This window comes from Mycobacterium neumannii (genome assembly GCF_002245615.1).
GTDB lineage: Bacteria > Actinomycetota > Actinomycetes > Mycobacteriales > Mycobacteriaceae > Mycobacterium > Mycobacterium neumannii_A.
This window is the reverse complement of sequence record NZ_NKCO01000008.1, coordinates 112614-167632: the sequence shown is the minus strand read 5'-3', so window position 1 is coordinate 167632 and position 55019 is coordinate 112614. Positions and strand designations below refer to the sequence as shown.

The window sequence follows — 55019 nt, the reverse complement described above, 5'->3', positions numbered from 1 at the left end:
GGTAGCGCTCGATGAACGCTTCCGCCTCGGCATGACCTCGGGTTATACCGAGCCCCCGTTCGAGAAGGACGATGCGGGCCAAGCTGGTGACGATCATAGACATGACCACGGGCGGGAACGCCTCTACGTCGGCGCCGTGGGCCTTCATCGCCGCGGCCACCACGCGCTCTTCGACGCCCCCGAACCGCTCGGCGTAGGCCGCGATCTCACTGCGGATGTCCTTGCGGTGATTGGCCAGGGCCATGAACTCCATGAAGAGCCGCGCCCCGTGGGTGCTGTTCAGGCGCCACAGCGCGTGCAGGGGTTCGTCGGCATCGGCGGCTTCACGCTGACGGGACAGGTTGGCCTCGGCGCCTTCGCGCAGCACGGCAAGGAACAAATCGTCCATGCTCGGGAAGTAGTAGTGCACCAACGCGGGCTTCACCCCGGCCCGGGCCGCCACCCTCCGGGACGTGGCTGCGGCGTAGCCCTCTTCGAGCATGACCTGGGCGGTCGCCTCGATCAGGGCCGAGCGAGCGGAAGACTCGCGTCCACCCCTTGACCGCTCGCCGACGGGGCTGCTAGACATGGCGCCAGCCTAGATGTTGGGCGATCGCCCAACAAGTGAGGGGAGCTGCGGCGATGGCGGGTCGGGTAGCAGGCAAGGTCGCGTTCGTCACCGGTGCGGCACGCGGTCAGGGACGCAGCCACGCGGTGCGGTTGGCACAGGAGGGCGCCGACGTCATCGCGGTCGACATCTGCCGCGGTTTCGAGGACTCGACTGCACCGGCGGCCACTCCCGAGGACCTCGCCGAGACCGCCGACATGGTCAAAAACCTCGACCGCCGCATCGTCACGGCCGAGGTCGACGTCCGCGACTTCGACGCGCTGAAGTCCGCCGTCGACAACGGCGTGGAACAGCTTGGTGGCCTCGACATCGTCGTGGCCAACGCCGGCATCGGCACCACCGGCGTGAAGCTGCACAAGATGTCCGAGGACCGCTTCGACGAGACGATCGACGTCAACCTCGGCGGCGTGTGGAAGACCGTCAAAGCGGCGGTTCCACATCTTCTGGCCGGCGGCCGCGGCGGATCGATCATCCTCACCAGCTCGGTCGGCGGCACCAAGGCCTACCCGCAGGTGGGCCACTACATCGCCGCCAAGCATGGTGTCGTCGGGCTGATGCGCACCTTCGCCGTCGAACTCGGAGCGCACTCGATCCGGGTCAACAGCGTGCACCCAACCCATGTCTGCACCCCGCTCTTGATGAACGAACCGACCTACCGACTGTTTCGTCCGGACCTGGAGAACCCGGGACCCGACGATCTCGCGCCGATCTGCCAGTCGTTCCATTTCCTTCCGATCCCGTGGGTGGAGCCGGTCGACATCAGCAACGCCGTGCTGTTCCTCGCCTCCGACGAAGCCCGCTACATCACCGGTGTGACTCTGCCCGTCGACGCCGGCAGCCTCCTGAAGTAGGGGAGAACCGATGACCGCTGTTGACGAGAAGGCCCACGGCAGCGCCGTTTACTACGACCCGTACCGGGTGGACATCGTCGCCGACCCGTATCCGACATATGCCCGCCTGCGGGAGGAGGCGCCGCTCTATTACAACGAGTCCTACGACTTCTGGGCGTTGTCGCGCCACGACGACGTCGAGCGGGCGCTGCTCGACTGGCAGACGTTCTCCAACAGCCGCGGCGACATCCTCGAACTCATCCAGTCGGAGTTCGAGATGCCCAAAGGCGTGATGATGATGGAGGATCCGCCGGTTCACACGAGGCTGCGCGGCCTGATGTCGCGGGTGTTCACCCCGCGCCGGATGGCCGAGCTCGAGGACCAGATCCGCCAGTACTGCGTCAACTGCCTCAATCCGTTGGTCGGCGCGGAGCGGTTCGACATCATCGCCGAGCTCGCGTCGATGATGCCGATGCGCGTCATCGGGATGCTGCTCGGCATCCCCGAATCGGAGCAGGTGACGGTGCGCGACGCCAACGACGCGAGCCTGCGCACCAAACCCGGCTCACCCATGAAAGTGGTACGCGCGGACAAGATCGCCGACGGCAGCATCTACGCCGAATACGTTGACTGGCGCGCGAAGAACCCCTCCGACGACCTGATGACCGCTCTCCTCAACGTCGAGTTCGAGGACGAGGACGGCGTGACGCGCAAGTTGACCCGCAAAGAGGTCCTGCACTACACGCAGGTGGTCGCGGGCGCAGGCAACGAGACCACCGGCCGGCTCATCGGCTGGCTGGCGAAAGTGCTCGCCGAGCACCCCGATCAGCGCCGCGAGGTGGTAGAGGACCGGTCGTTGTTACAGCGTGTGGTCGACGAGACGCTGCGGTACGAGCCGACCGGCCACAACGTGGCCCGTTTGGTCACAAGGGATCTCGAGGCCCACGGGCGGACCGTGCCGGCCGGCAGCGCGATGCTGCTGATGTTCGGCGCGGCCAACCGGGACCCGCGCCGCTACGACAATCCGGACACCTTCGACATCCATCGGGACAACATCAGCCACATCACGTTCGGCAAAGGGGTGCACTACTGCCTGGGCGCCAACCTCGCCCGATTGGAGGGCCGCGTCGCGCTCGACGAGCTGCTCAACCGCTGGCCGGAGTGGGACATCGACACCGAGACCGCGCGGCTCGCGCCGACGTCGACGGTCCGCGGCTGGGAGCGGCTCGACGTCGTATTGCCCTGAGACGGGCAGTTTTGGGACTTAACAGGTTGATCGCACGCACCTGATGCGTGCGATCAACCGGTTAAAACGGTTTTCTGCGGAGCCGGCGGTTTGCGACGGCGCCGTTTGGGGCAAGCTCGTCGCATGAGCAAGATCATTTCTCGTGCGATGGTCCTCGCCGCAGCTGCCGGCCCGATCGCGGCATTCTCGATCGCAACCGCGGCAACCGGTGCGGCGCAACCCCTCGACTGCCCGAACGGGTGGTGGGATCCGGTGGCGAACGTGTGTCGCGGTCCGGTCGCGACCGCCCCGTTGGCATGCGCACCGGGCGAGTACTGGAATCCGATCTCCAACGTGTGTCGCCCACTGGGCCAGTACTAGTCGCGATCCGGCCAGGCTGCCTGCGGTCTAGTCGAGCGCGAAATCGATGACGCCTCGGATGATCTCGCCCTCCAGCAGGTCGTCGTACGCGGTGTTGATGTCGTCGAGCCGATACCGGCGGGTGATCATCTCGTCGAGCTGAAGTAGGCCCGACTGGTAGAGGGTGGCCAGCCGGCTGATGTCGGCTCGCGGGTTGCAGGAACCGAAGACAGTGCCGACGAGGTTCTTGTTCCACAGGATGAAGTCCTGCAGCGCGATCTTCGCCGATCGTGTTGTCTGCGCCGTCATCCCGGTCAGCACGCAGGTGCCGCCCTTGCGCGTCAGCTTCAGGTAGGCGTCGACGTCCCCGCCCGCGATCAGCGACGGCGCGGCCACCACGCTGTCCGCCATGACCCCGTTGGTGAGGTCGCGGACCAGATCGAGCGCTTCTGCGACGGTCGAAACACTGTGTGTGGCACCGAACTGCAGCGCTGCCTTCTGCTTGAACTCGACGGGATCGACGGCCACGATCTGTGCGGCGCCGTTGATCCGCGCGCCTTGGATGGCCGCGGTTCCGATGCCACCGGCCCCGATCACCACGACGGTGTCACCGCCGCGCACGTTGGCGCGGTTGGCCGCCGAACCGTAGCCCGTCGGAACCGCGCAGGACAGCAGCGCGCTCGTGACGAGCGGCAGGCGCGGGTCGATCTTAACCAGCGAGTGCGCCGACACCACGGTGTGCTCGGCGAAGGCGCCGACCTTGGACAGATGGCCGAGTGGACGGCCGTCGGTGGTGTGGTGGCGAAAGGTCTGGTCGGTCGGCATGCCTGGCACCATCGTCCCGGCGCCCTCGTCGCACAGGTACTCCAGCCCGGAGGCGCACCAGCGGCACTGGCCGCACACCGCGACGAACGACATCACGACGTGGTCGCCGACCGCGAATTCGGTCACACCCTCGCCGATCTCGAGCACCCTGCCAGACCCCTCGTGGCCCCCGATCATCGGGAACATCGGCGTCAGACCGTACTGGCGGGCGATCTCGTTGGAGACCGACATGTCGCCCTTGAGGATGTGATCGTCGGAGTGACACAACCCGGCTGCGGCCATCTCGACGAGCACCTCACCCGCGCGCGGCGGGTCGAGTTCGAACTCTTCGACCGACCATAGACCGCCGACGTCGTGCAGGATCGCCGCGCGGCTCCTCATCGTGTCGGGCGGAAGGTGACCGGCAGATGGATGGGGGAGCGGAACGGCAGACCGGCGAGCCGGGTGTCGTCATCGACCTGCAACTCGAAATCCGTTGCACGGTCGAACAAACTGGTCAGCATCACCCGGGTCTCCACGCGGGCCAGGTGCATTCCCAGACAGCTGTGAAGTCCACCGGCGAACGAAGTGTGAGCACGCCGCGGGCGGTGGATGTCGAATACATTCGCGTTGTCCCAACGCTTTTCGTCGCGGTTTGCCGATCCGATACAGAGGTTGACCTGTGCGCCCTTCGGTATGGGGACACCGTGGATCTCCACGTCGCGCGTCGTGGACCTCGGAACGCTCACCAAGGGCGTCTCGAACCGCAACCCCTCCTCGAACGCGGCTCCAATCAGCTCGCGGTTGCGTTGGACCGCCTCGAGTTGGTCAGGGTGCGTCAACAGCAGATACAGCAGGTTGCCCGACGACCGGTAGGTGGTCTCCAGCCCGGCGGGAAGCAATAGTCGCAGAAACGAGATGATCGCCTCGTCGGTCAGCCGTTCGCCGTCGATCTCGGCGCCGACCAAGTCGCCGATGACGTCGTCGGTCATCCGGCGGCGCCGCTGGTCCACCTGCTCCTGGAAGTACGCGCCGAGTTCGACCGAAGCGGTCAATCCCGCCTCGATGTCTTCGGTGATCGAGATCAGTTCGAGTGAGAGGCGGCGGAACATCTCCAGATCGTCTTGCGGCAGCCCCAACAGCTCTGCGGTGACGCGGGTCGGGAACTCGAAGGTCACCGCCTTGACCAGGTCGACCTCGCCGTCGCCGATGAACTCGTCGACCAGCTTCTCGCAGATCGGGACAATCACCTCGGGTTCCCACTGGGCCAGCGCGGTCTGCCGGAATGCCTTGGCCACCAGGCTGCGGTGGTCGTGATGTTGTTTGCCGTGCATCCCGAGGATGGTCGGACCGAACACCAACTCGATGGTGCGGTGGTACACCTCCGAGCCGTAGACGTCGCTGTCGCGGAAGGCGTTGTACACGCTGTCGTAGTCGAACAGCGTCCATTCCTCCGGTGGCAGGAGCTCCGGCGGGATGTCGGTGGTGTCCATGATGGTGCCGCGCCACACCGGCTCCGTCGTGCGCATGCGCTCGAAGAAACCGTAGGGATCGCTGGCCACATCGGGAGCGGTCTGGTCATCCGAACGGGTGCTGATCGTCACCTTGCCTCCCGGCAGCGGGGTTGGCGCTCTACCCGCCCATCTTTACTATTTTAGGGAATCTAGGTCAAGGTAAGCGCAGGGCGGCGGAGCCACCGAAATCACGTATTGGCGCGGCGTTGTGCCTCGAGGGGGACGACGGGCGGACGGGCCGACGGTCCGCGCGTGATCGCATGCAACCTGATCTCCGGCACGTCCACCGCCGGGTCGACGGTGTCGAGCCAGGCGACGGCGTCGGCCACATCCGCTGTCCGGATCGCGTACATCTCGAACGGCACGTCCTGAAGCATCTCGGTCTCGACGGGCCCGGGAGTGACGACGTGCACATTGATTCCGTCGCGGTCGACCTCCTGCGCCAGCGCGCCGGCGAAAGCGTTCATACCCGCCTTCGCCGCCGAGTAGGCGGTGCGGGCGCGCATCGGCTCATGCGCCGCCGACGAGGAGATGAACACGAACCGGGCGCCGGCCCGCATCCGTGGCAGCGCCGCCGACGTCACCACGAAGCAGGAGTCCAGGTTCGCCGATATCGTCGCGCGCCACTGCTCGAAAGTCTGTTTGCGGGCGTAGGTTCCACCGAGGATCCCCGAGGCGTGCACGAGCAGGTCGATGGTGCCTGCCGCCTCGACGGCGGGGGCGAACCCCGACGGCAGGCTCGCGTCGGCGACGACGTAGCGCGCGCCCATCTCCTCGGCGGCGGCCCGTAGCGGCGCCTCCCGCCGTGCCGTCAACACCACGTCGTAACCGAGTTCGGCGAGCTTGCGCCCGCACGCCTTGCCAATTCCACCGCTACCGCCGGTGATCAAAGCCGTTCGCACGCATTGCCTTTCAAGCTGTCTAACGCTTCCGCTGCGCGAGCGCCTGCGGTGACAGTGCGACGATCCGTTGTTCGGGATTTCCTGCCAACAGGTAGGTCTGAGTGTCGGCGACGTGCTTCGCGGCCAGCTTTCGTGCGCGTTCGCCGTCGCCCGCCTCGATCGCGTCGGCGATCTTGGTGTGGACGGTCAACGCGATGCGGCGCTTGTTCATCGCCGGGTACTCGCCTTTGGCGGCGCTGTCTTCGGCCCACCAGTTCAGGTGCCCGGTCCATAGTGTCTCCAGGCTGCCGACGACCGCGATCATCGTGTGGTTACCGCAACCGCGGGCGATCTCGTCGTGGAACTGCCCGCCGATCTCGGTGAATCGCGCTCCGTCGTCGATGTGTTCGGCCATCGCCGCATTGAGGTTCCTGAGTTTGGGGATGAGCGTCTTACCGCGGTCGGGTCTGCGCGCGGCGAGCGCCGCACACATCGGATCGAGTTCCTGTAGCGCCGTGCCGAGGTCGGCGAGCGGCACGTAGTCACTCTGCAGCAGCAGGCCCAGCATGTAGGCGGCGCTGGCTTTGGCGGGCGCGTGCACGACCGCTCCGCCACGGTTGCCTCGACGCACCGAGACGAGGCCTTCAGTCTCGAGAATTCGCAAGGCTTCTCGTAACGACACCAGGCTCACGCTGAACTGCTCGACGAGCACTTCCTGACGAGGCAGCAGGTCACCGTCGTTGAGCTCACCCTCGATGATCTGGCGGCGCAGCTCGTCGGCGACGATCTCCGCTGTGCGGCGCGCCCCGAGGCGGCGACGTGCCTCGGGCCCGATTCCCAGTGTTGTCATATCTTAGCAATATTAACAGTGATAGCCCGGCCACCTGCAGCGTTGCCTTGCCATGCGGCGATGGTCACTAAGATGACGGCGGACCGGGAGGTATGCGTGGGCGACGGTGTGAGTGGCACGGTAGCCACCCCGCTGCACGATGTGCGGGTCCTCGAGGTCAGCGACCGCATCGCCGGGGCGTACTGCGGCAAGCTTCTTGCCGACGCGGGCGCCGACGTGGTCAAGGTCGAACCACCCGAGGGGGATCCGCTGCGCCGGGTCACGGTCAGCGACAGCCCAATACATGACGACGCCGACTCGCCGCTGTTCTGCTATCTCAACGCTGGAAAGCGCAGCGTCACAGCCATTTCAAGTCATCTGCTGTCGTGCGCCGACATCATCGTGGTGACCGCGGATGAGGCCACGGCCCGACGGGACGGTGTCGACCCCGAAGCGCTGCTGGCGGCCTCGCCCGGATGCATAGTCGTTTCGATCTCGGACTTCGGCTGGACGGGGCCGTGGTCTCGGCGGCCCGCCACCGAATTCACGCTGCAGGCCGCGTCGGGGCTCACCGGATTTCGTGGCGATCCGGCAGGTCCGCCGATCTCGATCGGCGGAGACCTGGGGGAGTACATGGGTGGAACGTGGGCCGCCTACGGTGCGCTGGCTCTGCGGCGGCGCGTTTGTGACGGCGGAGCGGGTGGCCACCTCGACATGTCGCTGCTCGAGGCCATCACGCTGATGCAGAGTGGGGAATGGCTGCATTCGGCGCTCCTACAAGTCCCGCCCGTGCGGCGGTCGGTGGAGGTGCCGTCCATCGAACCCGCCAAGGACGGCTACGTCGGCATCAGCATGGTGACCGGCCAGCAGTGGCTGGACTTCGCCGCGATGGTCGACTGCCCGGAGTTGACGGAGATCGCGCAGTTGCAGTTCCAGATCGGCCGGTGGGACTACCGCGACTGGATCCGCGAACGCATCGACCCGTGGATGAGGGAACGCACGGTCGCCGAGATCGTCGAACTGGGGCAGCTGTTCCGGTTGCCGTTGGCGCCGTTGGGCAACGGCGCGACCATTCCGTCGATGGATCACCTTCGCGAACGTGGGGTCTACATCGACAACCCGGCCGGGTTCCACCAGCCAAGGCCCCCGTGGCTGATGTCGAGCGCGCGTCCCGCACCGGTCGCCACCTCACCCGCGGTCGGGGACGGTGACGATGAAACGTTCTGGGAACCACGGGATCTGCGTACCGAATCGGCGCCGACCGGGCGCATGCCGCTCGCGGGGGTGCGGGTCGTCGACTTCACCGCGTTCTGGGCAGGTCCGGCTGCCACCCATTCGTTGGCTGCGTTCGGCGCGGACGTCATCAAGGTCGAATCCATCCAGCGCCCGGACGGTATCCGCTATTCGGGCGGGATGCGCAAGGACGTCGACGACTGGTGGGAGTACGGCTGGGTCTTCCACGCGATGAACACCAACAAGCGGTCGGTCACCCTCGATCTTCAGTCCGAGGAGGGGCTTCGGTTGGTTCGGCGCCTGATCGGCCAGGCGAACGTCGTGGTGGAGAACTTCTCGCCGCGCGTGATGGAGCAATTCGGCCTCGACGCAGCGGAACTGCTCGCACTCAATCCGCGCCTGGTCGTGGTGCGGATGCCCGCGTTCGGATTGACCGGACCCTGGCGCGACCGCGTCGGTTTCGCTCCGACGATGGAGCAGATCGCCGGCCTTGCCTGGGTCACTGGGATGCCCGAGGGCCCGCCGATCGCCCCGCGCGGAGCCTGTGATCCGCTCGCCGGTGCGCACGCCGCCTTCGCGACGCTCGCTGCACTCGAGTTCGCCGACCGTACCGGTGAGGGGCAGCTCGTCGAGGTGCCGATGATCGAAGCGGTGCTCAACGTAACAGCCGTTCAGACAATCGAATACGAGGTGTTCGGGCGGGTGATGGAACGACGGGGCAACCGGGGGTACGGGGCGGCCGTACAGGATGTCTATAGGTGCGCAGGCGACGACAGCTGGATCGCACTCGCCGCGCGCACCGAAGACGAAGGCGCCGCGCTGGCCGATGTCACCGGAGGTGCGGAGCTCGAGACCTGGCTTGGCGCACGCGACGCCGAAGCCGCCGTGGAGGAGTTGGTACGTGCGGGCGTGCCCGCCGCGGTCGTGGTGTCGCCGTCGCTCGTCACCGAGAACCCTCAACTGCGGCACCGCGGGTTCTTCGAACGCCTTCACCATTCCCGCACCGGGGAAAACCTCTACCCGTGCCCACCGTTCACGCCGCTGGCCGACAGTCAGACCTGGCTGCAGCGCCCACCGCCGACGCTGGGTGAGCACAACGCCGAGGTCCTCACCACACTGTGCGGTCTGACCGCAAGCGACCTGGAGCGGCTCGAGGCCCAGGGTGTCATCGGGTCGCGGCCGAAGGGGTTGTGAATTCAGCGTCCCCGCAGCGAGATCGGCATCGAGTGGTAGATCGTCATGTTGTTGGTGAGGCTCGGATAGGTGACGTCGACCCGTCCGAGCGTGATGTCTTCGGCCCTGCACAACAACTCGTCGAGCACAGCGCGAATCTCCGCCCGGGCCAGCATCGCACCGAGGCAGTGGTGTGGTCCGCCGCCGCCGAAAGCCACATGCGGATTGTCCGCACGACCGATGTCGAATGCGAACGGATCGGCGAAGACGTCCTCGTCGCGGTTGGCCGACCGCAACATCGACACCACGCGCTCGCCTCGGGGGATCATGACGCCGTCGATCTCGACATCGACCTTGGTGACCCTGCTCCAGAACGCCACCGGGGTGGACCATCGCAGCACCTCTTCGACCGCGGACTGGCGTACCGATGGGTCCGCGCGGTAGCGCTCGATCTGGTCGGGATTGTCGACGAACGCCCGGAGCCCGTAGGCCAATGCGTTCTTCGTGGTGTCGCTGCCCGCGAACGCGATCACGAAGAAGAAAATGTCGAGCTCGGTGGCCGGAATCGACAGTTGCTCGCCGTCCTCGTCGGTCACCACGGCCGTGGCCAGGCTGCTCCAGATGTCGTCGGTGGGTCGCAGGCGCTTCGCGGCGGTCAGTTCCGAGGCATAGGTGAAGACCTTGCCGAACAGCTCGAGATGCTGCTGTTCGGCCTCCCGTCCCGACGAGGCCGAATTCGCCTGCAGGATCAGGTCGAAGGTCTCGAAGATCTCCGGTCTGTCCTCTTCGGGTATGCCCACGATGTCGCCGATCACCGACATGGGCAGAGCATCGGCGACATCGGCGATCCAGTCTCCGCCGCCACGCTCCAGCAAGTGGTCGATCAGGCCGGCGGCCCGCGTGCGGATATCCTGTTCGAGCTTCCCGATCGCCTTCGGGGTGAACGCGTGTGACATCACCCGGCGCCGCTTGAGTAGTTCGGGCGGATCCATGTTGATGATCGTCGGGAATGCCCCCACCGCACCCACACCTTGGATCAGCGGTCCCTCGGCGGCGGTGAACGATTCGGTATCGCGGTGGATGCGGTGCATGTGATGCACCTTGGTCGTCATCCAAAAATCGCGCTTCAGCGTCGCCGCCACCCGGTCGGTGAGTTCGTGTTTGAAGATCGGTCGCTCGCGCCGCAGCTCTGTGAACAGCGCGTCGGGAAAACCGTTCTGCCACAACGCCGGATCGGACAGGTCGACCGGAGTGGTCGCTGTCATGCGCGGTTCCCTTCGCCGTCCTTGACCCAGAATGCCTAAAATAGTAAAAATAGGCAACGGACAGCGCCGCTGAGCCCGGCTGGTGCGTGCGCGGACGGAGTTGCGATGACGGATACGGTCGACGATCCCACCCTCGACCCGTCGGAGCGCGAGTTCGGGCCCAGCGGAATCAGCCTGTCGACCTACCGGTTCCCGACCGGATGGTTCATCGTCGGGTTCTCCTCGGACCTGGCCGACGGTCAGGTCAAACGCGCCCACTACTTCGGCGAGGAGCTGGTGATCTTCCGGACGCAATCGGGTCGGGTCAATGTGCTCGACGCCTACTGTCAGCACCTGGGTGCGAACATGGGCGTCGGCGGCACCGTCGAGGGCGAGAACATAGTCTGCCCGTGGCACGGCTGGCAGTGGACCGGTGAGGGCACCAACGCGCTGATCCCGTACAGCAAGATCGGCTGCAAACAGAACGTACGGATCAAGCGCTACCCGTGCACCGAGTGGTACGGCTTCATCCTCGTGTGGCACGAACGTCACAGCCGCGTGCCGTACTGGCAGCCACCGGTGTTACCCGAACTCGAGACCGACGAGTACTACCCGCTGCACCCCCACACCCGGATGGTCAACAGGGTCAAGGTGCATGCGCAGATGATCATCGAGAACGCGGCGGACCCCTACCACGTCCAGTACGTGCACAAGGCGGCCAATCCCGCCAACACCGCGTCGTTCGAAGTGTCCGGCTACCACCTGCATGCGACGGTGAACGCGAATTTCGGTGGGGGACGGGCCAAGACGTGGCTCACCCCGAACGGGCCCGTGGACGCGAAGATCATCTACGACAACTATTCGCTGGGCCTCGGCGTCGTGCGCTTCCCGTCGGAGCTGGTCGCCACCGTCCAGGTGACCGGCCAGACGCCGGTCGACGAGGACTACACCGATTACTTCTACACCCAGGCATCCATCCGCGAAGCCGGTGATCGCGGCGACACGCCCACCGGCCGGGCGGCGAAGTTCTTGCAGCTGCAGCAGGAAGTCATCAAACAGGACTTCTTCACCTGGGAGAACATGAAGTACCTGGAGAAACCGAACCTTGCGCCCGAGGAGGCCCGCGACTACGCCGCGCTGCGCCGCTGGGCGCACCGGTTCTATCCCGGTACCCAACCGTCGGCGACCGACTTCGGGTACACGGCGACCGGCGAACCCGACCCGTCCGCGGCGCAGGTTTGATGCCCACGGACCGGACGTGGCGCGTGGAGCCCGCGGCTTTCGGCGTCGAACGGTTCACGGTCGCTTCGGTTCTCGACCGCCGTGCCGACCAGTTCGGCGACGAGGTGATGATGTCGATCGACGGCGCGCCCATCACGTTCGCCCAGATGCGCGACCGGTCCCGCGCCGCCGCGGCGATGCTGGCCGATCGCGGCGTGCGCCGCGGTGACACCGTCGCGCTGTTCGCCGGTACCTGTCCGGAGTGGGTGTACTTCTGGCTCGGCGCCGCCCGGTTGGGCGCGGTGAGTGCGGCGGTCAACGCCGCGAACAAGGGTGATTTCCTGTCGCACGCGCTGAACGTGTCGCAGGCCAGGCTGGTGGTGACCGACGAGGCCCGTCGCGCTCGACTCGCCGAGGTGGTCGACCAGCTCGACGCTCCGGCGGCGGCCCTGCTGATCGACGATTCGGTCGCCGCGGAGTTGAGCACATCGCACGGCGCCACCTGCCCGACGGTGCACACCGATGCCGACGACGTAGGAGCGCTGTTCTTCACCTCGGGAACCACCGGTCCGTCGAAGGCGGTGGCGACCACGTGGCACTACCTGTTCGTCGCGGCCGCCACCGTCGCGTCGGCGTGGGAGTACGGCCGGGGCGACGTGATCTGGACGGCGATGCCGCTGTTCCACCTCAGCGCCGCCCCGACGGTGCTGGCGCCGATGCTCGTCGGCGCCACCAGCGTGTTGGCGGGCGCGTTTCACCCCGCCGAGGTGTGCGAAGAGCTGCGGGCCTGTGGCGCAGCGGGGTTCGCCGGGGCGGGTGCGATGGTGTCGATGCTGTGGACTCTGCCGCCCGACCCCCGCGACGCGCAGCTCGGGATCCGCTTCATCTCGGCCGCACCCATTTCGGCTGAGCTGTACCGCGCGATCGAGGACCGCTACCGGTGCCGCGTGGTGACGATGTACGGGCTGACCGAGGCGTTCCCGATCGCGTACAAGGCGGTTTCGGACGACGGGGTCCCGGGTACGTCAGGACAAGTCAACTCGGCCTTCGAGGTACGCATCGTCGACGGGGACGGCCGCCCCGTCGCCGTCGGGGTGACGGGTGAGATCGCGTGCCGGCCGCGGACAGCGCATGTGATAAGCGAGGGGTATGTGTCGTCCGCGCCCGGGCACCGCGGCCTGCGGATCGAACCCCACCCGGAGTGGTTCCGGACGGGCGATCTGGGTTTCCTCGACAACAACCAGAATCTGACGTTCGTCGACCGCGCCAAGGACTCGCTGCGCCGACGCGGGGAGAACGTGTCCTCGGTCGAGCTCGAGCAGGTGGTCATGCAGCACCCGGCGGTCGCCGAAGCCGCCGCGGTCGCCGTCCCGAGCGATGTGGGCGAGGACGACATCCTCGTCGTCGTGGCTCTACGTCCCGGTGCGACGGTCGACCTTCCCGAGCTGCTGGACTTCTGCGCGGCGCGCATGCCGTACTTCTGCGTGCCCCGGTACCTCGAAGTGCTGGACGAGATTCCGAAGAACGTCATCGGGCGGGTGCGAAAGGATCTTCTGCGGCAACGGGGCCTGAGCTCGGCGGTGTGGGACCGAGAAGCCCACGGCTACCTGCTGAGTCGGTGAAGGAGTCACACAATGGCATTGAGCTACCAACAGCAGTACGTGCTCGACGGGCTGGCGGGGCGGGCAGGAATCCTCAACCTCGACGCCAGGCACAACCGGTTGTTCTCCAGCGGTGACCTGACCGGCTGGCTCGCGACCTTCCGGCATTCCGGTGCGACCTACACCAGGGGCGAGGAGTCGTTCACCACCCTTGCCGACGCTTTCGACGGTGGAAATGGTCGGCGACTGGTCACCGTCGACCACGACATCACCGTCGACGGCGTCGAAGCGACTCAGCAGTGCGTCGCATTGCTGTTCTGTGACAACGAACTCCAGGCCACCGGCAGCTACACCGACCGTCTCGTCTACGAGCGCGGCGGGTGGTACTTCGCCTCGCGCCGACTGGCCTGGGATGCGGTTCCCCGTGAGAGCGCGCTGCCGGGGTGACCGAGACTGTGCGCTACGAGCTGGCGTTCGGCACATATGACGACGCGTTGCAGATGGTCGGCACGCGCACGGAGCCGCGGTACGCCGGGACCGCAGTGAGCGCGGCCCGCATCCAACACTTCGCGGCCATGGTCCGCGACTCCAATCCGGGCTACTGGGACGACGATTTCGCCCGCCGCCAGTGGGGCGGGTTGCTGGCCCCACCCGGGCTGCTGATGGGGTGGCTGATCCCGCCGCCGTGGCTGCCGAACCGCCGACCGCCGCTCGCCGCGATCGCGATTCGCGTGCCGCTGCCTGGGACGACGTTCATCAACGCCGCCAACGACGCCGAGTTCCCCTGCGCCATCGTGGAAGGGGATCGCTTGCACGTGATCGAGGAGGTCGTGTCGGTCTCGCCTCCAAAGCGCACTCGCCTCGGGATCGGCCACTTCGTGCAGACTTGCGACGAGTTCCGCCGCGACGACGGCACATTGGTCGCCGTCAACCGCAACACCTTGTTCCGGTTCACGCCCGAGGCGCAAACGTGATGGCGGAAGACGGCGTGCAATGGAAGCGGGTCACGGTCCCTACGGACCTGCCGGAACTGGTGGACCACATCGACTACCAGCGCGTCGTGATGAACCCCGGTGCGACATGGGATTACTTTCCGGCACACTACGATCCGCGCTACGCCGAACAGCAGGGGTATCCGACGATCTTCGTCAACACGATGCACATCGCCGGATTCGTCGACCGTATCGCCACCGACTGGGCCGGCCCCTACAGCCGGGTGGTGCGCCGCAAGATCACCCTGCTGGGCTCCATCTACGCCGGCGACTCCATGGTGGGTCGCGGGCGCGTCGTGGCCAAGCGGGACAGCGGCCTGGTCGATCTGCAGATCACCGTGAGCAACCAACGCGGCGAGCTGTGCTGCCCGGCGGAATTGACGCTCGAGCTGTCACGTTAGGTCGGGCATCTTGTCCGCGCTGATGGTCGTCTGCAACTCGACGTACTCCGACAGTCCCTCCGCGCCGAACTCGCGACCGATTCCGGACTGCTTGAACCCGCCGAACGGCATCGTCGTATCGAGCGTGTACATATTGATCCCGTAGGTGCCGGTCCGAATCTGCGAGGCGATCTCCAGCCCGTGCGCGACGTCGGCCGTCCAGACCGAGCCTGCCAGCCCGTAGTCGCTGTCGTTGGCGATCCGGATCGCGTCGCGTTCATCGGCGTACGTCAGCACGGTCAGCACCGGCCCGAAGATCTCCTCGCGGGCGATACGCATCCCGTTGGTGGCGTCGGTGAACAGCGTCGGCTGGACGTACCATCCGCGCTCACGCGGTGAGTCGGTGCCGCCCACCACCATTCGCGCCCCCTCGGCGAGCCCCGCATCGATGTAACCCTGCACCCTCTGCTGTTGACGTTGCGCCACCAGCGGGCCGATGTCGGTGGCATCGTCGGCGGGATCACCCACCTGAAGCCCCGACATCATCGCGCTCAGCGCGTCCACCACATCGTCGTGTCGGCGTTCGCTCACCAGGATCCGCGTCTGCGCGACGCACGCCTGCCCGTTGTTCATCAGGCTCGCCGTCTTCAAATGCTCGACCGTGCGGTCGATGTCGGCGTCGTCGAGGATGATCGCCGCCGACTTGCCGCCCAACTCGAGGCTGACGCGTTTGAGTTGCTCCCCGCATACGGCGGCGATATGGCGTCCGGTGGCCGACGAACCGGTGAACGAGATCTTGTCCACTCCGGGGTGACGCACCAGGTGCTCACCGGTGTCGCGTCCGCCGGGAAGGACTGAGACGACGCCTTCGGGAAGGTCGACTTCCTCGAGCATCTCGGCCAACCACAGCGCGTCGATGGGCGTCTCGGGAGCCGGTTTTACCACGACCGCGCAGCCTGCGATGAGCGCCGGGATCATCTTCGGCATGATGAGGAACTGCGGCACGTTCCATGGCACGATCGCCCCGACCACGCCGACGGGCGCGCGCCGGATCTGTACGTCGCCGAACAACCCTCGGCGCCGCTCGATCCACGGGAACTCCTTCGCGGTGGCCAGGATCAGATGCATCTGGGCCAGCGCACCGGTGGCCTGCCCCAACCGGCTGAAGCTGCGCGGCGAGCCCATTTCCGCGGTGATGAGGTCGGCCATCTCGTCGGTGTGAGCCGCGTAAACCGTCGCGAGCTTCTCGACCTTCTCCATGCGTTCGTCGACGCTCATCCGCGGCCACGGGCCCTCGTCGAACGCCTTGCGCGCGGCCTGCACCGCACGGTCGACATCGCCGGCGGCGGCCTCCGGTGTCTGGCCGATGCGCTCCTCGGTGTGCGGTGAGATGACCGCGATACGTTGCCCGGTGGCCGGCGCTTCCCATCGGCCGCCGATGAAAAGCCGTTCGTATGTCAGCGATCTCAAGACAGCGCCTCCTCGTCGACCCACGGGCGAGTTCCGCATCGAGCGCACCGTACGCCCGCCAAAGTCGCTATTTATGCAAACTTAGCAAAATGGCGAGCCGGGATGGTGCGCCGACTCGGCCGCGAAATGGCATTCCGGAAGGCGTCCACTCGAACTTTCCCTGCCGAAATGCCATTTCGCGAAAGAGGGGCGAGTGTTGCGAAAACCGCGGGTGATGGCTCTCGCGGGCGTATCGTCCGCTCAGGGTCGGCGATGATAGGGAGGTCATCGATGGCGCTCGTGAAGTGGCCGTCATTGCGCCGGGCTACCTGGGCTGCAGCGACGGTGGCCGCAGCGATGCTGCCGGCCCTCGCTGCCGGCGGTGCGAGCCCAACCGCACAGGCCTTTTCGGATCCGAGCCTTCCGATCGAACACCTGGAAGTGCCGTCGGCGGCGATGAACCGCACCGTTCGCGTCGAGTTCCTCGGTGCCGGCGACGACTCACCGGCGTTGTATCTGCTCGACAGCATGGAGGCGGGCGACGACCTCAACGGCTGGGACATCAACACCCAGGCCTTCGACTGGTATGACGGCTCCGGCATCTCGGTGGTGATGCCCGTCGGCGGCAAGTCGAGCTTCTACTCCGACTGGTATGCGCCCGCGGTCGGCAACGGCACGACCTACACGTACAAGTGGGAGACCTTCCTCACCCAGGAACTGCCGGTGTGGCTGGCCTCCAACAAAGGGGTCCGGCCGACCCGCAACGCCGTGGTCGGGTTCTCGATGGGCGGTTCGGCGGCGCTGATTTTGGCCGCCTACCACCCGCAACTGTTCAGCTACGCCGGATCGCTGTCGGGCTTTCTGAACCTGTCCGCGCCCAACGGCCCGGGTCAGGTCAGAGTCGCGCAGATGTGGAACGGCGGCTTCGATCCCGCCGCGATGTGGGGCCCGCCCGGCGATCCGGCGTGGGCCCGCAACGATCCCACGGTGCAGGCCGGTCGGCTCGCCGCCAACGGAACGCGCGTCTGGATCTACTGCGGCGACGGCACACTCACCGATCCCGCGCTGACCAATCCCGACGCACCCATCGCCGGGCTCGGCTTCCTCGAGGGCTTCGCGATCGAGTCGAACCGGGCGTTCGTCGACGCATACATCGCCGCCGGCGGGAACAACGGCGTCTTCAACTTCCCCGCGGGCATCCACAGCTGGGGCTATGCAGGCCAGCAGTTGCAGCAGATGAAACCCGATATTGCGCGAGTGCTCGAAGCCCAGCCGACAAACCAACGGTGAAGCGGCGCACACGGTTTCGCGCTAGGCGTCGTCGCTGGGGGTGGAGTCGGGATCGGATGCGTCCAAGACGCTGACCGCGATGCCGTACGGCAGGAACCGCACCTTGCGGGCGGGATCGGTGTTGTTCTTGTTGGCCCGCAGCGCATCCAACTCGGTGGGGTAGACCTGCTCGATGTGCGCACCGCCGTCGTCGTCCACGGTGTATATCGCCCATACCCCGTCACCGGTCTCCCCGGTGGTCTCCGGTTCGCGTCGGGGCCGCGACGAGCGGGTGAACTCGTCAACCAGGTTGGCCCAGCCCGCGCGTTCCCCTGACGTGCTGAAGAACCTGCCGAAGCCGTCGAGCGCGTCGCGCAGACCCTCACCGGCTTCGCGCACGACGCGGTCGAACTCCTCGGGGTCGAACCCGAACGGGCCGTTGCTGCTCATCGTGCCTCCTCCTGGGGCGCCCGCACCTGTGCGCGGTATCTCTTCCAGTGTGCCCGCATGCGGGGAAGTAGTCGACTGAAGCGATCCCGAAGTGGTAGGCAACCTCTATGGCCATCTCCCGGGCCGACGCCCTGGCCGCCGTCGAGCGATCCCCGGCCGCGGTCGCCGTCCACGATCGCGAGGCGTGGGTCGCGGCCTTCACCTTCGACGGGATCATCGAAGACCCGGTGGGTTCGCAACCGCACCGCGGGACGACGGCCATCGCCCGCTTCTACGACACCTTCGTCGGTCCGCGCGACATCGCGTTCCACCGCGACGTCGACATCGTGGTCGGCTCGACCGTGATCCGCGATCTGGAACTGGAGGTCCGAATGGCGGCCGGTTTGACGATGCGGATTCCCGCCTACCTGCGCTACCACCTCGAAGTCGACGCGGACGAGCTGAAAATCGCTGAGCTGTCAGCCTATTGGGAACTTCCAGCGATGGTCGGGCAGTTCCTCAGAGGCGGGATCCGATCGGTGCCCGCCGGGCTGCAACTGTCGCGGGCGCTACTGACGAACCAGGGCATCGTCGGGGCGCTCGGCTTTCTCGGCGGCTTCCGGGGGATCGGCCCCCAGGGCAAGCGACGGTTCGACGAGTTCCTGGCGGCTGCCCATGCCGGTGACGAGGTCGGGCTGCGGCGCTGGTTGGGCGGCGCCGCACAGATCACCGCAGGTGAGCACACGCCGATGGGCAGCACCGAGCTGCTGTCGCGGCTTGCCGGCGCCCGCTCGCGCAAACTGATCGGTTCGGGTCACAGCCTGGTGTGCGGCATTGAGGGCGCCGGGTCGCGCGATGTGCTCATCGCCGACGTGGCGGCGACACCGTTCTCGATCAGACGAATCCGCTACTACGCCGCCCCGGTGGGCTGAACCACCCGACGTTTCGCGTCCTCGGGCCGGGGGCAACCCGGCAACCATGCGACACACTGATTCACGCGAGATCGCCGTTGTGGGCGTCGTCGTGGCCGCGGTGCTGGCGTCGTGCCTGATCCTGCCCACAATCGGACGGCTCGCGACGCTCGAGCAGATATGGGCGGCCGCCGCGATCTTGGGCATCCCGACCGTCGCGGTGCTCACTGTCAGCGGTTACCGGTACTACGGGCCTGCCCGCAGCATGGCCGTCGCGGTGGTCGTGATGAGCGTCGCCCTGCTCGCGAGCTGGGTGTTCTCGGTCTACGTGGTGGCCTCCGCGATGAGCGGTTCGACGACAACGCTGGCCATGGGGGTCCTGCTGTACGGGACACCGGCCCTCGTCGTGGCGGTGCTCGGGCTTCTGGCGCTCAAGCTGGTGCCTCCCCGGTCTCCGTCGAGGGACCGTTTGACCACATCCACGGCGGGTAATCCGGCCGCATGACTCCGCGCGAAGACGACGACACCAGCGAAGAGGGCGTCACCGAGGACGACCACGTGGCAACCTCGCGCGCCGGCAAGGACAGCGGCGGCGACGACGGCACCTACGTCGGCCAGACGTTTTCCGACGACGCTATCGACGCGGGGGAGAGCGGGGCCGAGGCACGCAGCAACGACGGTCGTTGACGGTAGGCACACGGGGTCGCGGAACGGTCGCGGGAACGCGAGAGGCGTGTACGAGGTGTCTCAATTCGGTCGCGGCGGTCGCGTCGCGTGCAGCGCGAACTGGGCGCGTGAGACTGTATGAGCACCATGCCTGTCGACGATGAGCCCACCGAGATCACCTACGAGGAATTCGGCCGCAGATTCTTCGAGGTCGCCGTGACCGAGCAGCGCGTCGGCAGCGCTATCGCCGACATCGCCGGCGACGAGTTCGAGATGGGCCCGATCGCTCAGGGTCCGGGCAAGATCGCGAAGGTCACCGCCAAGGTGCGGATCCAGGAACCGCGACTGACCCGCCACGTGGGCCCGATGATCACGTTCGCCATCCGCATCCCCCTGGAGATCGACATGATGGTCGATCTGCGCATCGACAAGCCGAAGTTCATGGTTTTCGGCGAGATCGCGCTGAATGCGACCGCCCGTGCCGCGGAACCGTTGCTGTTGATCCTCGACGTCGAGAAACCGCGGGCCTCCGACATCTCCATCCATGTCACGTCCAAGTCGCTGCGGGGGGAGCTGGTTCGCATCCTCGGTGGCATCGACGCCGAGATCCGGCGGTTCATCGCCGCCCACGTCGCCGGCGAGATCGACAGCCCGGCCTCCCAGAAGGCCAAGGTGATCGACGTAGGCTCCACCATCGACACCGCCTGGACGGGCGTCTGAGGGTTCCACAGCGTAGGCTTCCCGGGTGCTTAGCAAACCCGTGTCGGCGCTCGCGCTGACCTCCGGACTTCTCGCCGCAGCGGCCGTGGTGGCCGCGCCCGCGCAGGCCGACCCCGTCGACGACGCCTTCCTCAACGCGGTGTCCGAGGCCGGCGTCGTCATGAGCGATCCGAGCAGTGCCGTCGCCGTCGGCCAGCAGGTGTGCCCCATGCTGTCCGATCCGGGCCAGAACGCCGCCAACGTCGCGGCCAAGGTCGCCGAAATGGGCGGCATGTCGCTGGGTCCGGCGACCATGTTCACCGGCATCGCCATCTCGATGTTCTGCCCTGCAATGGTGTCGTCGATCGGCAGCGGTAACTCGCCGATCCCGCTGCCGTTCCTCGGGATCTAGACCCCGCGAGGGTCTGCTAAGGACGCAGGGCCGCCGTCACCCGCTCGACGCTGGCACCGGCCGCGAGGTCACGGTGTCGTGCGGTCACCTCGGCGCCGCCGGTGCGCAGCACATCGACGACGTCGGCCACGACACCGGCCTTCTCGGCGCTGACCTCCGCCCCGAGAGCCCACCACGACATCAGCGCGTCGAGCCCGCGCCCGGGGTCGGCGCCGTGGTCGACGAGCGCCGCGACGGTCGCGGGCAGCACGAGCCGCGCGGCCCTGTCGATGGGTTGAGTACCGTCGGGCAGCGCTGCCTGGACCGGCGCACCGGCACGGACCAGGGCGCGCACCATTTGCGGGTTGACGTTGTCGCCGTCGCTGCTGAGCACGTGCAGTGGTGTCGCGCCCTCGGAGTCCAGCACCGCCGGGCAGACGCCGTTGGCCAGGGCGTGGTTCAGCGCCACCGTGCGACCGTTGCGCACGATCTCGTGCAGGATCCTGGTGTAGCGCTCACCGTGAGCCGACAACTCGATGCGGCGTCCCGCGTCGGCGCCGGCATCGATCAACGCCACCGCGATGCCCAACCCCGGTGAGCGCACCGCGTACCAGAGCGGTGATGCACCACATGCGTCCACGGGATCGGGATCGGCACCCATCGCGAGCAGTTCGATCACCGCCGAGTCGCCGCGCTGTGCCCGGTCGAACAGGTCAAGGACGTCCGGTGGTAACGGCTCGGTCCAATCCGGTGGGTCGACGCCGAGCGCGGCCAGCGCCCTCAACGAAGCCTCGCGTTTGGGGCCGAGGTCGTACCAGGGCCACGGGCCTTCGCCTCGGGCGACGAAATCGGAGACCGGCATGCGGGTTTCGGTGATATTCGGCCGTTCGCCGTCGGCGTGGTCGGTCCGGAAGACCACATCGGCGCCGTCTGACAGGATCACGACCCGTGCGGGCCCGTCCTGATACCGGGCGAGTTCGGCCACAGCCAGGATTGTGCCCAAACGCGAAGAGGGGCACCCTCGCGGGTGCCCCTCTCGTGCCCTCTTTCACAAACCGGCTACTTGACGTCTACGTAGACGAGACGGTCCTGATGCGTGATGAAGTTATGGCTACTCCCGATCACCGGGCTGCCCGCATCGATCCGGGTGAAGGTGGGGCCCTCGCGGACCGCGACCACCTCGGCCTCGCTCAGCGGGGCGGTGCCCACCTGAGTGACGACGACCCTGTATCCCTCAGCCTTGAGCTGGTTGATGGTGTCCTGTGCGTTCTGCCCCCCCGAAGGTGCGGCGGCCACCGGTGCGGCCAGCCCGATCAGGGCGGCTGCCAGTCCGCTCGCTACAGCTGCGATTCCTATCTTCTTCATATGCTGCCTCTTTCCATGTCTGCGAGCCGCCGAAGCGGTCTTCCGCCAACGAATTTCGGTGTTGGGCGCGTTCGATCGGCTCATAGGCGGCAACGAAGAAGGAGCCGGTTTGATTCCCTGGCAGGAAATGGCCGAAAGAATGGCAGATTTTAAGCGGCGCAACGTTGTTCGGTGTGCGCAATAACGTCAGAGCAGGCGGCCCAACCGGCTCAGTTGCAGCGGACGGCCGACGGCGCTCAACTGTCCGAGAATGTCCTCGAGCCTGGTCAGCGGCAGGTCCATCCGCCACTCCGCCACCGATGCCGACAGCCGTACCACCCCCGGCGCGAAGCTGATTCCGGTCAGTTGGACACCGTGCGGCAGTTCGGGCAGCCGCACGGGATAGGCCGGGGTCCGCGCCGGCAGCGGACAGCGGGTCCGGCGAAAGGTGATGCAACGTGGTTTGAGCCACAGCGTCGAGCCGTCGAGATGGGCGTCGACCTCGAGGTGGCCGGCCCCCGGTCGTCGTGCAAGGCGCAGCCGGGCCACACCGTCGGCGCCGATCGCGCCCGCGAGCCTCGGCGCGGCCCAACGGAACACGTCGTCGAGAACCGGCGCCGGAATCTCCAGCGTCAGATCGACGGGCGCCGCGACCAGGACCGGTGGTGCCGTCGGTCGTATGTGGACGTTGTGCAACACCGCGGTGGCATGGTCGAACCGCGCCTCGTTGCACCGGATGTCGCGTGCGGCGAGCCGGACGTCGTTGAGCTGGCCGACCGACAGGCCGCGGGGGTCGAGATGCGAGTCGAACTCGGTGACCGTCAGCGTCAGGTCCGCCTCATCGAGTTTGACGCTGAGCCGCCTGCCCACCACCAGCCGGCGCACCGTCATGAACAGCGTGCGGTACGCCGCGGCGGCGCCTGTGGTGACCGGCGTTACCGCGGCCGACGACCACGACGCGGTCAACATGTCGATGGGTCGGAACGGATCGAATCGGCGCAGAGGTTCCGGGCGCGTCATGCCTCCAGCATTCCCCGCCGGGACCGGTTCCGTACAGTCGGGCCCATGACCTCCGTGGTAATCGTCGGCAGCGGCTTCACCGGTTTCGAATGTGCGCGGACTCTGGCCAAGAAATTGCGTAGAGAGCGCGCAGACGTCGAGATCTCACTCATCTCGCCGGTCGACTACATGTTGTACACGCCGCTGTTGCCGGACGTCGCGGGCGGCTTGGTCGATGCCCGCTTCGTCGCGATCCCGCTGGCCAACGCCTTACGCGGCGTGCAGGCGATCCGCGGCCGGGTCGACGAGGTCGACTTCAAAGGACGCACCGTCACGTTCACCGATCCCGAGGAACGGTCGCGCGCGCTGTCATGGGATCGGCTGGTGCTGACGCCCGGTTCGGTCACCAAGCTGTTCGACGTGCCCGGCCTCGCCGAGCACGCGCGTGGTCTCAAGTCGACCGCCGAGGCGTTGTATCTGCGCGATCACGTGATCCAGCAACTCGAACTGGCCGACGTCGACGACGATCCGGGCCGCCGTCAGGCACGGCGCACGATCGTCGTGATCGGCGCGTCGTACTCGGGGACGGAACTCGCGGTGCAACTGCGGGCGCTGGCCGACTCGGCCGCCAACCAGATGGGCTTCGACCCGAGCGAAGTCAAATTCCTGCTGCTCGACCTCGCCGAGCAGGTGATGCCGGAAGTCGGGGAGAAGTTGGGCGCTGCGGCGCAGCGTGTGCTCAAAGAGCGTGGCATCGATGTCCGGCTGGGGGTCACGCTCAAGGAAGTGCACGCCGAACACGTTGTGCTCAGCGATGATTCGCTGGTCCGCACCCATACCGTGGCGTGGGTCACCGGTGTGACGGGAGCGCCGCTGATCGAAAAGCTCGGGCTGCCGACCGAGCGCGGCCGGCTGAAAGTGACCACCGAGCTCCAGGTTCCCGGCCATTCCGGGGTATTCGCTGCGGGCGATGCCGCCGCGGTGCCCGACGTCACACAGCCGGGCAAGATCACGCCGCCGACCGCCCAGCACGCCACCCGGCAGGGAAAGGTGTTGGCGCGCAATGTCGCAGCCAGCCTCGGTGTGGGCAAGCCGAAGCGTTACAAGCACCGCAACATGGGGCTGGTCGTCGACCTGGGCCCGCGCTACGCCGTGGCCAATCCGCTCAACATCCAGTTGTCGGGCTTTCCCGCCAAGGTCGTGACCCGGGCTTACCACGTATACGCCATTCCGCGGTTCGTCAACCGCTGGGCGGTAACACTGGCATATCTGACCGATGTGTTCTTCGACCGGCCCGTCGTCTCGTTCGGGCTGTCCACGCAGGAGGACGCGGAGTTCTCGGCCAGCGAGGGTATTCCGACGCCGAAAGCCGGCTGATTCAAACCCGTTGAACCGGGGAACTGTGTCGGCATGGCTACTTATCGCGTGCTGAATCCCAAGGGCGAGGTTGTCGACACGAAGGACATCGAGAGCGCCGACGACGCCCACGCCTGGTTCGTCGACCAGAAGGCCGACCCCGAGCTCGGCTGGCGCATGGAGGTCAAGAACGACGATGGCGACTGGGACTTCTTCGACAGCAGCGAGGGCGACCGCAAGTACTAGCGCTGACCGTCTCGTGCCACTCGCGGTCCGCGACCGATCTCTCTTGTACGCCTGGGCGCGGCGTGTCGCGGTGCAGACACGGTCGCTCGCGGAAGGAAAAATGAGGGCGTGCCGAAGCTGAGTGCGGGACTGCTGCTCTACCGGGTGCGCGACGGCGCAGTCGAGGTGCTCATCGGCCACCCGGGCGGGCCGTTCTGGGCGCGCAAGGACGAAGGGGCCTGGTCGATCCCCAAGGGCGAATACGACGAGGGCGAGGACCCGTGGGCCGTCGCGCGCCGTGAATTCGAAGAGGAACTGGGTAAGCGCCCGCCGGAAGGCCCGCGCATCGAGTTCGCACCCGTCAAACAGCCGAGCGGCAAGATCGTCACCGCATTCGCGGTGCGCGGCGACCTCGACCTGGACGGCACCTTCTCCAACACGTTCACCATGGAGTGGCCGAGAGGGTCGGGCACGATCAGGGAGTTTCCCGAAATCGACCGGGTGGGTTGGTTTTCCGTGGCGCAGGCTCGGTCCAAGCTGTTGAAGGGTCAGCGGGTCCTGCTGGACCTGTTGCTGGCGGCAATCGCAGACGACGCACCGGTCGCGTCTCGATCGCATTGATCGTCAACGCGCGGCCGTGGATTCGCCAGCCGGCCCGTGTCCGCAGGTACTCGTCGTCATAGCGCAGATGCCACACCAGATCGGACGCCTGACCGTCGCTGACCGTCCAGTGGTGGGCGATGCAGGTGATGCGGCCGAGTGCGTAGTCGGGTTCGTCGGCCGCGGCGTACACCTCGCCGACGATCGCGTGTTCGGTCCTGGGCACCGCGGCCAATGAGGCCATCGCCGCCCGCACCCCGTCGCGGCCCTGGTGGCGGCGCACCGGCTCCAGCGCCCGCGGCGGGTCCGGCAGCCGCAGCTCGGCGTTCTCGGTGAACAGCTCGACGACATCGTCGAAGCGGCGGTCGTCGACGGCGGAGGCGTAGACGTGCACCAGGTCGGCCAGCGCCAGTCGATCGGCGGTGCGCAGCCTCATGCGCCAAGCCCCAGCCGCTGCGCGCACGCGTTCAACGCGTCGCGCGCTTCGTCGATATCGGCCGTCGGCGGCATGGCCAGGATCAAGCGGTCCGCACCGAGCGCCTCCAGTTTGGCCGCCCGCTCACTGTCGATCTTGGTAACGAGATGCCCGAGCGAGAGTTCCAGCGCATTGGGGTCACGCCCGCACCGTTCGGCCTCCTCGCGCATCAACGAGACGAGTTCGGCCAGTTCTGCGCCGCCGACGCCGAGCGGTTGAAACCCGTCGCCGAGCCTACCCGCTCGCCTTGCCGCCGCCCTGCTGTGTCCTCCGATGTGAATTGGTATGTGCGACAGCGGCTTCGGGTAGCACATGGCGTTGTCGAAATCGAAGAACTCGCCGTGGAAGTCGGCTCCTTCGGGGCGGTCCTGCCAGAGCAGCCGCAGCACGGCGAGTTGCTCGTCGACGCGCCGGCCCCGGCTGCCGAAGTCGGCCCCGCACGCCTCGATCTCCTCTTTGAGCCATCCCGTCCCCACGCACAACCGCAGTCGTCCGCCCGAGAGCGCGTCGACGGTCGCCACCCGCTTGGCCAACACGACGGGGTGATGGTTGGGCAGCACGAGCACGCCGGTGGCGAGGCCCAGTCGCGGGGTGTGACCGGCCAGGAAGGCGAGCAGGTCGAGCGGATCGGGCACGTCGCAGTCGGCGGGCAGTTCGACCCGGCCAGACGCGTCGTAGGGGTAGACGCTGGTGTACTCCGACATCAGCACGGTGTGCTCGACCACGACCAGTGACTCGAACCCGCAGGCCTCCAAATGCGTGGCGAACGCGGCCATGAAGGCGGGGTCTGCGGTGACGCCCGCCGCAACGGGCGCGACGACGGCGTATTTCATGGCAGCGGCGGCAAACCGTTGCTTTCCCGGATGTCCCGGCGACACTCGCGGCGGGTCTGGCCGGTCTGCTCCATGCACACCCGGACCGGCGATTCCTCAGCGACCGGCAGCGGTGGGTCGGTCACCTCGGTGGTGACCGTCGGGCTCGGGACATCGCCCTCGGTCAGTGACCAGATCGTGGCGCCCGTGCTCTGCAGGGTCGAGCAGTAGGCGGTCGAACCGTCGTCGGTCTGGGCGGTCGCGCCCTCGGGGGAGCAGTCGGCCCCGATCACCGCGGCGGAGTCGTCGGCGGGCGTGGACGCCGTTGTGGTGGCGGCGTCGTCGTCGGTGGCGGTGGTCGTGGGAGTGTCGGTCGCCGTGGTCGTCGGCGGCGGCGGAGGCGGCGGTGGAGGAGGAGGTGCGGCTGGCGGCGTTGACGACGCAGCTGTCGCCGACCTGCCCGGGGCGTTCGCGCGTTCCTCGCCGAACAGGAAGGCTGCCACCACGACCGCGGCGACCAGCAGCACCGCGAGCACCGCGGGCACCAGCAACCCCGGCCGCAGCCACGACTTCTTCGGTTGGGCGGCGGCCACGGCGAGTCGGGTGCTGTCGGGGTCCGACGAGGCGACGCCGAGGTGGTGGCTGAGCGCCCTGGCGAAGTCCGCGCAACGCTCGAACCGGTCTTTGGGGTTCTTCGACAGCGCCTTGGCCAGCACGGGGTCCAGGTTCGCGAGGTCCGGTCGGTGGGAGCCAATCGCGGGCGGCGCCGCCGACAGGTGCTGGCTGATGACCACGGCCGGATTCGAGTTGCGAAACGGCGGCGACCCGGTCAGCAGATGAAATGCGGTGGCGGCCAACGCATATTGATCGGCGCGGCCGTCGAGCGTTTCACCCATCAACTGCTCGGGCGCGGCGTAGGACACCGTGCCCACCGTCATGTTGGTCGCGGTGAGACCGCTGACGTCGTCCGCCCAGCGGGCGATGCCGAAGTCGGCCAACAGGATTCGCCGATCGTCTGCCTCGGGCCTGGCGAGCAGGATGTTGGCGGGTTTGACATCGCGGTGCAGCAGGCCGCCCTGGTGGGCGTAGTCCAGGGCGTCGGCGATGGCGGCGACGATCGCGGCGACCTCCGTCGGAGGCATGCCGTTGGGATGGTGCTCCTTCAGCAGCTGCCCCGCGTCGGTGCCGTCGACGTAGTCCATCGAGATCCAGATCTGGCCGTCGGCCTCGCCGCGATCGTGGATCCCGACGATGTGCGGGTGCCACAGCGTGGCCGCGATGTCGGCCTCACGCTGGAACCGTCTGCGGTACTCGTCGTCGGCCGACACCGACGCGGGAAGCACCTTGAGCGCGTCGCGTCGGGGCAGGCGCGGATGGTCGGCCAGATAGACCTCGCCCATTCCGCCGGAGCCGAGTAGTCGCACGATGGTGTATCCGGCGAAAGTCTCCCCCTCGGCCAACGGCATGGGCGAATAGTACGAGACGACTACAGATCGAGTGTCAGATGGGAACCTTCGGCGGCGCGGGAGATGCAGATCAGCATCAGCCCGCCGTCGCGTTCGGTGTCGGTGAGCAGCGTGTCGCGGTGGTCGACGGCGCCGGCCAGCACCCGGGTGCGACACGTACCGCAGAAGCCCTGCTGGCACGAATACGGCGCCTGAACACCGGATCTGCGCAGCGCTGCGAGCAGCGTCTCCTCGGCGCCGACGTCGATGGTCTGGTCGCGTGCGGCCACCGTCACCGAGAAGGTCGTGCCGTCCTCGACGGGCGGGGCGGCGAACCGTTCGAAATGCAGTTCCACGTTGTCGCGCCCGACCAGCCGCTCGCGGATGACGGTCAGCATCGCCGCCGGACCGCACGCGTAGACCGCGGTGCCGTCGGGGCAGTCGCCGAGCAGGTCGTCGGCGTCAGGCAGTCCGTCGACGTTGTCGGTGCGAATCTGCATGCGAGAGCCGAACCGTGCGACTTCCTCGATGAACGGGAGGCTGTCGTGGCTGCGGCCGGTGTACACCATCGACCACTCGACACCCAGCGCTTGCGCCAGCCGCAGCATCGGCAGGATCGGGGTGATGCCGATGCCGCCTGCGACGAACCGCAGCCGTCGGGTGGGGGAGCCGTAACCGGGAACGGTCAGCGGGAACGCGTTGCGGGGCCCGTGTGAGGTCACGGTCGCGCCCGGGTGCAGCCCCTCGTGCACTTCGATCGACCCGCCGCCGCCGTCGGGGATGCGCCGCACCGCGATGCGGTAGCTGTCGGTGCGGGCGGGATCGCCGCACAGCGAGTACTGCCGCACCAGCCCGCTGGGCAGCGTGATGTCGATGTGCGAGCCGGGATGCCACCGGGGCAGCGGTTCGCCGTCGGCGGCGACCAGCGTCAACGCCACGACGTTCTCGTCGCGGGCCACCACCTCACGCTCGGCGACCCGCAGGGTCAGGGTGCGGTCGAGCTCGCGGGGAGCTGTGACCTTGCGGACGGCGCCGGCCAACGCTTCCATTGAATTGATCACGACGTCGGCGATCCCGATCATCGCGTAGCGCCGTCCCGGCCGCAGCGGATGGGCAGGCAGTTGCCGGTAGCGCTCGCGCAGACCCATCAACGGTGCGCGGCGCGCGCGGCGGGTGAGGTGGCCAGGTAGGCCACGGCCTGGGCGGTCGACCCCATGTCCTCGGGCGAGTAACCGGGCCGGAAGTAGGACAGCGTGTTCGCCCCGAACAGGGTCCGGAACTTCGGCAACAGGCCCAGTTCGGAGTCGCGCATCCGCAGGCGCTGCATCTGGAACCAGCCGATGTCGCTGCTGGGATCGGACTTCAGCAGGTACCAGGTGCCGCGTTGGAAGAAGGTGAACATCGCCGTCGCAGCGACCGTCATCGCCCGGATCCGGTCCGGATAGCTGTCGTGGAAGTAGACCGCCACGTCGTGGGCGACGCAGCGATGCTCGACCTCTTCGCTGCCGTGCCAGCGGAACAAATCGACCAGGGTCGGGTCCGCGCCGTGGTCGTCCCAGGTCGAGTTCAGCGCGAAGTCACCGAGCACCGCGGTGTAGTGCTCGATCGCCGCGATCAGCCACAGCCGCTCGCACAGGTTGCTGAGGCGCCGTTCGGGGTCATCGAAATGCTTTGGCGCCAAGACCTTTTCAAACATATAGCCGACGAGGTCCAGCATCGGCTTCGGGTCGACCCCGTTGCCGATGAGGAAGTCGGAGATCACATCGTCGTGGGCTGCGGCGTGCGTCGCCTCCTGGCCGATGAAGCCGCGGATGTCGTCGGCGAGCTTGGGATCCCTCACCAAGGGCAGCGCCTCGTTGTAGGTGCGGACGAACCAGTGCTCGGCGGCGGGCAGCACCACGTTGAACAGGTTGATCATCGTGGACGCCACCGGATGGCCGGGGATCCACTCGAGGGGTACTCCGGACAGGTCGAAATGCACCTTGCGGGCCTGGATCTGTACCGGGCCGGGGTCGACCTCGTGTGCGAAACGGCGTGGACGTAGGGCTTCCACCGGCTGAGCCGGCAAATGGCCCCCAGGGCGGGCCGGCGATAGTGCCATCGGCTCCTCCTTCGTGCCGCACAGTCTACGTGCGGTGGGCGGGAGGGCAGGTTTGCGGTAGGCGGGGCGCGTCTATAACACGTACATGGCTGCGATCGACGACGTTCTCGGATGGGCCAAGCAGCAGGTGGCCGACCGGGTTCCGAAGGCGGATCTGGACCAGCGCGATCCGGACTACATCCGTGAACAGCTGCCGGGGCTGTGGCTGCTGGCGTCGTTGTACTTCCGCGCCGACGTCCGCGGCCTGGACCGCATCCCCGCCGACGGCCCCGTGTTGCTGGTGGGCAACCACAGCGGTGGCAACCTCCCGCCCGACACGTTCGTGTTCACGCTGGCGTTCAGCTCGTACTTCGGCGTCGAGCGGCCGTTCTATCAGCTCGCACACAATCTCGTCGTCTCGATGCCGGGCCTGGGTTCGCTGCGCAAGTTCGGCACCGTGGCCGCCAACCACGAGAATGCCAAGCTGGCGCTGGAGTCCGGCGGGGCGCTTCTGGTGTACCCGGGCGGCGACTACGAGGTGTTCCGCCCGTCGTGGCACCGACACGAGGTCGATTTCGGCGGTCGCAAGGGCTACGTGAAACTCGCCCGCGACGCCGGTGTGCCGATCGTGCCCGTCGCCAGCGTCGGCGGCCAGGAAGCCGCGTTGTTCCTCGACCGGGGCCAGTGGTTGGCGCGACTGCTGAGGGCCGACCGGCTGGCCCGCCTCAAGAGCGTGCCCATCCTGCTGGCGCCGCCGTGGGGGCTGACCGTCAGCGACTTCATCCCGCGGCTGCCCCTGCCGACGAAGATCGCGATCGAGGTGCAGGATCCCATCGATGCCGACGACATCGCGGCCAGCGACGACGACGTCATCAACGACAAGGTGTTGAGCAGCCTGCAGGCAGGAGTCGACAAATTGGCCGCCACCCGACGGTTCCCGGTTCTGGGCTGACGACGATGAGAGTTCAACGCCAATGCGTCATCGACGCCGACCGCGACCAGGTGTGGAAGGTGGTCAGTGATCCGCAGTGCTATCCGGACTTCATGGCCAGCCTGGAGCGCTGGGAGACGATGACCGATCCGCCCGCCGGCCTCGGGTCCCGCTACACCGTGCACTGGAAGGTCGGTTCGGTGCCGATCGGCGGCACCGTGGAGGTCGTCGAGTTCGACGCGCCGCGTGAGGTGTCCTGGATCGGGCTCACCGGAGTCTCACAACGCGGCCGGTTCCGGTTGCGCGAAACCGGGGACGGCCGCACCAAGGTGACGTTCCGGTTGTCCTACGAATCCGCGGGCAATCTTTTGGGCCTGATCGCCGACCGGGTGGCCGCGCGCCAGGTCGGCCGGACGATGGGGCGCACGCTGACCAATCTGCGCCAGATGGTGGAGGGCTGACCCTTAGCCGGCCGGGGGCGGCGGCGGGGTGCCCGCGCCGGGGGCGCCCTGGATCGGCACCACCGGGGTAGGAGTGACGGTGGTGACGCCGTTTCGACCGACCGTCGGACCGCCCGAGGGACCTTGCTCGGCGATGAAGTCCGCCGCCTTCTGGCTGCAGTCCAGCATTAGCAGCATCCGGCCGCCCGAGGTGATCTTCTGTTGGTCGACCAGGCACTCCGCCTGGGGGAGCACGCTGCCGACCGAACCGCCGAAGTAGGCCTTGACGCCCTGGGACTTCAGGATCTGCAGCGCCCGGTTGTACGGTTCGCCGACCACGTTCACACTGCTCGGTTGCGACATCGCGATACCGGCGCCGACGAGTGCCGCCGAACCGACAGCCACGAGCCCGCCGCTGAGCACAACAAGCTTGTTCACGTGATCTCCTCAGGTCGGTGCGGCGCGAACATATCGCAGCCGTGACGAATGTGAAACCGGAGCAGACGGCGTCGGCGTTACACCGCCGGGCGCACCGCTTTTCGCATGACCTCGCCGAGCCGCGCCGCGGTGACGTCGTCGAAGACGTCCTCGAGCAGCAGTTTCTTACCATCCGGCCCGGCCAGCGGCACTCGCCAGTTCGGATACTCGTCGGTGGTGCCCGGCTGATTCTGGGTGCGCAGGTCGCCGACGGCGTCGGCCAGCGACAGCGACAGCAAGCGCGACGGGGCGCGGCCGAGATAGCGGTGCAGGGCCTCGACGATCTGCGCGGTGTCGGCCTCGGTGTCGCCGCTCAAGAGCCCGACGCGGCGCAGCTCGTCCAGCCAGCTGTTCTGCTGCTCGCGGTCGTCGGCCAACTCCTCGGCGGCCGGCCGCGTCAGCAGCCCGAGTTCATCGCGCAGGCGGACGTGTTCGCCGGCCAGATAGCCGGCGGTCGGAGGCAGGTCGTGCGTGGTGACGGCCGACAGGCAGTACTCGCGCCACCGCTCGGCGGCCAGCGGGGCCCCTGCCGGTCCGTGAGCGCCGTCGCGGTCGGCCTCGAACCACAGGATCGAGGTACCGAACAAACCGCGCTCATTGAGGTAGTCGCGCACCCACGGTTCGACGGTGCCGAGGTCCTCGCCGACGACGACGGCTCCCGCCCGGTGGGCCTCGAGCGCCACGATGCCGATCATCGCCTCGTGGTCGTAGCGCACATACGTGCCGTCGGTGGGCCGCGCCCCGTTCGGAATCCACCACAGCCGGAACAACCCGATGATGTGGTCGATCCGCACACCGCCCGCGTGCCGCAGCACCGCGTTGACGAGTGCGCGGAACGGCTCGTAGGCGAGCTTCTCGAGTTCGTCGGGCCGCCAGGGCGGTTGCGACCAGTCCTGGCCGAGCTGGTTGAACTCGTCGGGAGGAGCGCCCGCTGTGACGCCGAGCGCGAGCACATCCTGCAGGGCCCACGAGTCCGCGCCGTTGGGGTCCACGCCCACGGCGAGGTCGTGCATGATGCCCAGGCTCATCCCGGTCTGCAGCGCGGTGGCCTGCGCCGCGGTGAGCTGGTCGTCGAGCTGCCACTGCAGCCAGCGATGGAAGTCGACGGAGTCGGCGTGCTCGGCGGCGAACTCAGCGACGGCGTCACCCGCAGGATGCTGCAGTTGCCGAGGCCACTGGTGCCAGTCGGCGCCGTACCGTTCGGCCAGCGCGCACCAGACGGCGAAGTCGTCGAGGCTGCGGCCCTCGCGCTCCCGGTAAGCGGCGTAGGCCAGGTCCCGCCCCGCCGAGCGCGGTACCTCGTAGACCGCTTCCAGCGCCGAGCGCTTCGCCTTCCACGCCGCGTCACGGTCGACCTGCTCGGCGCGGTCGGCACGCGACTGCACGGCCTCGCGCAGTTTGCGTAACCGGTTGCGGCGGCGGACATAGGCGTATTCGGGGATCGCTTCGACCCGCAGATAGATCGGGTTGACGAACCGGCGCGAGGTCGGAAGGTACGGCGAGGGCTCCATCGGTGCGACCGGAGCGGCCGCGTGCAGCGGATTGACGAGGACGAATCCCGCGGCATGTCGGGCGGCCGACCACACCGCCAGATCGGTCAGATCGGTCAGATCGCCGATACCCCAGGACTTTTCGGACCGCACGCTGTAGAGCTGGGTGGCCAGGCCCCAGTTCCTGCCGGAAGGGGGCACTAGCGACGCGGGGGAGACGATGACCGGGGTGCTGAACTCCGCCCCGTCGGCGTGCAGCTCCAGGCGGTGGTATCCGATCGGCAGGTCGGCGGGCGTCTCGAAGGTCGCCTCGCCGACCAGTCGCCCGTCCAATTCGTAAGGGGGCCTGTTGTTTTCGAGTTGCGGCAGGTCCGTCCGCTTCGACCCGTCCTCCAGTCGGATTCGCAGCGACACCGCGTTTCCGTGCGTGACGTGCACCCAGAACGTCGAAGTGGCGCCGGTGCGCCCAATGATCGTCGGCGGAAGGTGGCGTGACCAGTACTCGCGGTCGTGCGCGGCGAGTGCGGCGGCGCGGTCGTCCTCGGTGCCTGCGGCGACGCCCAACGCGGCCAGCACCGAGACCAGCGTCGAGGAGGCCACGGAGATGCGCGTGCCCGTCCAGTCTTCGTAATCGGTTGCGACACCGTAGCGTCGCGCCAACTCCACTAGCGACGCGGCGGGCCCTGTCATGTCGCCAATCTTGCCCGGAATCGGTCACCACGTCTCATCACAGGCTCGCTCATACCCGATCTGCGCGAAGTCAACCGGCACTGAATCCGGCCTCGGCCCTGGTGGGTAGTGTCGGCCGGTATGGCGCCCGACCAACAGGAGACGGCCGAGGCGCAGAGTCGGCGGGCTCGACTCGCGGTGGCAGCGCTGTTCTTGACCAACGGCGCCGTGTTCGCGAACCTGCTGCCGCGCTACCCCGAGATCAAGACCGATCTGGGGATGTCCAATTCGGCGTACGGCGCGGCGGTCGCCGCGTTCTCGGCGGGGGCGCTGGCGGCGGGGCTGAGCGCGGCCGCGCTCATCCGGCGTTACCGCTCGTCGCGGGTGGCTGTCGTCGGCACCATCGGAATCGGTGTCTTCGTGATGCTCGCGGGCATGGCGACGTCTCCGGTGTTGTTGGCCGCCGGGCTGTTCGCGGCGGGGACCTGCGATGCGGTGACCGACGTCGCGCAGAACGCACACGGCTTGCGGGTGCAACGCATCTACGGTCGTTCGATCATCAACTCGCTGCATGCGGTGTGGGCGGCGGGCGCGATCATCGGCGGTGTGATGGGCGGGACGGCGCTCGCGTTGGGCATTTCGCGCCCGCTGCATCTCGGCTTCTCAGCGGTGCTGTGCAGCGTGGTCGTCATCGTTGCGTACCGCTTTCTGCTCCCGGGGTCCGATCACGACGACTACCGGCAGGGGCGCGCCGACCGAGCGGGCGGTGCCGGCGGTGCGGTGTACGCCGCGCTGCTCGGGCTGGTGCTGATCGCCGTGGCTGGTGCGATGGTCGAGGACGCCGGCAACTCCTGGGCCGTGTTGTATCTGCGTGACGCGCTCGGTGCGCCCGGGCCGATCGCGGTGTCGGGCTACATCGCCGTGGTCACATTCCTTTTCATCGGGCGGCTGGTCGGTGACCGCCTGGTCGACCGGTTCGGAGAACGCACCGTGGTGCGCACGGGTGGCGCGATCACCGCGATCGGTATGGGCCTGGCGCTCGCGTTCCCGTCCGTTCCGGGCACGATCGCCGGTTTCGCGATGGCCGGCCTCGGCGCGGCCACCCTCGTGCCGTCGGCCATGCACGCCGCGGATCAGCTGCCGGGCCTGCAAGCGGGCAGCGGTCTGACGATCCTCACCTGGCTGATGCGCATCGGGTTCCTCGTCGCCCCGGTGCTCATCGGGGTGATCGCGGACGCGACGAGCCTGCGCACCGGCCTGCTCGTCGTGCCGGTCGCCGGCATCGTGGTCGTGTTGTTGTCGGGTGTGCTCAGTGCGCGACGCCGGCAAGCTCGATCGTGAGCACGCCGCCGACGACGAGCGCGATACCCAGAGCCATCACCCAGGTCAGTGGTTCGGTGAACACGAAGCGCGCGATGACCGCGACCAGCGCCACGCCGCACGCGGTCCACACGCCGTAGGCGATGCCGACCGGCATCCCGAGCGCCAGCGTCAGCCACAGCAGATAGAACGACGCCAGGTAACCCAGGACGATCGGTGCGATCCAGGCCTTCTTGCGGAACCCCTCCGAAGCCCGCAGCGACAGCGTCGCGAACACCTCGAAGACGATCGCGCCGGCCAGTGTCCAGTACATCACCGGTGTTCGACCGCCCGGTGCGAACCGAACTCGATCAGCAGCACACCGGCGATGATCAGGCCGATGCCGGCGACGATCGGCCAGGTGAACGGGTCACCGAACAGGACAGCGGCGAGAACCGCGGTACCCGCCGTCCCGACCGCTCCCCAGATTCCGTACGCCACCCCGACCGGCACTCCGGCGCGCAACACCAGCGTCAGAAATGTGAAGGCCGCGAGGTAGCCCCCGACGACGACGAGAAGCCACGCCGAATGATCCTGGGACGCCCGCAGCGACAGCGTCGCCGCGACCTCGACGACGATCGCACCGGCCAGCAGCGTCCACTTCTGCACCCGATCAAGCTAGCCGACCGGTCGGCTCTGCCCGTGCGGCGAGAGCGGAACCGCTGACCGGACGGCCAGTTCGGACGCGCGCGTAGCCTGAACTGGCTGTATTCCATCGATGGAGGAGTCCCATGCCGTACGACGTGGAGTTCCGGTGACCGCAGGGGCACGGGGCAGCGACGACGCGCTCGTCGTCGACACCGCGTACGGACCGGTTCGCGGCCTCGACGACGGCACCGTGAAGGTGTGGAAGGGGCTCCGGTTCGCAGCCCCGCCTGCGGGTGAGCGGCGGTGGCGGGCGCCCGAACCGCCGCAGCGCTGGTCCGAACCGGCGGACGCCACGACGGTCGGCCCGGTGTGCCCGCAGCCGACGGACCCGCGCATCCCGATCGACCTCGGCGCTCCGCAGGGCGACGACTGCCTGAGCCTGAACGTGTGGGCGGCATCGAACATCGAGCCGGGCGCGGGCAAACCGGTGATGGTGTGGGTGCACGGCGGCGCCTACGTCCTCGGTTCGTCGGCGCAGCCGCTCTATCACGGCCGCACGCTCGCCGCCGACGGCGACGCCGTGATCGTCACGGTGAACTACCGCCTCGGAGCGTTGGGCTTCCTGGACCTGTCGGCGGTGAGCGACGACTTCGCCACCAACCTCGGCCTGCGCGACGTGCTGTTCGCGCTGCAGTGGGTGCGCGACAACATCGCCGGGTTCGGAGGAGACCCGAACCGCGTCACCGTCTTCGGAGAATCCGCCGGTGGCGGGATCATCACCACGCTGCTGGCCAGCCCGGCCGCCGCCGGCCTGTTCGGCGCGGCGATCGCGCAGAGCTCACCGGCGACCTCGGTCTACGACCGCGAGCGCTCGCAACGGGTGGCAGCGCTGTTGCTCGACCGGCTCGGGCTGAGCTCCAGCGACGCCCAGCAGTTGGTTTCGGTGCCCACCTCCGCGCTGATGACCGCCTCCAAGCAGGTTTTCGACCACATCCCGGTGAGCACCCCTGGCACGCTGGCGTTCGCGCCGATCATCGACGGCGATGTGGTGCCTGCGCATCCGGTCCAGCTCGCCCGGGATGGGCGCACCCTCCCGGTGCCGCTGATCATCGGCACCAACAAGCACGAAGCCGCACTCTTCCGCTGGATGAAGTCGCCGCTGATGCCGATCACGCCCAAGGCGATCCGGGCGATGTTCGCCGAGATCGCCGCCGAACAACCCGACCTGCAGCTGCCCGACGAACAGCAGATCCGCGCGGCGTACCGGGGCCGAGGAAAGACCATCGGTATGGGCGTCGCGCGCGATATCGGGTTCCGGATGCCGTCGGTCTGGTTCGCCGAGGGTCATCGCGAGGTCGCACCCGTGTACCTCTACCGATTCGACTTCGCCACCCCGATGTTGCGGCTGCTGCGGCTCGGCGCCGCGCACGCGACCGAATTGCCGTACGTCTGGGGCAATCTGGTCGCCGGCCCCAGGGATCCGACCTTCAAGCTCGGCGGGCGCAGGACGGGGAAGGAGGTCTCGGCGCGCATCCGGCGGCGCTGGGTGAACTTCGCCGTCGACGGCACACCCGCGGGCTTCGCCGGCGACCCGGTGTGGCGGCCGTACCGCACCTCCGATCGCGCCACCTTGCTCATCGACGCCGAGGACAGGGTGGTCGACGACCTCGACCACGATCTACGCACCGCGTGGGGCGATCAAGTGCTGAGTTTTCGCTGAGACGTATGCTGGGCCCGGAGGTTTCGAAGTGGATGTGAGTGGCGCCTTCTCGCACGTATTGCCGCCGTTGATGCACGATCCCGTGGTCTTCGCGGTGCCGTTCTTCCTGCTGCTGCTGGTCATCGAGTGGGCGGCCGCCCGCAAGTTGGCCCACGAGGAGGCCGATCGTGCACCGGCCGGTGCGTATCAGCGGTCCGACGCGTGGGCCAGCATCTGGATGGGCGTGGTCTCGATCGGCACGAGCGGGGTGCTGAACTTCATCGCGCTGCTGGGCTATGCGGCGTTGTTCGTCTACGTCGCGCCGTGGCAGCTACCCGCAAATGCGTGGTACACGTGGGTGATCGCGATCGTCGGGGTGGACCTGCTCTACTACGTCTATCACCGGATGGCGCACCGGGTGCGGCTGATCTGGGCCACTCATCAAGCGCACCACTCCAGCCAGTACTTCAACTTCGCCACCGCACTGCGGCAGAAGTGGAACATCAGCGGTGACGTGTTCCTGCGGGCGCTGCTGCCGCTGTTCGGCGTACCGCCGTGGATCGTCTTCGCCAGCTTCTCCATCAACCTGATCTACCAGTTCTGGATCCACACCGAACGCATCGGGAAGCTCTGGGGCCCAATTGAATTCGTGTTCAATACGCCGTCGCACCACCGGGTGCACCACGGCATGGACCAGCAGTACCTCGACAAGAACTACGGCGGCATCTTCGTCCTGTGGGATCGGCTGTTCGGCAGCTTTGCGGCCGAGACGGTCCGCCCGCACTACGGGCTGACCAAGCAGGTCGACACCTACAACATCTGGACGTTGCAGACACACGAGTACGTGGCGATCGCGCGTGACATCCGCAGGGCGCGGCGGTGGCGCGACAGGCTGGGCTACATGTTCGGCCCGCCCGGGTGGGCGCCGGCGCGACCGCCGCTCGTGGCAGAGCAGCCGTCGGCCCCCATCAGCGCCTGAGCCACGCAGCGCCTCTGCGCGCCGTAATCTGCGCTGTGTGAAAACCGTCTTCGACGCCCCGGTCGACGCCGGTCTGGTCGAACGTTCGCTGGCGACAAGCACGTTGGGCTCGGTGTGGCTGGACGAGCGCGTCGGCCCGCCGCGGCCGCAGTTCCCCGCCCTGACGAAGCCGGTCACCTGCGACCTGATCGTCGTCGGGGGCGGATACACCGGCTTGTGGACCGCGCTGCACGCCGCGCGACGCGACCCCGATCAGCGCATCGTGCTCATCGAAGCCAACCGGGTGGGCTGGGCAGCGTCGGGCCGCAATGGAGGCTTCGTCGATGCCAGCCTGACGCACGGCACCGCGAACGGAAAGGCACGCTGGCCCAACGACTTCGACGTTCTCGAGGAAATGGGCTTGGACAACCTCGACGGTATGCAGGCCGAGATCGCCGAACTGGGCCTCGACACCGACTGGCAGCGCACCGGCACCCTGACAGTGGCCACCGAACCGCATCAGGTGGAGTGGTTGCGCCAGGCCGCGGCCGACGGCGAGGGGGAGTTCCTCGACACCACCCAGGTTCGCGACGAGGTGGCCTCACCGACCTACCTCGCCGGCCTGATCGACGCCCACACCTGCGCGATCGTGCACCCCGCCAAGCTGGTGTTCGAACTCGCCAGGGCGTGCCAGGACGCGGGGGTGCGCCTCTACGAGCACACCAACGCCGTCCGGCTGGATTCCGGTGGCGTCGGGTTGCGTATGCAGACCGGCCAGGCCGTCGTCACCGCGCGGCAAGCAGTGCTCGCGACCAACGTCTATCCGAGCCTGCTCAAGCGCAACTGGCTGCATACGGTGCCGGTGTACGACTACGTGTTGGCCACCGAACCGCTCACCGACGACCAGCGGGGCCGCATCGGCTGGCGCGGCAGGCAGGGAATCGACGACTGCGCCAACCAGTTCCACTACTACCGCCTCACCGCGGACAACCGGATCGTCTGGGGCGGGTACGACGCCGTCTACCACTTCGGGCGCAAAGTGCGGCCCCGCTACGAGGACCGGCCTGCGAGCTACCGCCGGCTGGCCGAGCACTTCTTTTTGACCTTCCCGCAACTCGACGACGTCCGATTCAGTCATCGGTGGGCCGGCGCGATCGACACCAACACCCGGTTCTGCGCGCACTGGGGGCTGGCCAGGGACGGCCGCGTCGCATACGTCAACGGCTTCACCGGACTGGGCGTTGGCGCTTCCCGGTTCGCCGCCGACGTGTGCCTGGACCTGCTCGAAGGCCGGCCCACGCCGCGCACCGAACTGCAGATGGTGCGCGAGCGTCCACTGCCGTTCCCTCCCGAGCCGCTGGCCACCGTCGGCATCCAGGCGACCCGGTGGTCACTCGACCGGGCCGACCACGCCGCCGGACGCCGGAACGCCTATTTGCGGACGCTGGATGCGCTAGGCCTCGGTTTCGATTCGTAGCTGTCCCGTGCCGAAACCGCGGCCGGGGCGTAACGTCTCTGTGACCTTCACCGATGGGCAAGTGACGGGACCATCGTCGAGTGGTTGCTCCTGGTCGGGCGGTGATTGTCGGCTCTCCCGACCCGGTAAGCGGCTCACAACGCGCCGGTGCCGAAACTTCATCGGCACGACGAGCGGAGACGACAGTGCGCCGACATTCGCTACGGGTACTGGCGGCGCTGGCCGCCCCGATCACCGCGGTTGCGCTGATGTCGGCGCCCGCGCAGGCCAACCCGGGCGTCCTGGTCTATCCCGGCATGGAGATTCGCCAGGACAACAACGTCTGCACGCTGGGTTATGTCGATCCGGCGACCCGGATCGCGTTCACCGCAGGCCATTGCCGAGGCAGTGGGCCGGTGCGCGACCGCAACGGCAACCTCATCGGTATGCAGACGGTGTACCGCGACAACACCCCCAACGGTGCGACCGTCGACACCAATCACCAGATCGCCGACTGGGAGGCGATCGCGCTCGCACCCGACGTCGCGGTCAACGACGTGCTGCCGGGCGGCAAGGTGCTGGTGGCCGACCTCGGTGTCGTGCCGACGGCCGGGCAGCCGGTGTGCCATTTCGGCGTGGTCACCGGCGAGAGCTGCGGCAACGTCGAGGCCGTCAACAACGGCTGGTTCACGATGGCCAACGGTGTGGTCAGCCAGAAGGGCGACTCGGGCGGCCCGGTGTACGTGATCACCCCCGACAACCGGGCGGTGCTGATCGGCATGTTCAACAGCACGTGGGGCCAGTATCCGGCCGCGGTGTCCTGGCAGACGGCGAGCCAACAGGCCAGCGAGGCCGTCATCTCCGCCGCATCCGCCAACGTCGGCTCCGTATCCCTGCCCTAACGCACGAGCTCGAACACCGGAATCGACGGCGCCGCGGCGCGCAACTCCTCCGGTGACGACGTCGGCGTCAGACCGCCGACGTGTCCCTTGACCTCCCAGAACCAGCGGTCCAGGTAGCGGACGAGCAGCTCGGGCTTGACCTCGTCGGGCACCTCGGCGATCCGCACCTCGCGGCGGCGCCACCGCGGACCGACCTCGACGACGCCGGCCGCCCTTGCGTTGCGGGCCCACTGGGTGTGACCGCGCGGGGAGACGAGGTAGTCGCGACCGCCCACCGGGAGCACGTTGACCACCACGCTTCGGCGCTTGCCCGTCTTGCGGCCTCGCACCGAGAGCGCCTTGGTCCCGGCAACACTGACACCGGCCTCGGCCAGCCAGCGGAAGACGTGGTTGATGACGCGGGCGGCCCGCGTCGGTTCGTCGTAGCGCGTTGTCATCCCAAAGGACCTCCTCGATCAGAGAGCGGTGCTCTCTAACTGAGGGTGCCACCTCGCCGCGACAAAATCAAGAGCAGTGATCTCGCTTTGTGTCACACTCGGCACATGGGCAAACGGGCCGAGAGCCGGCAGCGGATCGAGGAGCAGATCATCGAGTTGGGTCGGCGTCACCTCGTGACCGACGGCGCGGCCGGGCTCTCGCTTCGGGCGATCGCCCGCGACCTCGGCATGGTGTCCTCAGCGATGTACCGCTACGTGTCCAGCCGCGACGAACTGCTGACGCTGCTGCTGGTCGATGCATATTCCGAACTCGCCGATCACGTCGACCACGCCCGAGGCGAAGGCACACCGTGGCGCGAGCAGTTTCGCGCGATGGCGCACGCCGCCCGCCGATGGGCGGTCGAGGAGCCCGCCTCGTGGGCGCTGCTCTACGGCACCCCGGTGCCCGGATACCAGGCGCCCCGAGAACGCACCGTAGGCCCGGGGACCCGCGTCGTGGCTGCCTTGTTCGACGTGGTCGGCGCCGGTATCGCCGCCGGTGACATCCCCTCGTCGAAAACGGTTGTCGACGAACCGCTGTCGTCGGATTTCGAGGCGTTGCGCGACGAGTTCGACTTCGGGGGCGACGACGGCGCGATCGCCAAGAGCTTCCTGGCATGGGCGGCTCTGGTCGGTGCGATCAGCCTCGAGGTGTTCGGCCAGTACGGGCCCGACACGCTGACCGATCCCGCGGCGGTCTTCGATCTGCAGATCGGCCTGCTGATCGACGCACTGCAATCAGATAAGCATTGACTTATATAAGTTGTGACTTTAATTTGAAGGGGTGCACGCGTTCGACGTCCTCGGCGATCCGGTGCGCCGCCGGATCCTCGAGCTGTTGGCCGACGGCGAGCAGCCCGCAGGAGCCATCGCCGAGACCATCGGCGACGAGTTCGCGATCACCCAGCCCGCGGTCTCGCAACATCTAAAAGTGTTGCGCGACAACGGGTTCACTTCGGTGCGGCCGGACGGTCAGCGCCGTCTCTACGCCGTCGACGGGGCGGCGATGCGCGACGCCGACGAGTGGCTCGCCGGCTTCCGGCGGTTCTGGTCGCCGAAGCTCGATGCACTCGGCACCGAGATCGCGCGCGGTAAGCGACAACGACGAAAGAAGGCAACATGACCGAGATCGACGTGGACCACCAGATCAGTGCCGTCGCACGCACCGTCGGGAAACGCACGATCGACGCCGGCGAGGCACACGTCGTCACCATCAAGCAGACCTACGACACCGATCAGGCGGATCTGTGGGATGCCGTGACCAACATCGAGCGCATCCCGCGGTGGTTGATGCCGATCTCGGGCGACCTGAAGGTCGGTGGCAGCTATCAGTTGCACGGCAACGCCGGCGGAACGATCCTGACGTGCGACCCGCCGAAGAGCTTCACCGCCACCTGGGAGTACGGCGGCAACACCAGCTGGATCGAGGTCAGCGTCAGCGACCAGGGCGCGGACCGGGCACAGTTGGTCATCGAGCACATCGCCGTCGTCGGCGACGAGATGTCGCTGCAGTTCGGCCCCGGCGCCGTGGGCATCGGCTGGGACTCGATGGTGCTCGGGTTGGCGATGCATCTGTCCACCGGGGAGGCGGTCGACCCGGAGTTCGGGGCACAGTGGGTCACCACCGCCGAGGGTCGACGCTTTCTGGCGTTGTCCAACGACGCCTGGTACGAGGCGAACATCGCCTCCGGCGCCGACCCCGCCGCCGCGCGGGAGGCTGCCGACCGGTGCCTGAAGGCGTACTACGGCGAGGCCTGAACTAGAACACGTTCTAGCCAAGTGGACAGCCCGCGGATATTCTCGACGCGATGCTTGCCCAGACACCTGTCCAGATCGCGTGGGTGACGCGGGACCTCGAGGCCACCGAGAGCGCGCTCACCTCGATGTTGGGCGCCAAGAAGTGGGTGCGCATGCCCGGCGTCCACTTCGCCCCGGAGGCGTGCACGTACCGCGGTGAACCCGCCGACTTCGTGGCCGACATCTCGCTGAGCTACGCCGGCGACACGCAGCTCGAACTGATCGCACCGGTCTCGGGGCGCAATATCTACGCCGACTTTCTCGACACCGCGGGCCCCGGCATGCACCACATCTGCATCGAGGTCGACGACGTGGAAGCGGCACTGACCGAACGGAAAGCCGAGGCGGTGCAGCGCGGCGTGATGCCCGGTGGCATGGAGTTCGCCTACATCGCCGCCGCCGGTGTGCCGTACCTGGAGATCGCCCACATCCCCGACGAGATCAGGGCATTCTTCGACTACATCAAACAGGAGCAGCAGTGAGCACCATTGAGATTCCCGACACCGTCGACGCCGCCGATGTCGCGTCGTGGTCCGACGAATTCGATGTCGTGGTGGTCGGATTCGGCATCGCAGGCGGGTGTGCAGCGGTCAGCGCCGCCGCCGCGGGCGCTCGGGTGCTGGTGCTGGAGAAGGCCGCCGACGCCGGCGGGACCAGCTCGATGGCCGGCGGACACTTCTATTTGGGTGGCGGGACCGCGGTGCAGCAGGCCACCGGTCATGAGGACAGCGCCGACGAGATGTACTCCTACCTCGTCGCAGTGTCGTGTGATCCGGAGCTCGACAAGATCCGCGCCTACTGCGACGGCAGCGTCGAACACTTCAACTGGTTGGAGGACTTGGGTTTTCAGTTCGAGCGCAGCTACTACCCGGGCAAGGTGGTGGTGCCGCCGGGCACTGAAGGCCTCTCGTACACGGGCAACGAGAAGGTGTGGCCGTTCTGCGAGCAGGCCAAACCGGCACCGCGCGGCCATTCGGTGCCGGTACCCGGTGAGCTCGGGGGAGCCGCGATGGTCATCGACCTGTTGGTCAAGCGCGCCACCGAGCTCGGTGTGCAGATCCGCTACGAGACGGGAGTGACCAATCTGGTCGTCGACGACGGGTCGGTGGCCGGCGTGCGTTGGAAGCACTTCGGCGAGACGGGCGCGATCAAGGCGAAGGCGGTGATCATCGCCGCGGGCGGGTTCGCGATGAACCCCGAGATGGTCGCCGAGCTCACGCCGGCGCTCGGCCAGAAGCGCAAGACCAAGCACCACGGCGAGGTGGAGCCCTACATCCTGGGCAATCCGAACGATGACGGCCTGGGTATCCGGATGGGCATCTCGGCGGGCGGCGTCGCCAAGAACATGGATCAGCTGTTCATCACCGCCGCGGCGTATCCGCCGGAGATCCTGCTCACCGGTGTGATAGTCAACAAGTACGGCCACCGCTTTGTCGCCGAGGACTCATACCATTCGCGCACTTCGGCTTTCGTGCTCGAACAGCCTGAGCAGACGGCCTATCTCGTCGTCGACGAGGCCCACATGGAGATGCCCGAGATGCCGCTGATCAAGTTCATCGACGGTTGGGAGACCGTGGAGGAAATGGAAGCGGCGCTCGGTATTCCGCAGGGCAACCTGGTCGCGACCCTGCATCGGTACAACGAATTCGCCGCTCGCGGTGAGGATCCCGACTTCCACAAACAACCCGACTACGTCGCAGCCCAGGACACCGGCCCGTTCGCGGCGTTCGACCTGTCGCTGGGGCGCGCGATGTACTCGGGTTTCACCATGGGCGGACTGGCGGTGTCGATCGACGGAGAGGTCCTGCGCGAGGACGGCTCCGCCGTCTCAGGCCTCTATGCGGCGGGAGCGTGCGCGTCCAACATCGCCCAGGACGGCAAGGGCTACGCCAGCGGAACCCAACTCGGCGAAGGGTCGTTCTTCGGGCGGCGGGCGGGTGAGCACGCAGCCAGGCGCGCGGGCGCACACGCTGTGGCGCGTTAGACCTTCGCCGGTTCGTCACCCTCAACGCGACCCAGTCGCCAGTCGCCGTCGCCCAGCAGCTCGAGTTCGTGGGTGTGGTGCTGTTCGACCGTGCTGCGGTGGCTCACACTGACCAGGATGGTGTCGGGCAGTTCGGTGCGAACCAACTGATAGAGCATGAACTCCAGGCCCTCGTCCAGGGCCGACGTGGACTCGTCGAGGAACACGGCCTTCGGTTTGGTCAACAGGATTCTGGCGAACGCGATCCGTTGCTGTTCGCCGGGCGAGAGCACCTTGGCCCAGTCGTCGACCTCGTCGAGGCGGTCCGCAAGATGCGGCAGCGCCACCTTGTGCAGCGTGTGTTTCAACGTCCTGTCATCGATGTCGCCGACTTCGTTGGGGTAGCTGACCACGGTGCGTAGATCGCCCAGCGGCACATACGGCATCTGCGAGAGGAACATCGTCTCGTTGGGCCCACACGGGCGAGTCAGTCGGCCCGAGGTGAACGGCCACAGCTGCGCAAGGCTGCGCAGCAGGGTGGTCTTGCCGCTGCCCGACTTGCCGGTGACCACCAACGAGTCACCGACCTCCAGCCGCATGTCGAGCGGTCTGATCAGTTGTCGGCCATCGGGAGTGCGGACTTCGACGGCGGAGAGTTCGACGGTGCCGTCCGCGCACGGCGCGGTGGTCAGTTCGGGCAGCGCCCGGCCCTCATCGTTGGCGACCACCAGGCCGTGCAGCCGGATGATCGCAGCCCGATAACCGGCGAACTGGTCGTAGACGTTGCGGAAGAACGACAGGCCAGCCTCGATGTTGCCGAACGCCGCCGCGGTCTGGCTCATCGCGCCGAGCGTGATCTCACCGGTGAAGAACCGGGGAAACTGCAGCAGATAGGGCGGCACGACGATGATCTGGTCCATCGACAGGTTCCAGCCGTAGAAGCCCATCATGCGGTTGATGTAGCGCTTGTAGTTGCTGACCACCGGCGCGAACAGCCGCCGCAGCCCTGACCTTTCGGCGATCTCGCCGCGGTAGAAGGCGACCGCCTCGGACGCGTCGCGCAGGCGCACCAGCGCATAGCGGAAGGCGGCGTTGAACTTCTCGTTGTAGAACGACAGCCAGATGATCGGCCTGCCGATCCAGAACGCGAAGACCGAAGCGAGCAGCACGTACGCCAACAGAATCCAGAACATCGCCCGCGGCACGTCGCCGATGAACGGCAGCGTGAGCGTCCCCGACAGGTTCCACAGGATCGCGGTGAAGGAGACCATCGAGACGATCGCACTGATCGCGCCGAACAGCAGCGTGGCTGTCGAGGTGTTGTTGGGTGTGTTCGGCAGGCCGCCGACGCCGGCGGTGAAGATGTCGATGTCGTACTGGATGCGCTGGTCGGGGTTGTCGATGGTGTCGTCGATGAATCGGCCGCGGTAGTAGGCCTTGTCGTCCAACCAGTCACTGGTGAGCCGGTCGGTGAGCCAGACCCGCCAGGCCAACATGAACCGCTGGGTCAAGAAGAGGTCGAGCATGATCCGCGCGACGTGGATGACGGCCAGGATTGCGAAGATCATCATCGACAACCAGAACCCGTCCCTGCCGGAGTTCCGGATGGCGTCGTCGCCGGTGCCCAGGCCGGACGCCACCACCTGAAAGCTGGTCATCATGTCGTTGCCCTGGAAGGTGAACAGCACCGTCAGGCGGACCCCGATGATCACCGAGAGCAGCAGCGTGCCCAGCCACAGCCAGATCCTGACGCTCTCCGGACCCTTGAAGTAGTCGCCGGTGATCCGCCAGAACTGACGGCCCCACTCGGTGAACTTCGCGATGAGCACCAAGACGATCAGAGTGCACACCGCTGTGATCGCCCAGGCTCGGGCGATCCACACCAGCGATATCCACAGTTCACTGCCCCAGTCCAGCGTCGGGGTGAACATTCCCTCATTCACTCCGGCAAGGTACCTTCTCCGACCGCCGCAGGCGTTTCAGAGGGACCAACCACGGGCCGCGAGTCGGACAACGTGCGCTCATCGGGCGAATGTGGAGCGCAGATGGGCAGCCAGGTCTTCGGCGTCGACATGCGCCGCCGCGTAACCGAGATAGCCGTCGGGCCGCACCACGAACATTGCCCGCTCGGCGCAGTGGTAGGCGCGGGCGAACTGTCCGTCTGCGTCGCGGATCAGCGGCAGCGCCGTGTCGGCGACGTCGGCGTCGGGCGCGGCGACCAGGTGCACGGTCACGCGCTCGCCCGCGACGGCGATCGCCGCTGCGGCGGCACGTTCGAAGTCCGCGACGTCGGCGGGGCCACAGCCGGCACCCGCGTACAACAGCGTGGTGTGGTCGCGGCCGAAGAGCTGGAACAACCGCAGCGGGCCGGTCACGGTGTCGCGTGTCAGCCCGTTCGCGTCGTCGGCTCGGCGTCCTGCACCCGACGCGACGATCGGGCTGTCCGCGTAATCGATGAGCAACTGCGCCTCGCGGCGGATCACGTACTGCGGATCGGTCGAGTCGGCGCCGATGCCGTCGCGGGCGCTGCGCACGGTGCGCCCGACCACCTCCTCGCCGACCGGCCGGCGTTCGGCGTCGTAGCTGTCGAGCAGATCGGGCGTCGCGGCGCCCGACACCGCCAACGCCAGTTTCCAGGCCAGGTTGTGGGCGTCCTGGATGCCGGTGTTCATCCCCTGCGCACCGGTCGGCGGGTGGATGTGGGCGGCGTCACCGGCGACGAACACCCGACCGCACCCGTAGGCGTCGACGATGCGGTGACTGATCCGGAACACCGACGACCAACGCAGGTTGCGCGCGGTGGTCGGTTCGGGGGAGAGCCGGTCCAGGACGGCCTGGATGTGGTGCAGTTCGGGCGCGCGGACACCCTCGAAGCCGTGCGCGACACCGTCGGCGGGTGCGCTGGCCAACTCGTCGGGCACCAGCATCGACATCCGGTACCGGCGGTGATGCTTCGAGTCCGCCCGCGCAGCGTCGGGCAGCGGTATGCACACCAGCAGATCGTCCGTGGTGCCGTCGGTCTGGTGCATCGACCGGACGGCGTAGCCGCGCGGCAGCGACCAGTCCACGTCGACGTCTCCGAGCATGTACTGCTCGGCGAACGCGCCGCCCTCGAAGGTGAGCCCCAGGGCCTTGCGTACCGTGCTGTGCGCGCCGTCCGCGCCGACGAGGTAGCCGGCCCGCACAGTGCGTTCACCGTCGCCGATCAGCGTCGCGCTCACGCCGTCGGCGTCCTGGTCGAAGCCGGTCAGTCGCCAGCCACGCTCGACGCGCACCCCGCGCGCCGCGAGTTCGTCGCGCAGGATGGCTTCGGTGGCGTACTGAGGAATCGCGACGAAGCCGAAGGGCACATCGGCGGGGACGTCGAAGTCGGCCTTCGCGACCTGTTCGCCGTTGACGTAGACCAGCTGACCGCGCATCGGGGTCGCCGCGTCGAGGATCCGTCCCAGGATGCCCATGTTCTCGAAAACCTCGAGTGAGCGTGGTTGCACACCAACGGCTTTGGCGTGCCGCGGCGGCTCGGGCAGCGAGTCGACGATACGGCAATCGACGCCGCGCCTGGCCAGCTCGATGGCGGCGGTGAGACCGACCGGCCCGGCGCCGGCGATCAACACTTGCGTTTCCTCGGGGTTCCTCACGCGTGGTTATGCTGCCACCATGAGCAGCGACGCGCCGGTTCCGTCGACCGTGAACGCGGGGCATCTGATCGCGCGGCGGTTGCGGGCGAGCGGAATCGACACGGTGTTCACGCTTTCCGGCGGGCACCTGTTCTCGGTCTACGACGGTTGCCGGGCGGAGAACATCCGGCTGGTCGACACCCGCCACGAGCAGACCGCCGCGTTCGCCGCCGAGGGCTGGTCCAAGGTGACCCGGGTGCCGGGTGTCGCGGCGTTGACGGCCGGGCCCGGTGTCACGAACGGCATGAGCGCGATGGCCGCCGCGCAGCAGAACCAGTCACCGCTGGTTATCCTCGGCGGTCGCGCACCGGCCATGCGGTGGGGGCAGGGCAGCCTGCAGGAAATCGACCACGTCCCGTTCGTCGCGCCGCTGACCCGCTTCGCCGCGACCGCGCAGGCGCCGGATGCCGTTGCGGGACTGGTCGATGACGCGCTGCGCGCCGCGGCCGGGACGGCGGGCGGGCCCTCGGGTGTGTCGTTCGTCGACTTTCCGATGGACCACGTGTTCAGCGAGGCCGCGGACACCGGCGCGCCAGGAGCGCTGAGCGAACCGACCGCGGTGGTGCAGGCCGACGGTGCCGCGTTGAGCGCTGCGCTTGGCCTGCTGGCCGAGGCGCAACGGCCGGTCATCATGGCCGGGACCAACGTCTGGTGGGGGCGCGCCGAGACGGCGCTGCTGAATCTGGCCGAGGCGCTGCGCATTCCGGTGCTGATGAACGGGATGGCCCGCGGCACGGTCCCCGCCGACCACCAGCTCGCGTTCTCCAGGGCGCGGTCAAAGGCGTTGAAGCAGGCAGATGTTGCGCTGGTGATCGGCGTGCCGATGGACTTTCGGCTGGGCTTCGGGGGTGTGTTCGGCGCAGATACCGCGCTGATCGCCGTCGACCGATGCGCCCCGGATCGACCGGCCCCGCGACCGGTCGCCGCCGGCCTGTACGGCGACATCAGCGCCACGCTGTCCGCCCTGTCGACGGTCGGCGCCAACGATCACGAACCCTGGATCGCCGACCTGCGTGCCACCGAGACCGCGATGCGTGCCTCCGAGGCCGATGAACTGCGCGACGACCGCACGCCGCTACACCCCATGCGCGTGTACGCGGAAATCAGCGCCATGCTCGACCGCGACGCGATCGTGGTGGTCGACGCAGGCGACTTCGGCTCCTATGCCGGCCGCGTCATCGACAGCTACGTGCCCGGCGCCTGGCTCGACAGCGGCCCGTTCGGCTGCCTGGGTTCCGGACCGGGCTACGCCCTGGCCGCCAAGCTGGCCCGGCCCGATCGCCAGGTGATCCTGCTTCAGGGCGACGGGGCGTTCGGGTTCTCGGGTATGGAGTGGGATACGTTGGTGCGCCACGGGATTCAGGTCGTTTCGGTGATCGGCAACAACGGTGTCTGGGCGCTGGAGAAGCATCCGATGGAGGCGATCTACGGGTATTCGGTGGTGGCCGACCTGCGGCCGGGCACCCGATACGATGAGGTCGTGACCGCGCTCGGCGGACACGGCGAGTTGGTGTCGGCACCCGCCGAACTGCGACCCGCCCTCGAGCGCGCCTTCTCCTCGGCGCTGCCCGCGGTGGTGAATGTGCTGACCGATCCGACGGTGGCCTACCCCCGTCGCTCCAACCTCGCCTAGCCCTATTTCCGCGAGCGCGCGTGTTTGCGCACGAAACGCCGCCAAATCTCAGCACTTTGCGCACCCTCACACCGCAGCGAACGCGACGAAAATCGCTCGACCCGTTCGGCGTTCGGGCCATGCTGGACTCATGGAGGTGGACATTCACGATTCCGCCGACGAGTTCCGCACAATCGCCGAACCGGTGTACCGGCGCGACCCGGTCACCAACACCGTCGAGCTGACAGTCCTTGCCGCGGCAATCCCCGACGGCACCCTGCTGATGTCGGTGTGGCAAAACTCGGATGTCGTCGGCGTCGCGATGCAAACACCGTCATACCCGTTGGTGTGCAACGGTATTCCGATAGATTGCGCCGACGTCGTCGCCGGCGATCTCCTAAGGAGGCGACCCGATCTGACCGGGGTGCGCGGGCTCCGTCAGGTGGCCGTCGCAATCGCCGACGCTTGGCAGTCGCACGGCGGGCATCCGGGCGGCGTCACGCTCGAAGAGCGGCTCTACCGGCTGGGAACCCTGCAGCCACCGACCGGCGTTGCAGGAGCGCCCCGATGGGCCGACGAGACCGATCGCGCCCTCCTGACCGACTGGATGGAGCGCTTTTTCGGCGAGACGTTCGGCCACCCCCGCGACGACGCCGCGAGGGCTCGCTTCGTCGACGCCGCCGCCGTCCGGGGCGACCGGTTCCTGATGTGGGACGTCGACGGCACACCGGTCAGCACGGCGCTGCTGCATGCGCCGGTGGCGGGGGTGTCGCGCATCGGCCCGGTCTTCACACCGGCGGAGCACCGGGCCCATGGCTACGGCTCGGCCGTCACCGCCGCGGCCTCCCGGGCCTCGTTGGAGCGTGCCGACGCGGCGGTGGTGCTGTTCACCGATCGTGCCAACCCGACCTCGAACGCGATCTATCGAAAGATCGGCTTCGAGCCGGTGTGCGATTTCGCCCGCATCGACTTCCGCGCGGTCGACCAACCCTGAGCTGCTGGCGAAATGCGGCGTCGCGAAGCGGGCACGCGCGCCCGCGGCCAGGAGCGCAGCGCGTACGGTAGCGGTGTGGCAAAGACGAAGACCCGCACTTCAGGTCGTGTCAGCAATAGGTTCTGGAAGCTGCTCGGCGCCAGCACCGACCGGAGCCAGGCGCAATCGATGGCGCAGGTGCGCAACTCGGCGGACTTCGACGAGAAGGCCGCGGCGCTCGACGACGAAAAGCTGGCCAAGGCCGCCAAGTTGCTCAACCTCGACGACCTCGCCGAGTCGAGCGACATCCCGCAGTTTCTGGCGATTGCCCGCGAGGCCGCCGAGCGCAAAACCTCGCTGCGGCCATTCGACGTTCAGCTTCTGGGTGCCCTGCGCATGCTCGCGGGCGACGTGGTCGAGATGGCCACCGGTGAAGGCAAGACGCTCTCGGGTGCGATCGCAGCGGCCGGTTACGCCCTGGGCGGGCGCAGTGTGCACGTCATCACGATCAACGACTACCTCGCGCGCCGCGACGCCGAATGGATGGGCCCGCTTCTGGAGGCGCTGGGCCTGACCGTCGGCTGGATCACCGAGAGTTCGACGGCCGAGGAGCGCCGCGCGGCCTACCAGTGCGACGTCACCTACGCCTCGGTGAACGAGATCGGGTTCGACGTGCTGCGCGACCAGTTGGTCACCGACGTCGCCGATCTGGTCTCGCCGAACCCCGACGTCGCGCTGATCGACGAGGCCGACTCGGTGTTGGTCGACGAGGCGTTGGTGCCGCTGGTGTTGGCCGGCACCACCCACCGCGAGACCCCCAAGGTCGAGATCATCCGCATGGTCGGGGAACTCACCCCCGGCGTCGACTACGACACCGACACCGACAGCCGCAACGTCCATCTCACCGAGATCGGCGCCCAGAAGATGGAAGCCAAACTCGGCGGCATCGACCTGTACTCCGAGGAGCACGTCTCGGGCACGCTGACCGAGATCAACGTGGCGCTGCACGCCCACGTCCTGCTGCAACGCGACGTGCACTACATCGTCCGCGACGACGCTGTGCACCTGATCAACGCCTCGCGCGGCCGCATCGCGCAGCTGCAGCGCTGGCCCGACGGCCTGCAGGCCGCGGTCGAGGCCAAGGAGGGCATCGAGACCACCGAAACCGGCGAGGTGCTCGACACCATCACGGTCCAGGCGCTGGTGAACCGGTACGCGACGGTGTGCGGTATGACCGGCACCGCGCTGGCGGCCGGCGAACAGCTGCGCCAGTTCTACAAGCTCGGCGTGTCACCGATCGAACCGAACAAGCCGAACATCCGCGAGGACGAGCCCGACCGGGTGTACGTCACCGCGGCCGCCAAGAACGACGCGGTCGTCGAGCACATCAAGGAGGTTCACCAGACCCGCCAGCCGGTGCTCGTCGGCACGCGCGACGTCGCGGAATCCGAAGAGCTGCACGAGAAGCTCGTCAAGGCAGGTGTTCCCGCAGTCGTGCTGAACGCCAAGAACGACGCCGAAGAGGCCGCGGTGATCGCCGAGGCCGGCACGCTGGGCAGCGTCACGGTGTCCACGCAGATGGCAGGCCGGGGTACCGACATCAGGCTCGGGGGCTCAGACGAGGCCGACCACGATGAGGTCGCCGAACTCGGCGGGCTGCACGTCATCGGCACCGGCCGCCACCACACCGAGCGATTGGACAACCAGTTGCGAGGCCGCGCCGGGCGCCAGGGCGATCCCGGCTCGTCGGTGTTCTTCTCGAGCTGGGAAGACGACGTCGTCGCGCATCTGGAACCCAACAAGCTGCCGATGGAGACCGACGAGGACGGCCGCGTCGTCAGCCCCAAGGCCGCCAGCCTGCTCGACCACGCCCAGCGCGTCGCCGAAGGCCGGATGCTGGACATCCACGCCACCAACTGGCGCTACAACCAGCTGATCGCTCAGCAGCGCTCGATCATCGTCGAACGACGAAACACCTTGCTGCGCGCGCCCACAGCGCGCGAGGAGCTCGCCGAGCTGTCGCCGAAGCGTTACGAGGAGGTCGTCGAACGGCTCGGTGAGGAGAAGCTGGAGACGATCTGCCGGCTGATCATGCTCTACCACCTCGACCGGGGCTGGGCTGACCACCTGGCGTACCTGGCCGACATCCGCGAGAGCATCCATTTGCGGGCGCTGGGCAACCAGACCCCGATCGACGAGTTCCATCGCATGGCCGTCGACGCGTTCGCATCGCTGGCCGCCGACGCGATAGAGGCGGCCCAGCAGACGTTTGAAACCGCGCCGTCGATCGAGGACGAGCCGGGCGTGGACCTGTCGAAGCTGGCCCGGCCGACCTCGACGTGGACGTACATGGTGCACGACAACCCACTGGCCGACGACTCGCTCTCGGCGCTGAGCCTGCCGGGCGTGTTCCGCTAGGTTTAGCCCATGACCGAGGCGCATGGCCAGGTGCCTTCGCCGCCGGAGGGGGCGGGTCAGGCCCGCGACCGGGTGCTCACCGTGCCCAACGTGCTCAGCGCGGTGCGTCTGGTGCTGGTGCCGGTCTTCCTGTGGCTGCTGCTCGTGGTGCATGCCAACGCCTGGGCGGTGGCCGTGCTGATGTTCAGCGGGTTCTCCGACTGGGCCGACGGCAAGATCGCCCGGCTGGTCGACAACCAGTCATCGCGGCTGGGGGAGCTGCTCGATCCCGCCGTGGACCGCATCTACATGCTGACGGTCCCGATCGCCATGGGGCTGCACGGGTCGCTGCCGTGGTGGATCGTGCTCACCTTGATCGGGCGTGACGCCGTGCTGGCCGCGACGCTGCCGCTGCTGCGCAGCCGCGGCCTGACCGCGCTGCCGGTCACCTACATCGGCAAGGCCGCCACGTTCGCGTTGATGTCGGGTCTGCCGCTGATCCTGTTGGGGCAGTGGGACGCCACGTGGAGCCGGGTGGTGCTGGCCATCGGGTGGGGCTTTCTGATCTGGGGTCTGCTGATGTACCTGTGGTCAGGGGTGCTCTACCTGATCCAGGTGGGCATGGTGGTGCGCCAACTGCCGAAGGTGTCGCGATGACGCAGAGTTTCCGCAACACACTCGGCGGCTATGACCCGGAGTCGGGCCGCAACGCCCACGAGGCGAACCGGCCGACCAAGATTCCGGTGCCGTCCCTGCTGCGGTCGCTGCTGACCGATCACCTCGATCCGGGGTACGCCGCGGCCGCCGAGGCGAAGGTCGCCGGCCGCGAGCGGCCGAAGTGGCAACAGTGGGTCTGGCAGCTGGCGGGTGCCTTGCTGCTGGTGGTGGTGTTCGCCGCCGCGGTGGCCCAGGCGCGCGCGACCGCACCCGGTGTCCAGGAGACGCAGCATGTGCTTGCGGGCAGCGTGCGGACGGCGCAGGCCGACACCACCGCGGCCGCCGAGCGCCGGGACACACTGGCGGCCGAGGTCGACGACGAACGCCGCAGGCGCCTGGAGGGCGACGCACGCGGCCAGCAGTTGCTCAGCCGCCTCGACGAGGCGAGCTTCGC

57 protein-coding genes and 1 pseudogene (2 of these 58 cut by a window edge) are annotated in these 55019 nt (G+C 67.7%); 35 read left to right on the top strand and 23 right to left on the bottom strand.

Going from position 1 to position 55019, the window contains the following annotated elements; genetic code table 11:
- Positions 1 to 481, bottom strand: the 5' portion of a protein-coding gene (locus CEX88_RS12270) for a TetR/AcrR family transcriptional regulator (protein WP_066844102.1). Its footprint begins 29 nt before the window's first position; 481 of the gene's 510 nt are visible here — the first part of the coding sequence; the start codon lies at positions 479 to 481; its stop codon lies beyond the left edge, outside the window.
- A 140-nt stretch (positions 482 to 621) separates the two neighbouring features.
- On the opposite strand from CEX88_RS12270, the gene CEX88_RS12265 reads away from it, so the two are divergent.
- The 3 genes from CEX88_RS12265 to CEX88_RS12255 all read left to right on the top strand — a co-directional run bounded on the left by CEX88_RS12265 (position 622) and on the right by CEX88_RS12255 (position 3043).
- Entirely contained in the window at positions 622 to 1458 is an 837-nt protein-coding gene (locus CEX88_RS12265; protein ID WP_094293677.1) for a mycofactocin-coupled SDR family oxidoreductase, read from the top strand.
- A gap of 10 nt (positions 1459 to 1468) precedes the next feature.
- Positions 1469 to 2683, top strand: coding sequence for a cytochrome P450 (locus tag CEX88_RS12260; protein ID WP_094293676.1), 1215 nt, complete (start codon positions 1469 to 1471; stop codon positions 2681 to 2683).
- 123 nt (positions 2684 to 2806) lie between these two features.
- A complete protein-coding gene (locus tag CEX88_RS12255; protein WP_066844094.1) occupies positions 2807 to 3043 on the top strand; it encodes a hypothetical protein in 237 nt (78 codons plus the stop codon).
- A gap of 27 nt (positions 3044 to 3070) precedes the next feature.
- Here the strand turns inward: CEX88_RS12255 and CEX88_RS12250 are convergent, their stop codons facing one another.
- The 4 genes from CEX88_RS12250 to CEX88_RS12235 all read right to left on the bottom strand — a co-directional run bounded on the left by CEX88_RS12250 (position 3071) and on the right by CEX88_RS12235 (position 7071).
- The gene (locus tag CEX88_RS12250) at positions 3071 to 4228 is read right to left on the bottom strand and encodes a Zn-dependent alcohol dehydrogenase (RefSeq protein ID WP_094293675.1); all 1158 of its coding nucleotides are present in this window, start codon (positions 4226 to 4228) and stop codon (positions 3071 to 3073) included.
- Positions 4225 to 5430: a cytochrome P450 gene (locus tag CEX88_RS12245; RefSeq protein ID WP_420799212.1), complete on the bottom strand. Its 1206-nt coding sequence runs from the start codon at positions 5428 to 5430 to the stop codon at positions 4225 to 4227. The genes CEX88_RS12250 and CEX88_RS12245 overlap by 4 nt, the downstream gene beginning before the upstream one ends.
- 98 nt (positions 5431 to 5528) lie before the next feature.
- On the bottom strand, positions 5529 to 6242 hold the full coding sequence (locus CEX88_RS12240) for an SDR family oxidoreductase (protein WP_094293674.1): 714 nt from the start codon (positions 6240 to 6242) through the stop codon (positions 5529 to 5531).
- A 19-nt stretch (positions 6243 to 6261) separates the two neighbouring features.
- The gene (locus CEX88_RS12235) at positions 6262 to 7071 is read right to left on the bottom strand and encodes a FadR/GntR family transcriptional regulator (RefSeq protein WP_094293673.1); all 810 of its coding nucleotides are present in this window, start codon (positions 7069 to 7071) and stop codon (positions 6262 to 6264) included.
- A gap of 72 nt (positions 7072 to 7143) precedes the next feature.
- Here CEX88_RS12235 and CEX88_RS12230 point away from each other — a divergent pair, with 72 nt between their 5' ends.
- The gene (locus CEX88_RS12230) at positions 7144 to 9477 is read left to right on the top strand and encodes a CaiB/BaiF CoA transferase family protein (RefSeq protein ID WP_094293705.1); all 2334 of its coding nucleotides are present in this window, start codon (positions 7144 to 7146) and stop codon (positions 9475 to 9477) included.
- Between the two features lie 2 nt (positions 9478 to 9479).
- Here the strand turns inward: CEX88_RS12230 and CEX88_RS12225 are convergent, their stop codons facing one another.
- Positions 9480 to 10721, bottom strand: a complete 1242-nt coding sequence (locus tag CEX88_RS12225; RefSeq protein ID WP_094293672.1) for a cytochrome P450 — start codon at positions 10719 to 10721, stop codon at positions 9480 to 9482.
- A gap of 105 nt (positions 10722 to 10826) precedes the next feature.
- Between CEX88_RS12225 and CEX88_RS12220 the strand changes: the two genes are divergently transcribed.
- From CEX88_RS12220 to CEX88_RS12200, 5 genes are read left to right on the top strand one after another with little or no spacing between them, the layout of a single operon-like run.
- Positions 10827 to 11942: an aromatic ring-hydroxylating oxygenase subunit alpha gene (locus CEX88_RS12220; RefSeq protein ID WP_094293671.1), complete on the top strand. Its 1116-nt coding sequence runs from the start codon at positions 10827 to 10829 to the stop codon at positions 11940 to 11942.
- A complete protein-coding gene (locus CEX88_RS12215) occupies positions 11942 to 13543 on the top strand; it encodes an AMP-binding protein (RefSeq protein ID WP_094293670.1) in 1602 nt (533 codons plus the stop codon). The genes CEX88_RS12220 and CEX88_RS12215 overlap by 1 nt, the downstream gene beginning before the upstream one ends.
- Positions 13544 to 13555: 12 nt before the next feature.
- On the top strand, positions 13556 to 13969 hold the full coding sequence (locus CEX88_RS12210; RefSeq protein WP_066844069.1) for a nuclear transport factor 2 family protein: 414 nt from the start codon (positions 13556 to 13558) through the stop codon (positions 13967 to 13969).
- 53 nt (positions 13970 to 14022) lie between these two features.
- Complete coding sequence (locus CEX88_RS12205) at positions 14023 to 14496, top strand: MaoC family dehydratase (protein WP_066844190.1); 474 nt, start codon at positions 14023 to 14025, stop codon at positions 14494 to 14496.
- Positions 14496 to 14915, top strand: a complete 420-nt coding sequence (locus CEX88_RS12200; RefSeq protein WP_066844067.1) for a MaoC family dehydratase — start codon at positions 14496 to 14498, stop codon at positions 14913 to 14915. Before CEX88_RS12205 ends, CEX88_RS12200 begins: the two co-directional genes overlap by 1 nt.
- Here the strand turns inward: CEX88_RS12200 and CEX88_RS12195 are convergent.
- On the bottom strand, positions 14907 to 16364 hold the full coding sequence (locus CEX88_RS12195; protein WP_094293669.1) for an aldehyde dehydrogenase: 1458 nt from the start codon (positions 16362 to 16364) through the stop codon (positions 14907 to 14909). The two genes, CEX88_RS12200 and CEX88_RS12195, sit on opposite strands and share 9 nt — an antisense overlap.
- A 270-nt stretch (positions 16365 to 16634) precedes the next feature.
- On the opposite strand from CEX88_RS12195, the gene CEX88_RS12190 reads away from it, so the two are divergent.
- A complete protein-coding gene (locus tag CEX88_RS12190; RefSeq protein ID WP_094293668.1) occupies positions 16635 to 17633 on the top strand; it encodes an alpha/beta hydrolase in 999 nt (332 codons plus the stop codon).
- Between the two features lie 21 nt (positions 17634 to 17654).
- On the opposite strand, the gene CEX88_RS12185 is transcribed toward CEX88_RS12190, so the two are convergent.
- On the bottom strand, positions 17655 to 18062 hold the full coding sequence (locus CEX88_RS12185; RefSeq protein WP_066844059.1) for a hypothetical protein: 408 nt from the start codon (positions 18060 to 18062) through the stop codon (positions 17655 to 17657).
- Between the two features lie 107 nt (positions 18063 to 18169).
- Between CEX88_RS12185 and CEX88_RS12180 the strand changes: the two genes are divergently transcribed.
- The 5 genes from CEX88_RS12180 to CEX88_RS12160 all read left to right on the top strand — a co-directional run bounded on the left by CEX88_RS12180 (position 18170) and on the right by CEX88_RS12160 (position 20729).
- A complete protein-coding gene (locus CEX88_RS12180; RefSeq protein ID WP_066844056.1) occupies positions 18170 to 18973 on the top strand; it encodes a nuclear transport factor 2 family protein in 804 nt (267 codons plus the stop codon).
- A gap of 46 nt (positions 18974 to 19019) precedes the next feature.
- Positions 19020 to 19457, top strand: coding sequence for a hypothetical protein (locus CEX88_RS12175; RefSeq protein ID WP_126315862.1), 438 nt, complete (start codon positions 19020 to 19022; stop codon positions 19455 to 19457).
- The gene (locus tag CEX88_RS12170) at positions 19454 to 19639 is read left to right on the top strand and encodes a hypothetical protein (protein WP_094293667.1); all 186 of its coding nucleotides are present in this window, start codon (positions 19454 to 19456) and stop codon (positions 19637 to 19639) included. Before CEX88_RS12175 ends, CEX88_RS12170 begins: the two co-directional genes overlap by 4 nt.
- A 117-nt stretch (positions 19640 to 19756) precedes the next feature.
- Entirely contained in the window at positions 19757 to 20338 is a 582-nt protein-coding gene (locus CEX88_RS12165) for a hypothetical protein (RefSeq protein ID WP_174522722.1), read from the top strand.
- A 25-nt stretch (positions 20339 to 20363) separates the two neighbouring features.
- Positions 20364 to 20729: a DUF732 domain-containing protein gene (locus CEX88_RS12160; RefSeq protein WP_066844047.1), complete on the top strand. Its 366-nt coding sequence runs from the start codon at positions 20364 to 20366 to the stop codon at positions 20727 to 20729.
- 16 nt (positions 20730 to 20745) lie between these two features.
- Here CEX88_RS12160 and CEX88_RS12155 read toward each other — a convergent pair whose 3' ends face one another.
- From CEX88_RS12155 to CEX88_RS12145, 3 genes are all read right to left on the bottom strand, one after another.
- Positions 20746 to 21693, bottom strand: a complete 948-nt coding sequence (locus tag CEX88_RS12155; protein WP_094293666.1) for an ankyrin repeat domain-containing protein — start codon at positions 21691 to 21693, stop codon at positions 20746 to 20748.
- A 74-nt stretch (positions 21694 to 21767) separates the two neighbouring features.
- The gene (locus CEX88_RS12150; RefSeq protein ID WP_066844189.1) at positions 21768 to 22073 is read right to left on the bottom strand and encodes a hypothetical protein; all 306 of its coding nucleotides are present in this window, start codon (positions 22071 to 22073) and stop codon (positions 21768 to 21770) included.
- 186 nt (positions 22074 to 22259) lie between these two features.
- Positions 22260 to 23072: a hypothetical protein gene (locus tag CEX88_RS12145; RefSeq protein ID WP_094293665.1), complete on the bottom strand. Its 813-nt coding sequence runs from the start codon at positions 23070 to 23072 to the stop codon at positions 22260 to 22262.
- A 45-nt stretch (positions 23073 to 23117) separates the two neighbouring features.
- On the opposite strand from CEX88_RS12145, the gene CEX88_RS12140 reads away from it, so the two are divergent.
- From CEX88_RS12140 to CEX88_RS12130, 3 genes are all read left to right on the top strand, one after another.
- Complete coding sequence (locus CEX88_RS12140; RefSeq protein WP_066844038.1) at positions 23118 to 24428, top strand: NAD(P)/FAD-dependent oxidoreductase; 1311 nt, start codon at positions 23118 to 23120, stop codon at positions 24426 to 24428.
- Positions 24429 to 24461: 33 nt separating this feature from the next.
- Positions 24462 to 24653 (top strand): hypothetical protein, encoded by a 192-nt coding sequence (locus tag CEX88_RS12135; protein WP_064348755.1) that lies wholly within the window; start codon positions 24462 to 24464, stop codon positions 24651 to 24653.
- Positions 24654 to 24761: 108 nt separating this feature from the next.
- Entirely contained in the window at positions 24762 to 25253 is a 492-nt protein-coding gene (locus CEX88_RS12130; protein WP_094293664.1) for an NUDIX hydrolase, read from the top strand.
- Between the two features lie 22 nt (positions 25254 to 25275).
- Here the strand turns inward: CEX88_RS12130 and CEX88_RS26330 are convergent.
- The 5 genes and pseudogenes from CEX88_RS26330 to CEX88_RS12105 form a co-directional block, all read right to left on the bottom strand.
- Positions 25276 to 25668: pseudogene (locus CEX88_RS26330) on the bottom strand (nuclear transport factor 2 family protein); the annotation flags it as partial.
- Entirely contained in the window at positions 25665 to 26540 is an 876-nt protein-coding gene (locus CEX88_RS12120; protein ID WP_094293663.1) for an LLM class F420-dependent oxidoreductase, read from the bottom strand. The pseudogene CEX88_RS26330 and the gene CEX88_RS12120, both read right to left, overlap by 4 nt.
- Positions 26537 to 27985 (bottom strand): serine/threonine-protein kinase, encoded by a 1449-nt coding sequence (locus tag CEX88_RS12115; protein WP_094293662.1) that lies wholly within the window; start codon positions 27983 to 27985, stop codon positions 26537 to 26539. Before CEX88_RS12115 ends, CEX88_RS12120 begins: the two co-directional genes overlap by 4 nt.
- A gap of 20 nt (positions 27986 to 28005) precedes the next feature.
- Entirely contained in the window at positions 28006 to 29112 is a 1107-nt protein-coding gene (locus CEX88_RS12110; protein ID WP_094293661.1) for a PDR/VanB family oxidoreductase, read from the bottom strand.
- Positions 29112 to 30065: a metal-dependent hydrolase gene (locus CEX88_RS12105; RefSeq protein WP_094293660.1), complete on the bottom strand. Its 954-nt coding sequence runs from the start codon at positions 30063 to 30065 to the stop codon at positions 29112 to 29114. Before CEX88_RS12105 ends, CEX88_RS12110 begins: the two co-directional genes overlap by 1 nt.
- An 85-nt stretch (positions 30066 to 30150) precedes the next feature.
- Between CEX88_RS12105 and CEX88_RS12100 the strand changes: the two genes are divergently transcribed.
- Positions 30151 to 30996 carry a lysophospholipid acyltransferase family protein gene (locus tag CEX88_RS12100; RefSeq protein WP_064393679.1) on the top strand — a complete coding sequence of 282 codons (846 nt, stop codon included), beginning with the start codon at positions 30151 to 30153 and terminating at the stop codon, positions 30994 to 30996.
- 5 nt (positions 30997 to 31001) lie between these two features.
- Complete coding sequence (locus tag CEX88_RS12095) at positions 31002 to 31436, top strand: SRPBCC family protein (RefSeq protein WP_094293659.1); 435 nt, start codon at positions 31002 to 31004, stop codon at positions 31434 to 31436.
- Between the two features lie 3 nt (positions 31437 to 31439).
- Here CEX88_RS12095 and CEX88_RS12090 read toward each other — a convergent pair whose 3' ends face one another.
- Together CEX88_RS12090 and malQ are read right to left on the bottom strand one after the other, a co-directional pair.
- Positions 31440 to 31853 carry a hypothetical protein gene (locus tag CEX88_RS12090; RefSeq protein WP_068201802.1) on the bottom strand — a complete coding sequence of 138 codons (414 nt, stop codon included), beginning with the start codon at positions 31851 to 31853 and terminating at the stop codon, positions 31440 to 31442.
- A gap of 77 nt (positions 31854 to 31930) precedes the next feature.
- Positions 31931 to 34072, bottom strand: coding sequence for a 4-alpha-glucanotransferase (malQ, locus tag CEX88_RS12085; RefSeq protein ID WP_094293658.1), 2142 nt, complete (start codon positions 34070 to 34072; stop codon positions 31931 to 31933).
- Between the two features lie 120 nt (positions 34073 to 34192).
- Between malQ and CEX88_RS12080 the strand changes: the two genes are divergently transcribed.
- Positions 34193 to 35392, top strand: coding sequence for an MFS transporter (locus CEX88_RS12080; protein WP_094293657.1), 1200 nt, complete (start codon positions 34193 to 34195; stop codon positions 35390 to 35392).
- On the opposite strand, the gene CEX88_RS12075 is transcribed toward CEX88_RS12080, so the two are convergent.
- On the bottom strand, positions 35361 to 35684 hold the full coding sequence (locus CEX88_RS12075; RefSeq protein WP_094293656.1) for a DMT family transporter: 324 nt from the start codon (positions 35682 to 35684) through the stop codon (positions 35361 to 35363). The two genes, CEX88_RS12080 and CEX88_RS12075, sit on opposite strands and share 32 nt — an antisense overlap.
- Positions 35684 to 36019 carry a DMT family transporter gene (locus CEX88_RS12070; protein WP_094293655.1) on the bottom strand — a complete coding sequence of 112 codons (336 nt, stop codon included), beginning with the start codon at positions 36017 to 36019 and terminating at the stop codon, positions 35684 to 35686. Before CEX88_RS12070 ends, CEX88_RS12075 begins: the two co-directional genes overlap by 1 nt.
- Positions 36020 to 36128: 109 nt before the next feature.
- On the opposite strand from CEX88_RS12070, the gene CEX88_RS12065 reads away from it, so the two are divergent.
- From CEX88_RS12065 to CEX88_RS12050, 4 genes are all read left to right on the top strand, one after another.
- Positions 36129 to 37718 carry a carboxylesterase/lipase family protein gene (locus CEX88_RS12065; protein ID WP_094293654.1) on the top strand — a complete coding sequence of 530 codons (1590 nt, stop codon included), beginning with the start codon at positions 36129 to 36131 and terminating at the stop codon, positions 37716 to 37718.
- 70 nt (positions 37719 to 37788) lie between these two features.
- Positions 37789 to 38676, top strand: a complete 888-nt coding sequence (locus tag CEX88_RS12060) for a sterol desaturase family protein (protein WP_094293704.1) — start codon at positions 37789 to 37791, stop codon at positions 38674 to 38676.
- 37 nt (positions 38677 to 38713) lie between these two features.
- Entirely contained in the window at positions 38714 to 40132 is a 1419-nt protein-coding gene (locus CEX88_RS12055) for an NAD(P)/FAD-dependent oxidoreductase (RefSeq protein ID WP_094293653.1), read from the top strand.
- 185 nt (positions 40133 to 40317) lie between these two features.
- The gene (locus CEX88_RS12050; RefSeq protein WP_094293652.1) at positions 40318 to 41013 is read left to right on the top strand and encodes an Rv1815 family serine proteinase; all 696 of its coding nucleotides are present in this window, start codon (positions 40318 to 40320) and stop codon (positions 41011 to 41013) included.
- Here CEX88_RS12050 and CEX88_RS12045 read toward each other — a convergent pair.
- Positions 41010 to 41450, bottom strand: coding sequence for a nitroreductase/quinone reductase family protein (locus CEX88_RS12045; protein WP_066843989.1), 441 nt, complete (start codon positions 41448 to 41450; stop codon positions 41010 to 41012). The two genes, CEX88_RS12050 and CEX88_RS12045, sit on opposite strands and share 4 nt — an antisense overlap.
- 105 nt (positions 41451 to 41555) lie before the next feature.
- On the opposite strand from CEX88_RS12045, the gene CEX88_RS12040 reads away from it, so the two are divergent.
- The 5 genes from CEX88_RS12040 to CEX88_RS12020 are packed head-to-tail and all read left to right on the top strand — an operon-like array spanning position 41556 to position 45270.
- On the top strand, positions 41556 to 42242 hold the full coding sequence (locus CEX88_RS12040; RefSeq protein WP_066843986.1) for a TetR/AcrR family transcriptional regulator: 687 nt from the start codon (positions 41556 to 41558) through the stop codon (positions 42240 to 42242).
- Between the two features lie 31 nt (positions 42243 to 42273).
- Positions 42274 to 42612 (top strand): ArsR/SmtB family transcription factor, encoded by a 339-nt coding sequence (locus CEX88_RS12035; RefSeq protein ID WP_066843983.1) that lies wholly within the window; start codon positions 42274 to 42276, stop codon positions 42610 to 42612.
- Positions 42609 to 43247: an SRPBCC family protein gene (locus tag CEX88_RS12030; protein WP_066843981.1), complete on the top strand. Its 639-nt coding sequence runs from the start codon at positions 42609 to 42611 to the stop codon at positions 43245 to 43247. Before CEX88_RS12035 ends, CEX88_RS12030 begins: the two co-directional genes overlap by 4 nt.
- A gap of 50 nt (positions 43248 to 43297) precedes the next feature.
- Positions 43298 to 43768, top strand: a complete 471-nt coding sequence (locus tag CEX88_RS12025; RefSeq protein ID WP_066843979.1) for a VOC family protein — start codon at positions 43298 to 43300, stop codon at positions 43766 to 43768.
- Complete coding sequence (locus CEX88_RS12020; protein ID WP_066843976.1) at positions 43765 to 45270, top strand: FAD-binding protein; 1506 nt, start codon at positions 43765 to 43767, stop codon at positions 45268 to 45270. The genes CEX88_RS12025 and CEX88_RS12020 overlap by 4 nt, the downstream gene beginning before the upstream one ends.
- On the opposite strand, the gene CEX88_RS12015 is transcribed toward CEX88_RS12020, so the two are convergent.
- Entirely contained in the window at positions 45267 to 47180 is a 1914-nt protein-coding gene (locus tag CEX88_RS12015; RefSeq protein WP_066843972.1) for an ABC transporter ATP-binding protein/permease, read from the bottom strand. The genes CEX88_RS12020 and CEX88_RS12015 overlap by 4 nt on opposite strands.
- 90 nt (positions 47181 to 47270) lie before the next feature.
- On the bottom strand, positions 47271 to 48887 hold the full coding sequence (locus tag CEX88_RS12010; RefSeq protein ID WP_094293651.1) for an FAD-dependent monooxygenase: 1617 nt from the start codon (positions 48885 to 48887) through the stop codon (positions 47271 to 47273).
- 19 nt (positions 48888 to 48906) lie between these two features.
- On the opposite strand from CEX88_RS12010, the gene CEX88_RS12005 reads away from it, so the two are divergent.
- The 5 genes from CEX88_RS12005 to CEX88_RS11985 all read left to right on the top strand — a co-directional run.
- Positions 48907 to 50559 (top strand): acetolactate synthase, encoded by a 1653-nt coding sequence (locus CEX88_RS12005; protein ID WP_066843966.1) that lies wholly within the window; start codon positions 48907 to 48909, stop codon positions 50557 to 50559.
- Positions 50560 to 50689: 130 nt separating this feature from the next.
- A complete protein-coding gene (locus tag CEX88_RS12000; protein ID WP_094293650.1) occupies positions 50690 to 51532 on the top strand; it encodes a GNAT family N-acetyltransferase in 843 nt (280 codons plus the stop codon).
- 75 nt (positions 51533 to 51607) lie between these two features.
- Positions 51608 to 53929 carry an accessory Sec system translocase SecA2 gene (gene secA2, locus CEX88_RS11995; protein WP_094293703.1) on the top strand — a complete coding sequence of 774 codons (2322 nt, stop codon included), beginning with the start codon at positions 51608 to 51610 and terminating at the stop codon, positions 53927 to 53929.
- Between the two features lie 9 nt (positions 53930 to 53938).
- Positions 53939 to 54565 carry a CDP-alcohol phosphatidyltransferase family protein gene (locus CEX88_RS11990; protein ID WP_066843961.1) on the top strand — a complete coding sequence of 209 codons (627 nt, stop codon included), beginning with the start codon at positions 53939 to 53941 and terminating at the stop codon, positions 54563 to 54565.
- Positions 54562 to 55019 carry the beginning of a DUF881 domain-containing protein gene (locus tag CEX88_RS11985; protein WP_066843958.1) on the top strand. It continues 460 nt past the right edge of the window, so the window shows 458 of its 918 coding nt (coding positions 1-458); it begins with the start codon at positions 54562 to 54564; its stop codon lies off the right edge, out of view. Before CEX88_RS11990 ends, CEX88_RS11985 begins: the two co-directional genes overlap by 4 nt.

Coding starts and splice junctions, on each gene's coding strand:
- CEX88_RS12265 (WP_094293677.1), top strand. CDS start 622: ATGGCGGGTCGGGTAGCAGGCAAGGTCGCGTTCGTCACCGGTGCGGCA.
- CEX88_RS12260 (WP_094293676.1), top strand. CDS start 1,469: ATGACCGCTGTTGACGAGAAGGCCCACGGCAGCGCCGTTTACTACGAC.
- CEX88_RS12255 (WP_066844094.1), top strand. CDS start 2,807: ATGAGCAAGATCATTTCTCGTGCGATGGTCCTCGCCGCAGCTGCCGGC.
- CEX88_RS12250 (WP_094293675.1), bottom strand. CDS start 4,228: ATGAGGAGCCGCGCGGCGATCCTGCACGACGTCGGCGGTCTATGGTCG.
- CEX88_RS12235 (WP_094293673.1), bottom strand. CDS start 7,071: ATGACAACACTGGGAATCGGGCCCGAGGCACGTCGCCGCCTCGGGGCG.
- CEX88_RS12230 (WP_094293705.1), top strand. CDS start 7,144: ATGACGGCGGACCGGGAGGTATGCGTGGGCGACGGTGTGAGTGGCACG.
- CEX88_RS12225 (WP_094293672.1), bottom strand. CDS start 10,721: ATGACAGCGACCACTCCGGTCGACCTGTCCGATCCGGCGTTGTGGCAG.
- CEX88_RS12220 (WP_094293671.1), top strand. CDS start 10,827: ATGACGGATACGGTCGACGATCCCACCCTCGACCCGTCGGAGCGCGAG.
- CEX88_RS12215 (WP_094293670.1), top strand. CDS start 11,942: ATGCCCACGGACCGGACGTGGCGCGTGGAGCCCGCGGCTTTCGGCGTC.
- CEX88_RS12210 (WP_066844069.1), top strand. CDS start 13,556: ATGGCATTGAGCTACCAACAGCAGTACGTGCTCGACGGGCTGGCGGGG.
- CEX88_RS12205 (WP_066844190.1), top strand. CDS start 14,023: ATGGTCGGCACGCGCACGGAGCCGCGGTACGCCGGGACCGCAGTGAGC.
- CEX88_RS12200 (WP_066844067.1), top strand. CDS start 14,496: ATGGCGGAAGACGGCGTGCAATGGAAGCGGGTCACGGTCCCTACGGAC.
- CEX88_RS12190 (WP_094293668.1), top strand. CDS start 16,635: ATGGCGCTCGTGAAGTGGCCGTCATTGCGCCGGGCTACCTGGGCTGCA.
- CEX88_RS12185 (WP_066844059.1), bottom strand. CDS start 18,062: ATGAGCAGCAACGGCCCGTTCGGGTTCGACCCCGAGGAGTTCGACCGC.
- CEX88_RS12180 (WP_066844056.1), top strand. CDS start 18,170: ATGGCCATCTCCCGGGCCGACGCCCTGGCCGCCGTCGAGCGATCCCCG.
- CEX88_RS12175 (WP_126315862.1), top strand. CDS start 19,020: ATGCGACACACTGATTCACGCGAGATCGCCGTTGTGGGCGTCGTCGTG.
- CEX88_RS12170 (WP_094293667.1), top strand. CDS start 19,454: ATGACTCCGCGCGAAGACGACGACACCAGCGAAGAGGGCGTCACCGAG.
- CEX88_RS12165 (WP_174522722.1), top strand. CDS start 19,757: ATGAGCACCATGCCTGTCGACGATGAGCCCACCGAGATCACCTACGAG.
- CEX88_RS12150 (WP_066844189.1), bottom strand. CDS start 22,073: ATGAAGAAGATAGGAATCGCAGCTGTAGCGAGCGGACTGGCAGCCGCC.
- CEX88_RS12145 (WP_094293665.1), bottom strand. CDS start 23,072: ATGACGCGCCCGGAACCTCTGCGCCGATTCGATCCGTTCCGACCCATC.
- CEX88_RS12140 (WP_066844038.1), top strand. CDS start 23,118: ATGACCTCCGTGGTAATCGTCGGCAGCGGCTTCACCGGTTTCGAATGT.
- CEX88_RS12135 (WP_064348755.1), top strand. CDS start 24,462: ATGGCTACTTATCGCGTGCTGAATCCCAAGGGCGAGGTTGTCGACACG.
- CEX88_RS12120 (WP_094293663.1), bottom strand. CDS start 26,540: ATGAAATACGCCGTCGTCGCGCCCGTTGCGGCGGGCGTCACCGCAGAC.
- CEX88_RS12115 (WP_094293662.1), bottom strand. CDS start 27,985: ATGCCGTTGGCCGAGGGGGAGACTTTCGCCGGATACACCATCGTGCGA.
- CEX88_RS12110 (WP_094293661.1), bottom strand. CDS start 29,112: ATGGGTCTGCGCGAGCGCTACCGGCAACTGCCTGCCCATCCGCTGCGG.
- CEX88_RS12105 (WP_094293660.1), bottom strand. CDS start 30,065: ATGGCACTATCGCCGGCCCGCCCTGGGGGCCATTTGCCGGCTCAGCCG.
- CEX88_RS12100 (WP_064393679.1), top strand. CDS start 30,151: ATGGCTGCGATCGACGACGTTCTCGGATGGGCCAAGCAGCAGGTGGCC.
- CEX88_RS12095 (WP_094293659.1), top strand. CDS start 31,002: ATGAGAGTTCAACGCCAATGCGTCATCGACGCCGACCGCGACCAGGTG.
- malQ (WP_094293658.1), bottom strand. CDS start 34,072: ATGACAGGGCCCGCCGCGTCGCTAGTGGAGTTGGCGCGACGCTACGGT.
- CEX88_RS12080 (WP_094293657.1), top strand. CDS start 34,193: ATGGCGCCCGACCAACAGGAGACGGCCGAGGCGCAGAGTCGGCGGGCT.
- CEX88_RS12075 (WP_094293656.1), bottom strand. CDS start 35,684: ATGTACTGGACACTGGCCGGCGCGATCGTCTTCGAGGTGTTCGCGACG.
- CEX88_RS12065 (WP_094293654.1), top strand. CDS start 36,129: ATGGAGGAGTCCCATGCCGTACGACGTGGAGTTCCGGTGACCGCAGGG.
- CEX88_RS12060 (WP_094293704.1), top strand. CDS start 37,789: ATGCACGATCCCGTGGTCTTCGCGGTGCCGTTCTTCCTGCTGCTGCTG.
- CEX88_RS12045 (WP_066843989.1), bottom strand. CDS start 41,450: ATGACAACGCGCTACGACGAACCGACGCGGGCCGCCCGCGTCATCAAC.
- CEX88_RS12040 (WP_066843986.1), top strand. CDS start 41,556: ATGGGCAAACGGGCCGAGAGCCGGCAGCGGATCGAGGAGCAGATCATC.
- CEX88_RS12030 (WP_066843981.1), top strand. CDS start 42,609: ATGACCGAGATCGACGTGGACCACCAGATCAGTGCCGTCGCACGCACC.
- CEX88_RS12025 (WP_066843979.1), top strand. CDS start 43,298: ATGCTTGCCCAGACACCTGTCCAGATCGCGTGGGTGACGCGGGACCTC.
- CEX88_RS12015 (WP_066843972.1), bottom strand. CDS start 47,180: ATGTTCACCCCGACGCTGGACTGGGGCAGTGAACTGTGGATATCGCTG.
- CEX88_RS12005 (WP_066843966.1), top strand. CDS start 48,907: ATGAGCAGCGACGCGCCGGTTCCGTCGACCGTGAACGCGGGGCATCTG.
- CEX88_RS12000 (WP_094293650.1), top strand. CDS start 50,690: ATGGAGGTGGACATTCACGATTCCGCCGACGAGTTCCGCACAATCGCC.
- CEX88_RS11990 (WP_066843961.1), top strand. CDS start 53,939: ATGACCGAGGCGCATGGCCAGGTGCCTTCGCCGCCGGAGGGGGCGGGT.